General features: G+C 69.2%; 55 protein-coding genes and 1 tRNA gene (2 of these 56 only partly in view). 30 read left to right on the forward strand and 26 right to left on the reverse strand.

Going from position 1 to position 56,994, the window contains the following annotated elements:
* Positions 1-1,011 carry the 3' portion of a DUF5937 family protein gene (locus tag O7634_RS12550; RefSeq protein WP_278150317.1) on the forward strand. It extends 27 nt beyond the left edge of the window, so only the last 1,011 of its 1,038 coding nucleotides appear in the window; its start codon lies beyond the left edge, outside the window; its stop codon occupies positions 1,009-1,011.
* Between the two features lie 93 nt (positions 1,012-1,104).
* Here O7634_RS12550 and O7634_RS12555 read toward each other — a convergent pair whose 3' ends face one another.
* On the reverse strand, positions 1,105-1,662 hold the full coding sequence (locus O7634_RS12555; RefSeq protein ID WP_278150318.1) for a hypothetical protein: 558 nt from the start codon (positions 1,660-1,662) through the stop codon (positions 1,105-1,107).
* A gap of 557 nt (positions 1,663-2,219) precedes the next feature.
* Here O7634_RS12555 and O7634_RS12560 point away from each other — a divergent pair.
* The gene (locus O7634_RS12560; RefSeq protein ID WP_278150319.1) at positions 2,220-3,389 is read left to right on the forward strand and encodes an IS110 family transposase; all 1,170 of its coding nucleotides are present in this window, start codon (positions 2,220-2,222) and stop codon (positions 3,387-3,389) included.
* A gap of 254 nt (positions 3,390-3,643) precedes the next feature.
* Here O7634_RS12560 and O7634_RS12565 read toward each other — a convergent pair whose 3' ends face one another.
* Both O7634_RS12565 and O7634_RS12570 read right to left on the reverse strand, forming a co-directional pair.
* On the reverse strand, positions 3,644-4,291 hold the full coding sequence (locus tag O7634_RS12565; protein WP_278150320.1) for a nucleotidyl transferase AbiEii/AbiGii toxin family protein: 648 nt from the start codon (positions 4,289-4,291) through the stop codon (positions 3,644-3,646).
* A gap of 2 nt (positions 4,292-4,293) precedes the next feature.
* Positions 4,294-4,866 (reverse strand): hypothetical protein, encoded by a 573-nt coding sequence (locus tag O7634_RS12570; protein ID WP_278150321.1) that lies wholly within the window; start codon positions 4,864-4,866, stop codon positions 4,294-4,296.
* Positions 4,867-5,020: 154 nt separating this feature from the next.
* On the opposite strand from O7634_RS12570, the gene O7634_RS12575 reads away from it, so the two are divergent.
* Positions 5,021-5,647 (forward strand): TetR/AcrR family transcriptional regulator, encoded by a 627-nt coding sequence (locus O7634_RS12575; protein WP_278150322.1) that lies wholly within the window; start codon positions 5,021-5,023, stop codon positions 5,645-5,647.
* Positions 5,644-6,069, forward strand: coding sequence for a DUF6069 family protein (locus O7634_RS12580; RefSeq protein ID WP_278150323.1), 426 nt, complete (start codon positions 5,644-5,646; stop codon positions 6,067-6,069). The genes O7634_RS12575 and O7634_RS12580 overlap by 4 nt, the downstream gene beginning before the upstream one ends.
* Positions 6,070-6,117: 48 nt before the next feature.
* Here O7634_RS12580 and O7634_RS12585 read toward each other — a convergent pair whose 3' ends face one another.
* Both O7634_RS12585 and O7634_RS12590 read right to left on the reverse strand, forming a co-directional pair.
* Positions 6,118-6,504 carry a MerR family transcriptional regulator gene (locus tag O7634_RS12585; protein ID WP_278153951.1) on the reverse strand — a complete coding sequence of 129 codons (387 nt, stop codon included), beginning with the start codon at positions 6,502-6,504 and terminating at the stop codon, positions 6,118-6,120.
* 65 nt (positions 6,505-6,569) lie between these two features.
* The gene (locus O7634_RS12590; protein ID WP_278150324.1) at positions 6,570-8,069 is read right to left on the reverse strand and encodes a SulP family inorganic anion transporter; all 1,500 of its coding nucleotides are present in this window, start codon (positions 8,067-8,069) and stop codon (positions 6,570-6,572) included.
* A gap of 667 nt (positions 8,070-8,736) precedes the next feature.
* On the opposite strand from O7634_RS12590, the gene O7634_RS12595 reads away from it, so the two are divergent.
* The 3 genes from O7634_RS12595 (at position 8,737) to O7634_RS12605 (ending at position 11,191) form a co-directional block, all read left to right on the forward strand.
* Complete coding sequence (locus O7634_RS12595) at positions 8,737-9,927, forward strand: IS110 family transposase (protein WP_278150325.1); 1,191 nt, start codon at positions 8,737-8,739, stop codon at positions 9,925-9,927.
* Positions 9,928-10,120: 193 nt separating this feature from the next.
* Positions 10,121-10,196 (forward strand) — tRNA-Arg (locus O7634_RS12600).
* 356 nt (positions 10,197-10,552) lie between these two features.
* Complete coding sequence (locus O7634_RS12605) at positions 10,553-11,191, forward strand: hypothetical protein (RefSeq protein ID WP_278150326.1); 639 nt, start codon at positions 10,553-10,555, stop codon at positions 11,189-11,191.
* Positions 11,192-11,302: 111 nt separating this feature from the next.
* Here the strand turns inward: O7634_RS12605 and O7634_RS12610 are convergent, their stop codons facing one another.
* From O7634_RS12610 to O7634_RS12660, 11 genes are all read right to left on the reverse strand, one after another.
* A complete protein-coding gene (locus O7634_RS12610; protein WP_278150327.1) occupies positions 11,303-11,677 on the reverse strand; it encodes a hypothetical protein in 375 nt (124 codons plus the stop codon).
* Between the two features lie 125 nt (positions 11,678-11,802).
* Positions 11,803-12,243 carry a hypothetical protein gene (locus O7634_RS12615; protein WP_278150328.1) on the reverse strand — a complete coding sequence of 147 codons (441 nt, stop codon included), beginning with the start codon at positions 12,241-12,243 and terminating at the stop codon, positions 11,803-11,805.
* Between the two features lie 473 nt (positions 12,244-12,716).
* Positions 12,717-12,908: a hypothetical protein gene (locus O7634_RS12620; RefSeq protein WP_278150329.1), complete on the reverse strand. Its 192-nt coding sequence runs from the start codon at positions 12,906-12,908 to the stop codon at positions 12,717-12,719.
* Positions 12,909-12,991: 83 nt separating this feature from the next.
* Complete coding sequence (locus tag O7634_RS12625; protein ID WP_278150330.1) at positions 12,992-13,342, reverse strand: hypothetical protein; 351 nt, start codon at positions 13,340-13,342, stop codon at positions 12,992-12,994.
* Between the two features lie 969 nt (positions 13,343-14,311).
* Entirely contained in the window at positions 14,312-15,529 is a 1,218-nt protein-coding gene (locus tag O7634_RS12630; protein WP_278150331.1) for a site-specific integrase, read from the reverse strand.
* 3 nt (positions 15,530-15,532) lie between these two features.
* Positions 15,533-15,742, reverse strand: a complete 210-nt coding sequence (locus O7634_RS12635) for a helix-turn-helix domain-containing protein (protein ID WP_278150332.1) — start codon at positions 15,740-15,742, stop codon at positions 15,533-15,535.
* A complete protein-coding gene (locus O7634_RS12640) occupies positions 15,739-16,908 on the reverse strand; it encodes a DNA methyltransferase (protein WP_278153952.1) in 1,170 nt (389 codons plus the stop codon). The genes O7634_RS12635 and O7634_RS12640 overlap by 4 nt, the downstream gene beginning before the upstream one ends.
* A gap of 67 nt (positions 16,909-16,975) precedes the next feature.
* On the reverse strand, positions 16,976-17,698 hold the full coding sequence (locus O7634_RS12645) for a hypothetical protein (RefSeq protein ID WP_278153953.1): 723 nt from the start codon (positions 17,696-17,698) through the stop codon (positions 16,976-16,978).
* A gap of 187 nt (positions 17,699-17,885) precedes the next feature.
* The gene (locus O7634_RS12650) at positions 17,886-18,521 is read right to left on the reverse strand and encodes an isoprenylcysteine carboxylmethyltransferase family protein (protein ID WP_278150333.1); all 636 of its coding nucleotides are present in this window, start codon (positions 18,519-18,521) and stop codon (positions 17,886-17,888) included.
* Positions 18,518-19,243: a cation transporter gene (locus tag O7634_RS12655; RefSeq protein ID WP_278150334.1), complete on the reverse strand. Its 726-nt coding sequence runs from the start codon at positions 19,241-19,243 to the stop codon at positions 18,518-18,520. Before O7634_RS12655 ends, O7634_RS12650 begins: the two co-directional genes overlap by 4 nt.
* Positions 19,240-19,617, reverse strand: a complete 378-nt coding sequence (locus O7634_RS12660) for a metalloregulator ArsR/SmtB family transcription factor (RefSeq protein ID WP_278150335.1) — start codon at positions 19,615-19,617, stop codon at positions 19,240-19,242. The genes O7634_RS12655 and O7634_RS12660 overlap by 4 nt, the downstream gene beginning before the upstream one ends.
* 564 nt (positions 19,618-20,181) lie before the next feature.
* On the opposite strand from O7634_RS12660, the gene O7634_RS12665 reads away from it, so the two are divergent.
* The 20 genes from O7634_RS12665 to O7634_RS12760 all read left to right on the forward strand — a co-directional run bounded on the left by O7634_RS12665 (position 20,182) and on the right by O7634_RS12760 (position 39,312).
* Positions 20,182-21,003, forward strand: a complete 822-nt coding sequence (locus tag O7634_RS12665; RefSeq protein ID WP_278150336.1) for a hypothetical protein — start codon at positions 20,182-20,184, stop codon at positions 21,001-21,003.
* A 284-nt stretch (positions 21,004-21,287) separates the two neighbouring features.
* Positions 21,288-21,731 (forward strand): pilin, encoded by a 444-nt coding sequence (locus O7634_RS12670; RefSeq protein WP_278150337.1) that lies wholly within the window; start codon positions 21,288-21,290, stop codon positions 21,729-21,731.
* On the forward strand, positions 21,731-23,791 hold the full coding sequence (locus tag O7634_RS12675; protein WP_278150338.1) for a hypothetical protein: 2,061 nt from the start codon (positions 21,731-21,733) through the stop codon (positions 23,789-23,791). Before O7634_RS12670 ends, O7634_RS12675 begins: the two co-directional genes overlap by 1 nt.
* Positions 23,788-24,714, forward strand: a complete 927-nt coding sequence (locus O7634_RS12680) for a PrgI family protein (RefSeq protein WP_278150339.1) — start codon at positions 23,788-23,790, stop codon at positions 24,712-24,714. Before O7634_RS12675 ends, O7634_RS12680 begins: the two co-directional genes overlap by 4 nt.
* On the forward strand, positions 24,711-26,489 hold the full coding sequence (locus O7634_RS12685) for a DUF87 domain-containing protein (protein ID WP_278150340.1): 1,779 nt from the start codon (positions 24,711-24,713) through the stop codon (positions 26,487-26,489). Before O7634_RS12680 ends, O7634_RS12685 begins: the two co-directional genes overlap by 4 nt.
* Positions 26,490-26,586: 97 nt before the next feature.
* Complete coding sequence (locus O7634_RS12690; protein WP_278150341.1) at positions 26,587-27,882, forward strand: hypothetical protein; 1,296 nt, start codon at positions 26,587-26,589, stop codon at positions 27,880-27,882.
* A complete protein-coding gene (locus tag O7634_RS12695) occupies positions 27,879-29,474 on the forward strand; it encodes a type IV secretory system conjugative DNA transfer family protein (RefSeq protein WP_278150342.1) in 1,596 nt (531 codons plus the stop codon). Before O7634_RS12690 ends, O7634_RS12695 begins: the two co-directional genes overlap by 4 nt.
* A 62-nt stretch (positions 29,475-29,536) precedes the next feature.
* Positions 29,537-30,349 carry a replication-relaxation family protein gene (locus O7634_RS12700; protein WP_278150343.1) on the forward strand — a complete coding sequence of 271 codons (813 nt, stop codon included), beginning with the start codon at positions 29,537-29,539 and terminating at the stop codon, positions 30,347-30,349.
* Positions 30,337-31,383 carry a M23 family metallopeptidase gene (locus O7634_RS12705; protein WP_278150344.1) on the forward strand — a complete coding sequence of 349 codons (1,047 nt, stop codon included), beginning with the start codon at positions 30,337-30,339 and terminating at the stop codon, positions 31,381-31,383. Before O7634_RS12700 ends, O7634_RS12705 begins: the two co-directional genes overlap by 13 nt.
* 428 nt (positions 31,384-31,811) lie before the next feature.
* A complete protein-coding gene (locus O7634_RS12710; RefSeq protein ID WP_278150345.1) occupies positions 31,812-33,008 on the forward strand; it encodes a hypothetical protein in 1,197 nt (398 codons plus the stop codon).
* 460 nt (positions 33,009-33,468) lie between these two features.
* Positions 33,469-33,729, forward strand: a complete 261-nt coding sequence (locus O7634_RS12715) for a hypothetical protein (protein WP_278150346.1) — start codon at positions 33,469-33,471, stop codon at positions 33,727-33,729.
* A gap of 217 nt (positions 33,730-33,946) precedes the next feature.
* A complete protein-coding gene (locus O7634_RS12720; protein ID WP_278150347.1) occupies positions 33,947-34,297 on the forward strand; it encodes a hypothetical protein in 351 nt (116 codons plus the stop codon).
* A 168-nt stretch (positions 34,298-34,465) separates the two neighbouring features.
* Positions 34,466-35,452, forward strand: coding sequence for a DUF932 domain-containing protein (locus O7634_RS12725; RefSeq protein WP_278150348.1), 987 nt, complete (start codon positions 34,466-34,468; stop codon positions 35,450-35,452).
* A gap of 100 nt (positions 35,453-35,552) precedes the next feature.
* Entirely contained in the window at positions 35,553-36,062 is a 510-nt protein-coding gene (locus tag O7634_RS12730; protein ID WP_278150349.1) for a hypothetical protein, read from the forward strand.
* A 90-nt stretch (positions 36,063-36,152) separates the two neighbouring features.
* Positions 36,153-36,623, forward strand: a complete 471-nt coding sequence (locus tag O7634_RS12735; RefSeq protein WP_278150350.1) for a hypothetical protein — start codon at positions 36,153-36,155, stop codon at positions 36,621-36,623.
* The gene (locus O7634_RS12740) at positions 36,620-36,970 is read left to right on the forward strand and encodes a hypothetical protein (protein ID WP_278150351.1); all 351 of its coding nucleotides are present in this window, start codon (positions 36,620-36,622) and stop codon (positions 36,968-36,970) included. Before O7634_RS12735 ends, O7634_RS12740 begins: the two co-directional genes overlap by 4 nt.
* Before the next feature lie 11 nt (positions 36,971-36,981).
* Positions 36,982-37,416: a hypothetical protein gene (locus O7634_RS12745; protein WP_278150352.1), complete on the forward strand. Its 435-nt coding sequence runs from the start codon at positions 36,982-36,984 to the stop codon at positions 37,414-37,416.
* Positions 37,416-38,069: a hypothetical protein gene (locus O7634_RS12750; RefSeq protein WP_278150353.1), complete on the forward strand. Its 654-nt coding sequence runs from the start codon at positions 37,416-37,418 to the stop codon at positions 38,067-38,069. Before O7634_RS12745 ends, O7634_RS12750 begins: the two co-directional genes overlap by 1 nt.
* Positions 38,066-38,458: a hypothetical protein gene (locus O7634_RS12755; RefSeq protein WP_278150354.1), complete on the forward strand. Its 393-nt coding sequence runs from the start codon at positions 38,066-38,068 to the stop codon at positions 38,456-38,458. Before O7634_RS12750 ends, O7634_RS12755 begins: the two co-directional genes overlap by 4 nt.
* Positions 38,459-38,646: 188 nt before the next feature.
* Positions 38,647-39,312, forward strand: coding sequence for a hypothetical protein (locus O7634_RS12760; RefSeq protein ID WP_278150355.1), 666 nt, complete (start codon positions 38,647-38,649; stop codon positions 39,310-39,312).
* 60 nt (positions 39,313-39,372) lie between these two features.
* Here O7634_RS12760 and O7634_RS12765 read toward each other — a convergent pair whose 3' ends face one another.
* Complete coding sequence (locus O7634_RS12765) at positions 39,373-39,537, reverse strand: hypothetical protein (RefSeq protein ID WP_278150356.1); 165 nt, start codon at positions 39,535-39,537, stop codon at positions 39,373-39,375.
* A 283-nt stretch (positions 39,538-39,820) separates the two neighbouring features.
* On the opposite strand from O7634_RS12765, the gene O7634_RS12770 reads away from it, so the two are divergent.
* A complete protein-coding gene (locus O7634_RS12770; RefSeq protein ID WP_278150357.1) occupies positions 39,821-40,750 on the forward strand; it encodes an alpha/beta hydrolase in 930 nt (309 codons plus the stop codon).
* 298 nt (positions 40,751-41,048) lie between these two features.
* On the opposite strand, the gene O7634_RS12775 is transcribed toward O7634_RS12770, so the two are convergent.
* Both O7634_RS12775 and O7634_RS12780 read right to left on the reverse strand, forming a co-directional pair.
* Complete coding sequence (locus tag O7634_RS12775) at positions 41,049-41,972, reverse strand: DUF2637 domain-containing protein (protein WP_278150358.1); 924 nt, start codon at positions 41,970-41,972, stop codon at positions 41,049-41,051.
* On the reverse strand, positions 41,969-44,755 hold the full coding sequence (locus O7634_RS12780; protein WP_278150359.1) for a BTAD domain-containing putative transcriptional regulator: 2,787 nt from the start codon (positions 44,753-44,755) through the stop codon (positions 41,969-41,971). Before O7634_RS12780 ends, O7634_RS12775 begins: the two co-directional genes overlap by 4 nt.
* A 279-nt stretch (positions 44,756-45,034) precedes the next feature.
* Between O7634_RS12780 and O7634_RS12785 the strand changes: the two genes are divergently transcribed.
* Positions 45,035-45,706 (forward strand): HNH endonuclease family protein, encoded by a 672-nt coding sequence (locus O7634_RS12785; protein ID WP_278150360.1) that lies wholly within the window; start codon positions 45,035-45,037, stop codon positions 45,704-45,706.
* 36 nt (positions 45,707-45,742) lie between these two features.
* Here the strand turns inward: O7634_RS12785 and O7634_RS12790 are convergent, their stop codons facing one another.
* Together O7634_RS12790 and O7634_RS12795 are read right to left on the reverse strand one after the other, a co-directional pair.
* Positions 45,743-48,754 carry a tetratricopeptide repeat protein gene (locus O7634_RS12790; RefSeq protein ID WP_278150361.1) on the reverse strand — a complete coding sequence of 1,004 codons (3,012 nt, stop codon included), beginning with the start codon at positions 48,752-48,754 and terminating at the stop codon, positions 45,743-45,745.
* Positions 48,755-49,119: 365 nt separating this feature from the next.
* Positions 49,120-49,731, reverse strand: a complete 612-nt coding sequence (locus O7634_RS12795) for a YrhB domain-containing protein (RefSeq protein ID WP_278150362.1) — start codon at positions 49,729-49,731, stop codon at positions 49,120-49,122.
* A 115-nt stretch (positions 49,732-49,846) separates the two neighbouring features.
* Between O7634_RS12795 and O7634_RS12800 the strand changes: the two genes are divergently transcribed.
* Positions 49,847-50,581 carry a hypothetical protein gene (locus O7634_RS12800; protein WP_278150363.1) on the forward strand — a complete coding sequence of 245 codons (735 nt, stop codon included), beginning with the start codon at positions 49,847-49,849 and terminating at the stop codon, positions 50,579-50,581.
* A gap of 6 nt (positions 50,582-50,587) precedes the next feature.
* Here the strand turns inward: O7634_RS12800 and O7634_RS12805 are convergent, their stop codons facing one another.
* The 5 genes from O7634_RS12805 to O7634_RS12825 form a co-directional block, all read right to left on the reverse strand.
* A complete protein-coding gene (locus tag O7634_RS12805) occupies positions 50,588-51,460 on the reverse strand; it encodes a hypothetical protein (protein ID WP_278150364.1) in 873 nt (290 codons plus the stop codon).
* A gap of 512 nt (positions 51,461-51,972) precedes the next feature.
* The gene (locus tag O7634_RS12810; protein WP_278150365.1) at positions 51,973-54,009 is read right to left on the reverse strand and encodes a hypothetical protein; all 2,037 of its coding nucleotides are present in this window, start codon (positions 54,007-54,009) and stop codon (positions 51,973-51,975) included.
* 1 nt (position 54,010) lies between these two features.
* On the reverse strand, positions 54,011-55,909 hold the full coding sequence (locus O7634_RS12815) for an Hsp70 family protein (protein WP_278150366.1): 1,899 nt from the start codon (positions 55,907-55,909) through the stop codon (positions 54,011-54,013).
* 88 nt (positions 55,910-55,997) lie between these two features.
* Positions 55,998-56,705, reverse strand: coding sequence for an SDR family oxidoreductase (locus O7634_RS12820; RefSeq protein WP_278150367.1), 708 nt, complete (start codon positions 56,703-56,705; stop codon positions 55,998-56,000).
* Positions 56,702-56,994, reverse strand: partial view of a transcriptional regulator gene (locus tag O7634_RS12825; RefSeq protein ID WP_278150368.1) — the 3' portion only. It continues 739 nt past the right edge of the window; the window shows 293 of its 1,032 coding nt (coding positions 740-1,032); its start codon lies beyond the right edge, outside the window; it ends in the stop codon at positions 56,702-56,704. The genes O7634_RS12820 and O7634_RS12825 overlap by 4 nt, the downstream gene beginning before the upstream one ends.

The raw sequence follows: 56,994 nt of genomic DNA on the forward strand, positions 1-56,994 counted from the left end.
GACCTCGCGGTGATGCGGTTCGCGTTCTCACCGATGCAGGAGATCGTCGCCAGCGTCCGCGTGCTCAAGGATCCAGCGGCATACGCCCTGCACGTGCCGTGGGTCAAACAGGTGGCACCCCGGGTGGCCGCGGCAGCGGGCGCCTTCGACCTGCTGTTCGCCCTGGTGCCAGTGCCGAGCTGGTACATCCCCGACTTCGTCACACCACCCCCGACGACGCCGGTACCCGATCTACAGACCGAGCTCGCAGATCTCCGCCGCACCGCACCGCAGCAGGTGCGCACGGACCTGGACCGGTTGACGACACTGCGGGACCCGGCGCGGCGGAACGCGCCCCCCGGGCGCGACGACGCGCGGGCGCGCAGGGACGATGCCGAACTGCACGCCTTGTGGACCGACCCCGCCGCGGGGCTGGATCGCCTCGCCGGACAGATGAACGACTACTGGCAACTGGCCGTCAGCGAGTACTGGCCCCGGCTGCGCAGCCTGCTGGAAGCCGACGTCGTCCACCGCGCCCGCCGCCTGGCCGACGGCGGTCCCACGAGCCTCTTCACCGACTTGGCGCCATCCGTGAGCTGGCACGACGACCGGCTCACCATCGTCCATCCACGCTTCGCCGGTCACCGCCAACTGGACGGCGAGGGCCTGCTGCTCGTCCCGTCGGCATTCGTCTGGCCGACGGTCTTCTCCAGCACCATGCCGCCCTGGCAGCCGACGCTGACCTACCCCGCGCGCGGCGTGGCGACACTGTGGGGAAAGCAGACCACCGCGACCGCCCCAGCGCTGCAACGGGTGATCGGGCGCTCCCGCAGCCGGCTGTTGCTGGAGCTGGACGCACCAGCCTCCACCACGGAGCTGGCCTACCGCACCGGGCTGACGCCCGGAGCCGTTTCGCAACACCTGGGCCTGCTGCGATCGGCCGGCTTGGTGGGCGCGTCGCGCAGCGGCCGACTGGTGCTGTACTTCAGAACCGACGCGAGCGACATGCTGCTGACCCAGGTTCGTCACTGACGCCGCTCGACCAACAGATCACAATCGGCGATCGGTCGCCGAGCCGTGAGGGCGTCAGCCATGATCGGAGGGGTGAGCGCCGCCCCGGGGGCGTCACTCGCGGGTCAGCCCCGGTGGCAGCGCGTCCTCGTCGGGCTGGACCTGGCGGGCGTTGGCCACCGGGTTGCGTTGAAGGTTGCGGATCAGTGGTGCGGGGCCGCCGACGCAGGTCCAGGTGTCGTCCCAGAGCGCGGAGACCAGCCATGACCGGTCGGCGGGAAAGAACAGATCGGGTAGCGCTCCGTGAGGGTGGCGGATATGACCGGTGCGCCAGGTGAGCGCTTGCTCGGGGCCGGCCTGGACCAGCACGTACTGCCAATTCCAGTAGAGCAACACCCTCGAGGCGTGGGGAAAGACGACGTCGTGGGCGCCGGTGTCGAGGTAGGCCAGCCACCACGGCTGGTCGGACGTGTGCGCGGTGAGGTCCTCGACGAGGGCCTGCTCGTAGGCGGCAGCGGTGACGTCGTCGGTCTGGTACGTGGTGGCGTAGGCGTCGAAGACCGGCGGGATCGCGGTGGTGATCGAGACGCCGGCACCGGTGTGCCCGGCGATCCAGCTCACGTCGGCGGCGGCGCCGACGCGCCAGTCCCGCCCGTCCTTGTTGACTTGCACACCGCTATTCAAGTCGCTGTCTCGGTGGTTGTAGTGGAATCAGGCCGGTCTCGGAACAGCGGCCGGTGGCCAGTCGCCATGGGCCACCATGCCGTACGCCTGCCCCGCGCTCGGTAAAGCATGCTGCGTCGGTCCCGCACATCGTGTCCGAGGTGCCGGTCGGTGACGGCGGCAGGCTCGAGGTCGCCGCGCCCGCAGGGTCGGGAGTGGGGATGGCTGTGTGTGTTCCGCCGTGATCGTGGCTAAGCGTCGAGGCGCCACCCACTCCCGCCTTGCGGGCGGGCTGGTTGAACGGGCGCGGCCCTGCGGGCCGTAGACCCTGATGCCTGGGAGCGGTGGGTATGGCTGCGTGTGTTTCGTCGAGATCGCTTGGCTGACGGTAGGAGATGCCACCCGCCGCTTCGTCGTCCGCGAGATTCGGTAGACCGCTGATGGAGACCCGCGATCCGCGTTCGCCTCGTGAGAAGGTGCCGGCAAACCCGAACCCACAGACGACGGGCCGACCGAGAAACCCGACCAAGTGAAGGAGCGCAAGGGTGGCGAAGCTGTGAATCGGCGTGGACATCGGCAAGACCCACCACCACGTCGCCGCCGTCGACGGCGACGGCCGGCTCGTCTACTCCCGCCGCGTCGCCAACGACGAGACCGCCCTGCTCACCGTCATGGCCGAGGTGTCGACCTATGGCCGGCCGGTCTGCTGGGCGGTCGACGTCACCACCGGCCTGTCCGCCCTCCTGTTGACCCTGCTGTGGCGGCGGCAGGTTCAGGTCCGCTACGTCTCCGGGACTGTCGCATTCCACATGGGGGCCGCGTTCGCCGGTGAGAACAAGACCGATGCCCGCGACGCGGTGGTCATCGCACAGACCATCCGCATGCGCCCCGACGTCCCGATCCTGGAACCCTCCGACCGGCTCCTCGCCGAGTTGACCGTCCTGACCGGCTATCGCGCGGACCTCGTCGGCCAGCGCGTCGCGACCCTGTTCCGGTTGCAGGAGCTGCTCACCGGGATCAGTCCCGCCCTGGAACGCGCGGTCGACCTGAACCGCAAGGCGCCGATGATGGTCCTCGCCTGCTGGCAGACACCGGCCGCGATCCGGCACGCCGGCGTCGACCGCATCACCGCGCTGCTCCGCCGTGGGCACGTTAAGAACGCCGTCCAGGTCGCCGAGGCGATGGTCGCCGCCGCCCGGCAGCAGACCGTCACCCTGCCTGGCCAGCGTGCCGCCGCCGTGGTGGTCGGGCAGATGGCCACCGAGATCCTCGCCCTCGAACAACGCATCGCCGCCGTCGACGACCTCATCGCCGACCAACTCGACCAGCATCCCCTCGCGCCGATCATCGGGAGCATGCCCGGCATGGGCCCCCTGCTCACTGCGGAACTGCTGGTGCACACCGCGGGCATGACCGAGTACGACAGCCCCGCGAAACTCGCCGCCCACGCTGGCCTGGCACCTGTCTCCCGCGACTCCGGAGCAATTTCCGGCAACCATCGGCAGCCCCGCCGCTACCACCGCAGGCTGCGGCACATTTTCTGGATGGCCGCATTCACCGCCGCCCGAGAATGCCCCACCTCACGCGCCTACTACGAGAAGAAACGCGCCGAAGGAAAGAACCACCGCCAAGCCATCCTCGCCCTCGCCCGACGACGCGTCGACGTCCTCTGGGCACTCCTTCGCGACCGTAAGACATTCGCTCGACCGGCACCGGTAATCCGCGTGGCAGCTTGAACAGACGGCTCCCCGCCGGCGCGACCCCATCGCGCCGGCCGCTCCGCCCTGCCCGTCAAGATCATCCGGAGTCACATGGAGACTCCTAACCCGACGGTCCAGCGGTGTACGCAGGCTGGTGACCTGCGGCTTTACTGTCGTCCCCGTTGCGTGCCGGTCGCTTCGTGGGCTCGCTGCGATCGCTTGCCGAAAATCAGCTGGAACGTTGTGGGTCCTGCGGGTGCAGCTGCACGTTGCCGCGAGTCGGGACCGAGTCATCCTTCCTCGTCGTCGAGCAGTTCGCGGCGCCACTCCGCGAATCGGCTTCGGAGATCGTCCAGTGCTGGGCCGGTGACGCCGTACTGGGTGAAGTCGTCGGGATCGAGCTGGGTGGCTTGTCCGAGGGCGTCGGCGAAGATGCGCGGGTCGAAGCCGCGGTCGGCGCGCTGGGCGAGGGCGAGGAGGGCGTTACGGGTGTAGCGGCCGGATCGGAGGGTGGCGTCGATGTCGATGAAGTCCCGGGCGAACGCGCGTCCGTAGAGGGCGCTCATCTTGTTCGCGACCGCGTCGTCGGGGTGCAGTACCGGTCCGATCGCCATGAGGATCGGTTCGTTGGCGCGCCAGTCCACGCCGAGTTCGACCTTGGAGACCCGCACGCCGTCGGTGACGGTCAGCCGGGCGAAGGTGTCGTACTGCCGTTCGGTCTCGACGGTTAGGCCGTCGTTGCGGTAGGCGTGCACGACGGCGGTGACTGCGGCGGTGAACTCGTCGCGGCGGTCCCAGGCGGTGAACAGGTCGACGTCCTCGCTGGGCCGCTCCAGGAGCCCGGCGGCCTGGACCGCGTAACCGCCTGCCAGTGCGAAGCCGTATCGGTCGGCTGCCGCGAGTCCGGTGCGGGCGAGGCGTTCGTGGAAGGGGTCCACCGCTACGCCGCGTTGCTGTTGCTGCGGGTCCCGGCGAGTTCGGGGAAGGCTTCCTCCCAGCGCTGGCGGAGTTGGGGTGGCAGCCAGAGGGTGGGCCAGAGCTGCCGGAGGAGGTCGGCGTCGAGCCAGGTGTTGAGATGGTCGACGGTACTGGCTTCGGTGAGCACCACCTTGTACATGCTGGCCAGGCGTGTGGTGCGGTTCAGGTCGTACTCGGCGTGTCCGGACCAGTCGAGGTGACGCGGCAGCGTCACCGTGCCGCCGGTCGGGCCGTGCAGTGCGGCGAGGGTCTCGGCCACCACGTAGGGCTTCCGGTCGCCGTAGGGTCGGTAGTCCGCCGGCGGCTGGGGTGATGTCCGGCGCCGGCTGAGGTTGGTTGCCCGCCGGACTTCCGGTCGTAGTGCCTGGCGGATCGTCTCTCGGCTGTAGCCGGTGACGCGTTGCAGATCCACCGGCCGCCAGCCGGCCGCGTGAAACGCCCGCAGTTGCTCGTCCCGCTCGGTCAACGCGGCCGCGCGCGTCGCCTCATACCTCGAAACAACCGCATGCAGCTCATCCTCGGAGAACCGACCCATGCCAGTAAGCCTACTACGCTAGGCCAAGCACGCTGGGCTTATCAGTCAGATGCTTGGGGCCCGAACTAGTTGGTTTCCGCGAACTGGAGACTGTCGACCGCGACCAAGACGGCAGTAATCCTATTGACGGAGTGAGTCCTCACTCCGTGCGTTGATGGGCATGACTGAGACGCCCAGCCGGCGCAGAGCGCCGGGGATGAGTGCGGAAGATCGACGCGAGATGATCGTGGCGGCGGCGCTGCCTCTGCTGGTCGAGCACGGCTCGGCAGTGACCACCCTGCAGATCGCGAAAGCGGCCGGGATCGGTGAGGCCACGGTCTTTCGGGCCTTCGCTGACAAGGACGAGCTGTTGGACGCCTGCGTGTCGGCCGCCCTGCGCAATGACCATGTTCTGGCCGAACTCGACGCGGTGCCGCTGGATCAGCCCTTGGCCGCCCGGTTGACCGAGGCGGCAGCGACCCTGCATGCCTACCTCGATCGGATGGGCGCGGTGATCGGGGCGCTGCACGCCAGCGGGCGCCGAGATGAGCGTCGCCGGCCGGCGGACAGCAGCGTGACCGGCGGTCGGGCGGCGGCGGCCGAGCGCACCCACCAGGCGGTGATGCGACTGCTCGAACCCGACCGGGCCACGCTGCGACTGCCGGTTGAACAGCTCGCCGCCATCTTCCTCGGCATACTCATGGGCCGGCGGGGAGGACACGGGGGCACGGAGACTTCGGTCGAGACACTGGTCGACGTGTTCCTGCACGGCGTGGTCGATCCGGCGTCGGCTGCCACATGAACCGTAGCCACCGGATCTGGGGTGTGGTCGGGGCCGTTGGCGTGGCCACCGCTCTCTGGACGGTCGCCGTCCCGCTGCTGGGGCACCGGCTCACCGTCACCGGCGGGCCACCCGGGCGAGAACGGCCGGAGATCGGTCTTGCTCCGGTCGTGGTTGTCGCGCTGGCCGCCGCCCTGGCTGGCTGGGTGCTGCTCGCTCTCCTGGAGCGGGTGCTGCCCCGGTCCGCGCGGTTGGTCTGGACGATCACCGCGCTCGTAGTCCTGCTGGTGTCCTTCGCGCCGCTGGCGGCCTCCGGTATGGACGTCGCGACCCGGGTCATCCTCGGTGCCCTGCACGTGGCGGTAGCGACCGTCCTAATCGCGGTCATGACCCGCACCGCCGCCCGCCCCGCCCTCGGCGCGGTCACCGACGCCGACCGATGACCCCGCACCGCAGGATCCCGGCTCAGGGCTGGTCGGCAAGGGTGGTGATCAGGCCGCCGGGCTGCCGTGGTGGTCGAGCTTGTCGCGGAGGGTGTCGGCGAAGCCTTCGGCCGTGGCGAGTTGGTCGCGTAGCGCGGTGACACGGGTGGTGGCGGCGGTGTGGAACAGGTCGAGCCGGTCGAGCAACTCGGTCCGGTCGGCGCCCGTGGCGGTGTCGAGCGCGTCGAGAACGGTGAGCAGATCCCGCATCTCGTCGAGGGTGAACCCGAGGGGTTTCATGCGTTTGACGACGGCGAGGCGGTCGAGGTCGGGTTCGGTGTAGAGGCGGAAGCCGCCCTCGCTGCGGGCGGAGGGGACGATGAGGCCGGCTTCCTCGTAGTGGCGGATGGTACGGATGCTCAGCCCGACCCGTTCGGCTGCCTCGCCGATCTGCATGAGCCGGCCGGTGGCCGGGCCGCTGGCGTGCTGCTCCGGCCCGGCGCCGCGGCTGGTGGCGGCCATCAGTGCCCGACGCCGAGCTGGCCGGCGAGGGTGTCGTGGATGCGGGCGCTGGGCTTGTTCAGCTCGACGATCTCGACGGTCTTGCCGCAGGCGGCGTACTTGGTGGTGATGGCGTCGAGGGCGGCGACGGAGGAGGCGTCCCAGACGTGGGCGTGGGTCATGTCGATGACCACGTTCTCCGGGTCGTTGGCGTAGTCGAACTGGCCGACGAGGTCGTTGCTGGAGGCGAAGAACAGCTCCCCGTGCACAGAGTAGATCCGGGTGCTGCCGTCGGGGTCCAGGACGCTGGTGACCTCGACCAGGTGGGCGACCCGGCGGGCGAAGATCACCATGGCGGTGAGGACGCCGGCGACGACGCCGATGGCGAGGTTGTGGGTGGCCAGGGTGGTGGCCACGGTGGCGAGCATGACGATCGTCTCGCCGTACGGCATCCGCTTGAGCGTGGCCGGGGCGACGGAGTGCCAGTCGAACGTCGACACCGCCACGATTATCATCACGGCGACCAGGGCGGCCATCGGAATGACGGCGACCACGTCGCCGAGGGCGACGACCAGGACCAACAGGAACACGCCGGCCAGGAACGTCGACAGGCGGGTACGGGCACCGGACGCCTTCACGTTGATCATCGTCTGGCCGATCATCGCGCAGCCGCCCATGCCGCCGAAGAACCCGGTGACGATGTTGGCGACGCCCTGGCCCCAGGACTCGCGGGTCTTGCTGGAGGGGGTGTCGGTAATGTCGTCGACCAGCTTCGCGGTCATCAGCGACTCCATCAGCCCGACCAGCGCGATCCCCAGGGCGTAGGGGGCGATCAGGGTGAGGGTGTCCATGGTCCAGGGGATCTGCGGCAGGCCGAGGGTGGGCAGGCTCTCCGGCAGGGCGCCCTCGTCGCCGACGGTCGGCACCGCCACGCTCGCGAAGACGGTGACCACGGTCAACACCACGATCGCGACCAGCGGCGCCGGTACGGCACGGGTGAGCCGGGGCAGCCCGACCATGATCGCCAGAGCGACGGCGACGAGCGGGTAGACCAGCCACGGCACGCCGAGCAGGTGCGGGACCTGGGCGGCGAAGATCAGGATCGCCAGGGCGTTGACGAATCCCACCATGACGCTGCGCGGGATGAACCGCATCAGCTTCGCCACGCCGAGCACCGCCAGCAGCACCTGGATCGCTCCGCCGAGGATCACCGCCGCGATCAGGTAGTCCAGCCCGTGCTCCTTCGCCAGCGGCGCCACCACCAGGGCGATGGCCCCGGTCGCGGCGGAAATCATCGCCGGCCGGCCGCCGCAGATCGCGATCGTGACCGCCATCGTGAACGAGGCGAACAGGCCCACCCGAGGGTCGACCCCGGCCAGGATCGAAAACGAGATCGCCTCCGGGATCAGCGCCAGGGCGACGACCAGACCGGCGAGGGCCTCGGTGCGGAACACCTTCGGCGACAGCCAGGACGGACGGGACAGACGCGGCCGGGAGACCGCGGACAGCACAGAAGACATACAGCCATTTCCACTCGGGGCGTCACGCGGACGCGCACAGGTCCAGCCCCACGCCGACAGGGCGCGGCGACCACGACCAGCAACAGTCGGTCCTGCCGGCCGAAGACCTCATCACCTGGACTCGGTCTGGGCTGCCGCAGCAGCCACCCGGCCAACACCGGGACGACCGGCACCGACCCTACCCTTCCGTCAGGGGAGAGTTGACCGAACGTGCTGATCATCACCATGCCGCGTGAACCAGACGCCGCCCGCCGCCCAGGCCTCGCACATCGTGTCCGAGGTGCCGGCCGGTGACGGCGGCACGCTCGGGGCTGCCGCGCCCGCAGGGTCGGGAGTAGGGATGGCTGTGTGTGTTCCGCCGTGATCGTGGCTGAGCCTCGAGGTGCCCACCCACCTTCCCGCCTCGCGGGCCGGTCGGTTGAACCGGCGCGGTCCTGGTGGCCGTAGACCCTGATGCCCGGGAGCGGTGGGTATGGCTGCGTGTGTTTCGTCGAGATCGCTTGGCTCACGGTAGGAGATGCCACCCACCGCTTCGTCGTCTGCGAGATTCGGTAGACCGCTGATGGAGATCCGCGACCTGCGTTCGCCTCGTGAGAAGGTGCCGGCAAGTCCGAACCCGCAGACCAGGGCCATTCGCCAAAACTGACCGATGAAGGGGAGCACGAGGGTGGCGAAGTTGTGGATCGGCGTGGACATCGGCAAGACCCACCACCATGTCGCCGCCGTCGCCAGTGACGGTCGGTTGGTCTACTCCCGCCGGGTCGCCAACGACGAGACCGCCCTGTTGACGGTCATGGCTGAGGTGTCGACACACGGGCGGCCGGTCTGCTGGGCGGTCGACATCACCACCGGCCTGTCCGCGCTGCTGCTGACCCTGCTGTGGCGGCGCCAGGTGCAGGTCCGCTACGTCTCCGGGACCGTCGCATTCCACATGGCCGCCGCGTTCGCCGGTGAGAACAAGACCGATGCCCGCGACGCGGTGGTCATCGCCCAGACCATCCGCATGCGCCCCGACATCCCGATCCTGGAACCCTCCGACCGGCTACTCGCCGAACTCACCGTGCTCACCGGCTACCGCGCCGACCTCGTCGGCCAGCGCGTCGCGACCCTGTTCCGCTTGCGGGAACTCCTCACCGGCATCAGTCCCGCCCTGGAGCGGGCTGTGGACCTGAACCGGAAGGCCCCGATGATGGTCCTCGCGTGCTGGCAGACGCCGGCGGCGATCCGGCATGCCGGCGTCGACCGGATCACTGCGCTGCTCCGGCGCGGGCACGTCAAGAACGCCGTCCAGGTCGCTGAGGCGATGGTCGCCGCCGCCCGGCAGCAGACTGTCACCCTGCCTGGCCAGCGTGCTGCTGCCGTGGTGGTCGGGCAGATGGCCACCGAAATCCTCGCCCTTGAGCAACGCATCGCCGCCGTGGACGACCTCATCGCCGAACAGCTCGACCAACACCCCCTCGCACCGATCATCGGGAGCCTGCCCGGCATGGGACCCTTGCTCACCGCCGAACTGCTCGTCCACACCGCCGGCATGACCGAGTACGACAGCCCGGCGAAGTTGGCCGCGCACGCAGGTTTGGCGCCTGTCTCCCGCGACTCCGGAACGGTTTCGGGGAATCACCGCCAGCCTCGTCGCTTTCATCGGCGGCTGCGGCACATTCTGTGGATGGCCGCATTCACCGCCGCCCGAGAATGCCCTGCCTCCCGCGCCTACTACGAGAAGAAACGCGCCGAAGGAAAGAACCACCGCCAAGCCATACTCGCCCTCGCCCGACGACGCGTCGACGTCCTCTGGGCACTCATCCGCGACCGCAAAACCTTCAGTCGACCAGCATTAACCGTCCGCGCCGCAGCCTGAACCAGACCGCCTCCGCCGACGCGGCCCCATCGCGTCGGCCGCTCCACCCTGCCCGCCAAGATCAACGGGAGTCACATGGAGACTCGAGCTGTGGTCCTGGGCTGGGAGAACACGGGTCCGGGTGACGCGGGTGAACGTGGGCCACTCCCTGCCACCCCAGGTGAACCCCAAGGTCGCTAGACTGTGCCCTCGCGCCCCCGTAGCTCAGGGGATAGAGCATCGGTTTCCTAAACCGTGTGTCGCAGGTTCGAATCCTGCCGGGGGCACCAAGACAAGGCCCTGAACAGCAAGAAGCTGGCCAGGTTGCTGATATCTATCTATGCAGTTTTGAATCGCCCCCCGAAAACCCCCCGGTAACGCTGGTGGGCGATCGGGTTCTAGCGGGTCCGTGGTGGGCATGCGTCGACGTACGGGTCCAGGTGCACAAGCAGGTACGGCCGGAGCCTGCAGTGGTCGACGTTCCAGGAGGGGCGACGACCTTTGTCGAGCACCTTCCCATGCCGCATGACGGACCGCCCTGTCGACTACAGTCCGTCACCGCTGGGCTGGTCGGGCTCGCGCCCGGCCAGCGGCAGATCCGGATCCTCCGGGCAGCTACGAACAGGCTCCTGGGATCATGAGAGGCGTGGCCGGATTCAGTTACAAGACGTCGTGGCTGGCTGTCCGAAATCGGAGCCCAGACGAGGTAGCCGATGCCCTTGGTCTACGCGACCGGGAAGTCCTCGACTGGGCCACTGGCACCGACCGGGCCTACCAGGACGGCGTGTACGTGGTTGCGCCGGTGCCAGGCTGGACCTTCGCCCACGGCCGGCGGCATATGCCGCCGGGTTTCGATGCGACCGAGTCGCCCTTTCCCGATTGGCTCAGGGCGCTGAGTCAGCAGCTGGGTGAAGTGCAGTTCTTCGCCAACGAACGGGTCCCGGATTATCATGCCTGGGCTCGAGCCTTTGATGGTGAGCTGCTGCGCGCCTACTGCTTCAACGGCGAGCGAGGCGAGGTGCCTCTGTTCGTCGGTGCCCCCACAGCCGACGAAATCACGCTGGGCGTCGGTCTCCGCGGTATGGAGGCCGGGTGCGAACACTGGTCCGACGATGAGTGGACAGCCTGGTACAACACGACGCCGTCGGAATCCGATGTGATGGCGATGGCCGGTCGCTGGAGCGTCGACCCGAGCGCGATTGACGACGCCACCGTGACTGCAACCGGCATCTACGGGCTAGCGCTATCAGTCTTCGACACGTCCCGCAATGACAATCCGGCTTGAAGACCTCCGGTCCCTTTGCGCCCGCTCGTCGGCACGTACGCGCGTCGCCACTCGCCACGCGGCTGCGATCATGATGCACGGCCTGCGGCTACTTGACTGCGCGTCCTCGCGTTACTGAACCAAGCGCCGAACCTCGATCCGGGCGCCGGGTACTTCGTCGCTCCGAACGGTGCGCTTGGTCGCGTCGAGATGATCGACGCGGTGGTCTGCCGCTTGGGCTGGCCCGGCCCATTCTCGGCGCCCGAAGACGCCCTCCATCGCATCTAGCGTCGGCTTGACCAGGTTGTCGAGGTCCCACACCTCGTTTGCGTTGCGCGCTTTAGGCGTACGAAACTCGACGAGAACCGAGAAGCGTTCCGCCCACGGACCCAGGCCAGTCCTGGTGAATGCCTCGCGGACCGCGGCCTTCCACGCAGGCTCGGCTGCCGACGAGTAGCTCGCCGGTCGGCCCACCACGTCCACGATGACGAGCGTCTCGAACCTCATGAGAGACCATGATGGCCACCGCTGCCCCTGCAACGAAAGGCTCCCGCCCTCGTCACGGCAGATCCGGATACCTGCAAGTGCGATGCTTCAAGACGGACGGCGGTGGATTGCTACGTGTGGGTGACTCATGCTGGCGGAGCGTCAGGCAGCGCGAACCAGCGGCCTTCAACCACCTCGCGTAGGTAACCCTCTCGAACAAGTTGGGTGCAGGCCATGACGATGTCCTCATTGCTGTAGCCGTCGTCGGCGGCTTCGTTGAGGAACCAGCGAATTCGCCAGGCATCGAATGCTTCAACCTCGCGCCCGAGCAGCGGATCGGTGACCAGATCGACGTCGACCTCCCTGCCGTCAGGACTGATCATCCTGCACCCCGCGCCGTGGACGGTGTACTCGATGCCGCTACGGGTGAGGCCCTCCCGGGGCAACTCCCGGCGCGACCGGACCGCTGCCAGAAAATCCGCGATGTCTGCGACGGGGGACAAGTCGGCGAGTAGCAGACCACGTATCTCGTGCAGGGCAGCGGCGAAGCGCATAACAGCGTCGACCGACGAAGCATCCCGGGCCATACGCCCCAGTATGAGTGTCCTGCCACAGGTGTGATCACTGCCGCGGCAGGGTCACCGGACATCCGCTCATCGGCAGATTCGGACACTGCCGCCCCCGCTTGCGGTGCCTTTGCGTACTCGACGAATGCTCGCGGCCTGCCCTCACGGACGTACCGACGTCATCGGCTGCTGTGTACTTCAAGGCGTACGCGGCTCTGCAGTTCAAGACGTACGCCGACATCTGGAGGGCGCCGACTACGACGAGGCGCGGCAGGCGTGCCAGTCCTACCGGGTCGTCCCGACCGAGCCGTACAACGCCGCCTGGCACGCACTGAGGCAGATCCTCACGCGACGCCAGGTACGACTCCGCCGACGTCGGGTTCGACATGTCCGACACACCCAGCGACGTCAAGGGGGTCGACGTCTCACCGGACAAGAAGCCCGCAACACGAAAAGGCCCGCCCTGCCAGGCGGGCCTTAGTGGTACCGGTCACCTAGCTGAGCACCTGCGCGTTATGCCACTTCCCCGGCGCATACACGGCGACCACAAAACCGTTGGTCCGCGCGCCCCGATACACGTACAGGTGGCCGTCGCCGACATGCACGTCGGATGCGCCCTCGTGGAAGTCCCGGCCCGCCCCATGCGGCACCGCGACCTGCACGCCCTTCTTAGCTTCATCACTCATGACCGGCACCGTAGCCGCGCCGTACGACAGTTGTGAGGCGACAGAGGCCCGGTCCGGTCGCGGACCGGGCCTCTGTCGGGGTGTCAGCCCTCGTCGGTGGCTTCGTCGCTCCGCCGCCGCGCCCATTCGTCAAGCTCCGCGCGAGAGGACATGCGCGGCAGAGTCTTCTCCGGCCAAGAGCCGTCCTCTGCCTTCTCCCACGGGAGAGTCGAGCCTCCGACCGGGCTGACTCCGGGCGTGTCCCGAAGGGCGACCATCGCCGCCAGCACCGCCACGTTGCCGACCTGCTCCTCAAGGTCGAGCCCCACGGCGCCGACCGGCTCCATCTCACCCGTAGTCGAGTCCCGGGCCATGTCGAGCTGCCCAGCCCGGAACTCGATCGGGTCGTCGACGGCTACCTCCATGCTGAGGATGAATCGAATGTGTTCCGCCATGGGGTCATCGTTTCATCGCTTCGGGCGCAGCCGCAGCTACCCCGTACGGCAGCGAGGTGAATCGGTCGGCGCGCTCAACGACGGGGCGCATCGACCCACCTGCCACCGTCACTCCCAGTTGATCCACCGACTGACGGTATCCACAATCCGCACGACGATCCCGATCAGCGTCAACGCCTGATCACCAGTCAGACGCCGACGCTCCCTTGGTCGCCCAGATCCTTGCTTCGATCTTCTTGCCCTTCCCATGCCGAACTCCTTCAATTGTGGACGCCCCCTCGGGCGCCGCTGAATGAGAGATCGGCACTTCGTGCGGGTGAACCCTGGAAGTAGAGGATGCGAAGTACGTGAAGTCGATCACATCCGCAAGGGGTGGAAGTCGGCACTGAGCCAAGCACGGCGCAACGCGGCGATCCGCGACAGGCACCGAGCATCCATCGCCAGAGGTCGACCACCATGGGCGCTCTGCGGTGACGACATCGACTACCAGTTCCCGTACATGGATCCGGGCTCGTTCATGGGTTAACCCGTCGTCCCGCTCAAACGCGGCGGCACCGGCACCCTCGACAACAAGCAGCCCGCCCACCGACCGCATCCCGGCGCTCTCGCCTCGCCGCCGGGTGGGCGGGTGCCCGAGGTGACATTCTGCTTTCGCCTCCGACCGGGCTAGGCGGCCAATCCCCGCCGCCGGCGGGTGAGGAGCTTGGCGCGGTGGCCAGGCGCTGGGGCAGCCCTTCCCAGAACGCCCACAGAAAAGATCGAGTACCCGCTCATCGGCAGATCCGGACGCCGAGCGGCGCGGCGCTCGGCGTCCGAAGTTACGTAACGTCACCGACTTCGATGATCGCCAGATCAGAGGGCCAGTCGCCGAACGCAGACCGAACTCGGCGAGGGTATGCACGTGCGGCCGTCCCTAGCTCTGCGCCCGGACCTGCACGCCGACAGCATGTCGGGAGAAGGTCCCCGTGTCTATCCAGTCGGGCTTGGGCCATGGGGGCGACGCTCGTGCCTGGTCGTGGCCCGGCCAGCGCCAAGTTGTTCGAGGATGTCGGAGCTGTCCGGGGCGAGAGCGGGCTTGACGATGTAGTGCCTGTTGGTGACCTGCTCGGTGGCGTGCCCGAGCTGGGCGGCGGCGTGTTTGGCGTCAGCCTCCTTGTCGATCAGCGTGGCGACGGTCTTGCGGAAGGTGTGTGGCGTGACCCATTCGAGGCCGGCGCCGATGCGGGCCTGACGCCACTGGCGACGCACGTTCTGCGGAGACAGCCAGGTGCCGCGCCGGGAGGCGAAGATCGCATCGTGGGGGTTGTCGGCGGCGTTGAGCTTGCGGGCCATCAGCATTCCTACTGCGAAGTGGGGAAGGACAACGGTTCGGAAGCCGGCGTCGGATTTCGTCCAGTCCTGCCGGAAGAAGCCCTTGCCCTTGAGGTAGACGATCGTGCCGCAGATGGTCAGTGTCGGGCGTTCGGCGGCAAGGTCGAGGTCTTCCCAGCGCGTTGCCAGGATCTCGCCGATGCGGGCGCCGGTGGCGAGCATGAGGTCGACGATGTCGCCCAGATCGCCGGTGTGCCGAGGCCCGGGTTTACCGGGAGTGGCCTGCTGCCACCGCCGGATTGCCGCACGGACGCCCTCCAACTGTTCTGTCTCTAAGGCGACGACCTTGCGGCGCGGGTTGCGTAGTCGGCCGGTTTCGCGGACGGGGTTGGTCGTTAGTGCGCCGCGGCGTACGGCCAGGGCGAGCATCTGCGTCAGGACGACCTTTGCGAGCCTGGCGGCTGTCGGGCGGTCCTCGGCGACCTTGCGCAGGAACTTGTCGATGCGGCCGACGCTGGCCTCCCGGATACGAAGGTTGCCCAGGGCGGGCACGACCGAGACGCGCACGCTCACTTCGTACTGGCTGATGGTCTGCGGCGCGAGACGCTCTTCTGCGGTGATCTCTTCGAGCCAAAGGCTGGCGAGTCTGCTGATGTGGGTCTCGCGGGTGATCTCGTCCTCGTTGGGAGCGGCACGGTCACGAAGTTTGACCTTGAGCGCCCGGATTGCGGCGGGGCCGGTGGTGTCGGTGGCCTCGACGTCGCGGGTGCTGCCGTCGTAGTCGCGGAATCGGGCTCGGGCGCAGTACCGGTTGGGGCCGAGCTTCTCGGTGCGGATGTTGCCCCAGGTTCCGATGGGTAGTGGAGGCCGGGCCATGGCTCAGCGCTCCGGGTCGGTGTGGGCGTCGAGCCAGTGTTCGACCTCGCTGCGCCGGTAGCGCAGGCTGTTGCCGACCCGGATGGCGCGCGGTCCCTTGCCTCGGCTGTGCCAGGCGTAGAGGGTGTTCTTCGGCTTGCCCAACCAGGTCGCGACGTCATCGATGGTCAGGAGGGGGTCGGGTCGCCACTCGGCTGCCGTCGGGGTGCTCATTGCCGGCCCGGAGCAGTAGGTGAATCGAGTTGTGGGCGTGGCCCGTCGGGGTCGCCGGACCGCCGGTGGGCGGTGGGGTCGGGCTGTACGTCCCCCGGGGTGGGGTGCGGATAGGGCGGGCACGGATCGGACGTCCTTTCACCGTTCCGGTCCGGGTGGGACCGGGGATCGATGGCGCTGCCGCCGGGATTGGCGTTTCCGGGGGGCACCGCCTGGGCACGTCGATCCACGCGGTGCGGGGCGAAGGCATCAAGCCGGTCAGCGTGCGCCGATGTGCGCGCTGACCTGCACTCGGCGTCGTGTGGGACGGAGATCGTCGGGGCTCTCAGGACCAGCACGTCCTCGTGCTGGACGAGCCATTGCGGGTTACCGCTGGCGATGGCGTCGCGGACGTTCTTCTGCTGGAAGAACGAGGCCCGAGGGATGATCACGCCGTCGCGGACGCCGCAGATGAGGGCGATGCACTCCTCGACCAGTTCGAGGCCGGCGTTGATGCCGGCGGCGGCGACCATGCCGGGGATGTCGATGAGTTCGCCGTGGCGGCGGTAGGGCCGGGCGGTGACGACGACATGCCCGCCGGGCCGCAGCAGAGCCCGGCAGCCGGCAAGGATTGCGGTGAACCCGTTGGCGAGCTGGCCGTGGCTTCGGTACGCGAGGTTGTCCCCGCCGCCATACTTGTGGTTGATCTTGCGGACTTTGCCGCGTCTCGGGCCAGGGGTACGGACGTGGCCGTGGGTGGACGACCCGTAGGGCGGTGAGGTGATTACGAGGGAGACCTGGCCGTGCAGGCTGGCCGGCAGCAGTGCCGGCAGCGCGGTCGAGTCCCCGTGGTAGATCTCGCCCTGGCCCGGCGCCCCGGTCTGGACTGTGTGGCGGATGTTGTCGGCTGCCTTGGCGACCCATTCGGCTTCGTACTCGACGCCGACGCCGTGGCGGCCGAGGTGCATGGCCTCGATGACGGTGGTGCCGATGCCGGCCATGGGGTCGAGGACCACCTCACCGGGGTTGGTGTAGGTGCGGATGGCGTACCGGGGGATGGTCGGCAGCATCTTGCCGGGGTGCGTCAACGACTCCCGGGTGTATCGGCCGCGCCGCAGGTCCCGCGACGCGGTTTGACCGGTGAGCCAGACCGAGCCGAGGTAGCCCTCGGTGAGCAGGGCGGCCAGGTCGGACGCGCCGGGGTACGGCGGTTCGGAGTGGTGGGGGCCGGCGGTGTGGAACGGCGAACGAGGCTCAGGCACGGGCGTTCTCCTCACCGGTGGCGGTGGTGCCGAACACGAGCAGATCTCGGAAGGCCGGCAGGTGGCGGCCGGCGAGCAGACGGCGGCCGTCGTCGCCCTCGTCGGGGCGGTGCGGGGCGGTGCGCGGCTCGTGCTCGGGCAGCGGGACGAGGACGGCGGGGATGTGCTGGTGGTAGAAGAGTCCGGCGGCTCGGGCGGCGGCGATGACGGTGGCACGGTGGCTGAACTCTCCCAGCCGGGGCGGCGGGGCGGTGAGTCCGACCAGCAGGAACCCGCCAGGGCGTAGCAGAGGGCGCCAGGTGCGCATCGCCGTGGCCGCCTCGTCATGGGTGAGGCCCGGCGCGCCCTTCGGCAGGGTCGCCAGGATCAGGTCGACACGTGGGCCGGGACGGCGCAGGGCGTGGCACGTCCGGCGTTCGGGCGCGGGCGGCAGGAGCCGCACGTGCATGCCGTGGCGACCGGTGAACAGCCAGGCCGGTACCCGGTTCAGGTAAACGGTCGCGGCGATGGCGGTGGGGTGCGCGTCGAGGTCGAGCACCACGTCCCCGACGTGGGTGTAGCGGCGGATGAGGTAGGCGAGGTGGTTCGGGGATAGCCCGTGCCAGTCCGGCACTCCCGGACGGGGCGTGCGTGGGACGCGGGGGCGGGGAAGGAGCAGCCCGACCGGTGCCGGCTGAGGCCGGTCACCGGGGGCGGTGGAGCTGGGCTTCGGCATGGGCGTGTGGGCCACGTCCGCTGACAAGCGCTGACACTAGGGGATTACAAATCTGGGCCTCGAATTGGAAACCGACGTACTAGCCACGCGGGCGGCGCCGCCCCGGCGCGCCCTTTGAGCAAGATCCTCGACAGGGTTGAACACGCAGGTCAAAGCCCCCGGAATTCAAGCCCGGTGCAAAAACTGGCTACCGTGGCAGCGTGTGATCGCCTCGGCTAGGCGGCTTGCCGATCCCGGGTAGGAAGCGGCCGACGTGGGCGGCGTAGCGGTCGTAGTCCTCGCCGTGGACGCGGCGAAGGTAGGGCTCTTCGATCCGGCGTACCTGGAGCTGCACTCCGATGATCGCGGCGGCGAGTCCGGCCAGCGCGATGGCGTTGGGTACGGCCAGGGCTGTCCCGGCGATGACCACTACGGCGGCGGTGAAGATCGGGTTCCGCACGAGGCGGAACGGGCCGGTGGTGACCAGGGTGGTGCGTTCGGCCTCATCGACGCCGATGCGCCAGGACCTACCCATCATGATCTGCGCCACGACGGTCGCTGCGGCAGCGACGATGGCCAGGGCAAGCCCGGCGAGGCGTAGCCAGGTCTGATCGAGGATGCCGATGGCCGGCAGGCCGATGAGGTCGGCGACCGGGGCGGCCAACCCGGCAGCGACCGCCCCGAAGCCGACGATGATGCGACTCCACCACTGGAGGCTGCCTCGTTTGCCGCCCGGCGAGCGCCAGCCAGCATCCCCGGTACGACGGGCCTGGATGAGGCTTCGCAGCCCGAACGCCAGTACCAGCCAGGCCACGTAGACGGTCAGGGCGGCGACGGCGATCACTGCGGGTTCCTACCCTCGGTCGTGCAGCAGGCATCCGTGCAGCCCGGCCCGCACCCGCACCCGTCGGCGGCCTCCTGCTTCGGGCTCGTGGGGATGGTGCAGTCGTCGCACTGCTCGCCGCGCCAGGCTTCGACGCCTTCGCGGACGGCGACGGCGGCGATGACCAGTCCCGCGATCGGGTCGGCCGACGACCACCCCAACCACGCGTTGAGGCCCAGCCCGACGAGCACGATTCCGGACAGGTAGGTGCACAGCAGGGTCTGGGTGGAGTCCGCGACCACGGTGGTCGATCCCAGCTCTCGCCCGGTGCGGCGCTTCGCCCAGACCAGCAGTGGCATCACCACCACCGACACGGCGGCGATCCCAATTCCCACTGGTGACGGCTCGGCCTCGCCCTGGCCGAGCAGGGACCGGACGGCGTCGACGCCAATCCACGCGGCGAGGGCGAAGAACGACAGCGCGATCAGCCGCAATGCCAGCCGCTCGCGGGCTTCGGGGACGCGGGAGCGGAACTGCCAGATCACCACCAGCGCGGAGGACACCTCGATGAAGGAGTCCAGGCCGAAGCCGAGTAGCGCGGTCGATGAGGCAGCCGCGCCGGCCGCGACGGCGACGATGCCTTCGAGCGTGTTGTACCCGGCGGTGGCGTAGGCCAGGTGCAGGCTGCGCCGGTTGAGCTGTGCGCGACGCTGCGGGGTCAGGATCGACGTGGTCGCGCTCACTGGGTCACCGCCCGAGCATGGGTGGTGCCGTAGGTCGGGCAGAGCGCGACCGCCGAACCGGTCGCCGCCAGAACGCCTTCGGCTGCCTGGAGCAGGTCCATCAGCTCCGGACGGGTCAGCGCGTAGAACGACTGCCGTCCTTCGACGCGGTAGTCGATCAGGCCGCAGTCACGCAGGCAGGCGAGGTGCTTGGACACCGTCGACTGGGCCAAGCCCAGTTCGCCGGTCAGGTCCACCACCCGGGCCTCCCCGGCGGCGAGCCGCTGCACGATCCGCAGCCGGGTCTCGTCTGCCAGGGACCGGAACAGGGCCACGGCCGGGGTCATGCCGGCCGCGAGGTTTGCGGTGACACACCCGTCATCATTCATCGCCATAACGCGATGATAGCCGGTTCTGGCGATGCTTTGTCTAGTGTTGCTAGCCCAGCCGACTCGTATTGCCTCCAAGAGCGCAATCCCGTCGTCGGTTGAACAAGATCCTCGCCTGCTTGAACACAAGCCGACTGACCACCAGGAAGCCTTGAACAAGATCGTCATCTGCTTGAACACGAGGCGGGCCGACCGCCTCGGGACCTTGAACAAGATCGCGATGGGGCGTGAGCGCGCCTCGCGAAAGCCGCTTGTGGCCGTCCTACTGCACCCCGTGGCTGCGTCGTAGGCGACGCGTGTTCAAGGGTGCTGCCTCGACGTGGCTGCGCCCGGCGTGAAGGGCCTTGAACAGCCTGGCCACTGGTTGCACACCCCGACACGGGGTGTCCGCCCGCTGACATCGAGACGCATCGACCGGCGATTGACGACGGCTGGGTTGAACACGGGTCGAGGCACCTCGAACAAGATCACGAGTGTTCATGATCTGTTCAAAGGCCCTGGTGGCGTGGTGGCACAGCGCCGATCGGCATTCCCGCCGGACGGCAACGGTCATCACGAGGGAGTACCACCATGGACCGTCGTGTCCCCGCTACCGTGCCAGCCGTCTCTCGGCGCGGCGAGACGCTGCTCAACGACATCGAGTACCGATTCCGGCTGATGGGGCAGGGGCCGAGCCCGCTGTCGGTGGACGGCCGCAGCCTCGGCCACGGCCTGCCCCGCCGTCGGATCGCCCTGCCCGAGCTGTCGGCGATCCTCATGCACCCGTCCTGCGGCTACGCCGGCCGGGACGCGTCGTGGCGGCTGCTGGTGCAACGTGCCCGTACCGGTGACCCGGCGTGGCGTGCCGGTGTCGTCGGGGTTGCGCTGCCGGGCTTGCGGTTCAAGGCGTACCTGCTGGCCAAGCTGTTCACCGGCGACGTGCAGGCCGCCATCGTCGAGCACTTCCTTCGGGCTCTCGGCACGGTCGATGTAGCCAAGCCGGGCGTGGTCGGGAACCTGCTTTCGGCGGCGTTCTCCAAGGCCCGCGCGGAGCTGCGCGACCTGGAGCCCGTCTCGTCCGGGGCTCCGAACTACGCCCCGGGGGCGGTGTTGCCGCCGGCTGCGTACGGCCACCCGGATCTCGTTCTCGCTCGCGCGGTCGCCGCCGAGGTCATCACCGTTCAGGAGGCGGAGCTGATCGGCGCGACCTACCTGGAAGAGGTCAGCCTCACCGCCTATGCCGAGCGCACCGGCCAGCCCCGCTGGAACCTCTACAAGCGCCGCACTGCTGCCGTCGCCCGGCTCAAGGCCGCGATCGAGTCCGGGGAGCTGTCCGATCCGTACGCCGACGTGATCAACGAGGCCACCGCGACCCTGGTCCTGGACGTACCTACCGTGCGGAAGCGCCCTTAAGCAACCCTTCTGAACTGCGACTTTCCAATCCGAGGCTCGGATTTGTAATCCCCTAGTGCGGGACTCTTCCGCGCAAGTGACCTGCTCCGACCGGACCCGCTGACGGCGCTGACACCCCCGCACGGTCCCTGGCCCACCCACCCCGTCTGTGAGGAGGACGGCCGCGCCGGTCGGCACCACAGGTCACCCACGAGCGCACCGCCCGGTCCCGCCTTCGCCACCCACTCATGCACCCACGCCCCGCTGCGGGCTGCGTCGGCGTGCGCACCGGAGGTGCCCAACCCATGAATCACCACCCGTTCCCACGCCCCGGGGCGGCGGACCGCCGCCCCGGGGCGGGCAGGCGCGGACGGCCTTGCGTCCGCCGCCCGCGTCGATACCGGTCTCGGACTGTCCGTGCCGCGCTGATGCTCCTCAACGCCGCCGCGGTGACGGCAGCGCTCGTTGCCGTGCCGACCGTGGCGTGGGCGGCCGAGCCCGCTGCGGTGGTGCTGGCCGTCGAGTCGATCCAGCAGGTCGCCAACAACATCCGCACCTGGCTGATCGGCATCCTCGTCGCCGTCGCCACGCTCTTCTTGACCGTCGGCGGGCTGCGCTACCTAGCCGCCAATGGCGACCCCGGCGAGGTGGAGAAGGCCAAGCTCGCGTTGCGGTCCGCCGCGATCGGCTATGCCCTCGCGCTGCTCGCGCCGTTGTTCGTGACCATTGTCGGCGCGTGGGTGGCTTGATGAACGCCCTCGCGATCCGATCCCGCCGCACGGTCCGAGCGGTGTCGTTGCTGCTGCTCGGCGTGGTGATCCTTGCCGGCCTTGCCCTGAGCTGGGCCGGGCCGGCGCACGCCGAGCCGAGCCCGGCCCCCGGCCCGCCCGCTACCGCACCCGGCACGCCGCCAACGCCCGGCGTGCCTGACCCTGGCGTCCGCCCGCCGGGAGTGGATCCGTCACCCTCCGCGCCGGCCGCACCGGCACCCGCGCCCGGCCCGTCCCCGACTCCCGGCCAGCCTTTCGTTGACGATGATCCGGCCTGGTATGACATCGGGAGCCAGATCCGCAAGGCCGTGGTCGAAATGGTCGTCTGGACCGCCGAGCAGGCTCTCCAGCCGGTGATGGAAGCCCTCGGCGCATCGTGGCTGTCCACCCCTGACCTCACCGACAACGAGCACGTCAAGGCGATCTGGACGACCAGCCTGATCACGGCCAATGGCGTCTTGGTGCTGTTCATCGTCGCCAACGGTTTCCTCATTACGACCAGGGAGACCCTGCAGAGCCAGCATGGGCTCAAGCAGGTGCTGCCCCGGATCGCGCTGGGCGCGGTGCTGGCCAATTGCAGTCTGCTCATCGGTCAGCAGGCCATCGTGCTTACCAACGCGCTCACGGTGGCCATTGCCGGGAACACGGTTGACGGCCCGGCCGCAGCCGCCGCAATCGGGCAGATCGCGGACAACGCCCTGCAGGGCAAGGGCTTCCTGATGGTGCTCCTGGCCGTCGCCGTGGTCGTGATGTGCCTGCTTGTGGAGTTCACCTTCATCCTGCGGCTGGCCGCGCTGGTCATCCTCGTCGGCGTGGCCCCAGCGGCATTGATCTGCCATGCCAGCCCGCTCACCGAAGGCATCGCCCACACCTGGTGGCGTGCCTTCGCCGCCTGCCTCGGGTTGCAGATCGGTCAGGCGATCATCGTCATGGCCACGGTGAAGGTCTTCCTGACCCCCGCCGGGCCGACCGTGCTGGGCGTGCCCTCGACCGCAGACGGGCTCCTCGGCGTCCTGGTCTGCCTGACGATGCTCTGGCTGCTGATCAAACTACCGGGCTGGATGGGGCAGTTCGTCCTCGGCCCGCTCGGACAGCGCAACGGCAGGGGACTGCTCGGCCAGCTCATGCACGCCTACCTGACCATCAAGACGCTCGGCGCGGCGGCCGGCATCCTGGGCGGCGCGAGCGCGGCCCGGACCGCCCGACGGACGGCACCTCGTCCACCCGGCCCCCGTCCAGCGTCGGGCGGCCCCCGTCCGCCCCGTCCACCTCGTCCGCCCCGTCCCGGGCCGACTCCCGTCCCGCCGTCCCCGCCGGGACCGGCGGCCTTCAGCCACGCCCCAGTCACCCATACGCCGCTGCCTGCGCCGTCCGGGACGAACGCCGCCCCTACCTTCAGCCACCCGGCGGCCCCGTCCACGCCACCGCCAGCGCCGTCCGGCGGTGTCCCGGCCGCGCAGTTCTCGCACCCGTCCGCGCCTCAGCCGAGTCCACCGCCCCTGGCCGCGCCGCCCGCCCGAGTCGCCTTCAGCGATGCCACGGCCACGACACCGAGCGCGACACCCCGCGGCGCGGCACCGGCGGTGGCGTTCTCCGCCGCACCAGCGCCACAGAGCGCGCCGCGCCGGCCACCTGCCCCGGTCACGCCGGTGTTCTCCACCGCTTCGGCCCCACCGGGAGCTGGCGGGTCACGACGAGCCTCGACCCCCGGGACACGGCCTACGGCGGCGCGGCGCGCCAGCCCGAGTGGGCAACCCGCCGCCAACCCGAGCACCCCGTCCCCGGCCCGGCGAGCACCGGCCGCCAGCGCATCCCGGCCTCGTCCACCGGCATCGTCCGTCCCGCCGTCCACGGACGGTCGGCGGTCAGCGGCCCCGACCCCGCCGCCGCGCCCGTCCCCGGCCCCGGCGGCTGGTGCGACCCCGGCGGGTCTGCCGGCCGTCCGTACCGGGCCGTCCCCGTCCCCGCCGTTCCCACCGCCGGCTCGATCGTCCGCCTCGGCGCGGCGCCCGTCGCGGAAGCGAGGTGATGAGCAGTGAGCCGCCGCAACGATGAGGCTCCGATGCGGGCTCGGGTTCCCGCGGACATCGAACGGCCGGACAGGATCGCGTTCGGCATGTCGGGACGGCAGTTGGTGATCCTGGCCGTCACGGGCCTCCTGCTCTACGCGGTGTGGACGGCGGTGGCCACGCTCGTGCATCCACTGGTGTTGCTCGCCGGTGCGATACCCGTCGCCGCCGGAGCGTTCCTGCTCGCGGTCGGCCGCCGCGACGGCATCAATCTCGACGCCTGGGTTCTCGCGGCGCTGCGGCACCGCCGCAGCCCGCGCCGGCTCGTACCGGCCGATGGACCGGTCATCCCGGCTCCGGCGTGGGTTTCCACCACCGCCGGGCCGGGTGACCGGCTACCGCTACCCGCGCCGCTGCGGCTACCCGCGAGGGGCATTACCGGCGACGGGCTGGTCGATCTCGGTTCGGACGGCATGACAGGCCTGGTCGCCGCCTCGACGGTGGCGTTCGGGCTACGGACACCGGGGGAGCAGAACGGCCTGGTGGTCGCGTTCGCGCGGTGGCTGCACAGCCTCGACGGCCCGGCGCAGATCGTGGTGCGGGCGCAACGGGTCGACCTGACCTACCTCGCCGACCGGTTCCTCGCCGCCGCCCCGGGGATGCCGCATCCGGCGTTGGAGGACGCCGCCCGCGCGCACGTGGCGTTCCTCGATGACCTGGCCGGGCAGCGCGAGCTGCTGCACCGGCAGGTCACCGTCGCCGTACGCAGCCAACGCGGCGCGCACCACGCCGCGCACCACGCGGCCGAGGCGGTGCGCGCCCTCGCCGGGTGCGAGGTCCCCGCCCGGGTCCTCGATGGGACGGACGCCACAGTGCGGCTCGCGGCCAGCCTCGACCCCACCGCCCCGGCCCTCACGCCCTACGCCACATCTGACGGAGGTGAACAGCGGTGAGCCTGCTGTCCGCACTGCTGCCGACGCGGCGGCGTCCCGCGCCCGAGTCGGCCACGATCCTGCCCGGTTCCCCCGACGCCGTCGAGGTCGACGGCCGACACGTGCGGGTCGGGGACGGCTACAGCGCCACACTCGCCGTCGTCGGCTACCCGGCCGAGGTCGGCCCGGGGTGGGCCGAGCCGATCCTGTCCTACCCGGGCCTGGTCGACGCCGCCTTCCACATTGAGCCGGTCCCGCCGGCGGTGGCCTCCGAACGGCTGCGCAAGCAGCGCGGCCGGTTCGAGTCCTCCCGCCGCCATGACGCGGCCAAGGGCCGCCTCGACGATCCCGACCTCGACGCCGCCGCGACCGACGCCGCCGAGCTGGCCACGCGGGTCGCCCGAGGCGAGGCCCGACTGTTCCGCCTCGGCCTGTACCTGACCGTCCACGGCACCAGCCCAGACGACCTCGCCGACCGGGTAACCGAGGTGCGGTCCCTCGCCGCCTCGCTGCTGCTCAACACCGCGCCGGTGACCTGGCGGCAGTTGCAGGGCTGGATCAGCGGCCTACCCCTCGGGTTCGACGCGCTCGGGATGAAGCGGGTCTTCGACACCGACGCCCTCGCCGCAGCCTTTCCGTTCACCAGCCCCGACCTGCCCGACACCGCCGGAGACAACGGCATGGGCGTGCTATTCGGGCTCAACCTGCACTCGGCCGGAGTCGTCGTCTGGGACCGGTGGGCGCAGTCCAACTACAACGCCGTCATCCTCGCCCGCTCCGGGGAAGGCAAGTCCTACCTGGCCAAACTCGACCTCCTGCGCAACCTGTGCCTCGGCGTGGAAGCGTTCGTCATCGACCCCGAAGACGAATACCTACGGCTGGCCGACGCGGTCGGCGGCACGGTCATCCGCCTCGGTGCGCCAGGGGTGAAGATCAACCCTCTCGACCTGTCGCCCGGTGACGATGCGCTCAACGACCGGGCACGGTTCCTGCACACGCTCGTGACCGTGATGGGCAGCGGTGACACCGCCGTCAGCGCGCCCATGCCCGGCGACGAGGCCCGCTCCCTCGATGTGGCGGTGCTCGCGGCGTACCGGGCCAAGGGCATCACCACCGACCCGCGCACCTGGAGGCGACCGGCGCCGTTGCTGGCCGACGTGATGGCCTTCTTGGAGGACACCGACGACGCCGGCCGCCGAGTCGCCGACCGCCTGCACCCTTACGTGGACGGCAGCATGAAGGGCCTGTTCGACGGGCCGACCACCACCGCCGCGCAGGGGCACCTCGTGGTCTTCGCCATCAAGGACCTGCCCGAGCAACTTCACCCGGTCGGGACGCTGCTCACCCTGGACACGATCTGGCGCACCGTACGAGGCGCGACCGCCTCCGGCCAGCAGCCTGATGCGCTGCGGATGGTGCTGGTGGACGAGGCGTGGAAACTGCTCTCCGGCGGACGCGGCGGCGTGTTCCTGGAGACCCTGGCCAAGTCCGCCCGCAAGTACGGCGTGGGCCTGACCGTCGTGACCCAGGACGCCGCTGACGTGCTCGCCACCAAGACTGGCCGCGCGGTCGTCTCCAACGCGGCTACGCAGGTGTTGCTGCGGCAGGCGCCGCAGGCGATCGACGCCGTGGCCGAGGCGTTCGGGCTTACTGACGGCGAGCGGGCGTTCCTGCTGTCCTGCCAGCGCGGAGACGCGCTCCTCGCGGCCGGGTCGGCGCGGGTGGCTTTCCACAGTCACGCATCCGCGACCGAGCACGAGTTGATCGTCACCGGCCCGGTCGCCGGCCGCCGCTGACCCGCCCTGGCGTCCCTCTCACCACCGATCGGAGTTCCCGATGGTTGTCACGCTGTCCCCATCCCCGCCGCCAGCTCCTGCGATCCCCGGCGGGTGCATGGCCGGCCACGGCGGTGTGCCCCACTCGGTGGTGGGCGAGCTGCTGTGTGGTTCCTGGGGCGACGACGCCACCAACGCGGTGTGGCCGCTCGTCCGCGACCGGTGGCCGTTGCTCCTCGCCGCCCTGGCGGCGCTCGTCGCCGTGCGGGTCGGGTGCATGCGGTGGCGGCGGCGCATCTGGCGACGGCACGCCGCCGCAGCGCGATGGCTGCAGATCACCCCGCCGGTGACCGCCACTCCGGCCGCGACGATCGGCCTGTGGCGACTGCTCGCCACGGCGTTGCCCGCGCCGCGCCGGTGGGCGCTACGCCCGACCCGGCTGGTCTGGGAGGTCGCCGCCGACCCGGACGGTATGCGCTGCGGGCTGTGGCTGCCGCCAGGGGTCAACCCGACCGCCGTGGTGCGGCTGCTGCAACGCGGCTGGCCCGGCGTCCGCGCCGAACAGACCCGCCCGCCGACCGTGCCCACCACCGGGGCCGTCGCCGCCCTCGCGGTCTGGCCGACGCAGCCAGAATGGCTACCCCTGGTCGACGACACCACGCCTACCCACCGCCGAGGAGGCATGGACGCGAGCACTCCCGAAGAGGACCGGCTCCGGGCGGTCTACGGCGGACTCGCCTCAGCCGGGCGCACCGGCGGCGCAATCCTGCAAGTCCACCTTGGCCGCGCACCCGCCCACCGACTGCGGACGCTGCGCCGCGCGATGACCAACCCACACCGCGCCCGCCGTCCCCGAGGGACCGCCGGCGCCGCCGGGCTGCTCGCCGACGGGCTACGAGCACTGATCCTTGGCGTCCTGAATCTCGTCAACCCCGGCCCGTCGAGCCCGAAGCGGCACACCCGTGCGACTGACCCGTACACCGCCGAGCTGGTCCGGCAAGCGCGGGCGAAGTACGCCGACGCACCGCACTTGCTCGTCGCCGTGCACACGGTCGCCGCCGGCCCCACGAAGGCCGCTGCCGTCGCCGCTGTGGCTGATGTCAGCTCCGGGTTCGGGCTGCTGTCGGCCCACTTCACCCGCCGCCGGCTACGGCATGGTGCGGTCGCGTCGGCCGACCGTTGGGTGCCCGAGGCCCGGATGAGCCTCGTCTCCATCGCGGAAGCCGCCGCCTTCGCCGGACTGCCCGCCGAACCGGCCGCCTACGGCCTACCCGGCGCGGCGTCACGGCGTCGGCCCGCCACCCGCGACATCTTTCGGACCTCCGGGCGGGAGACGCGCCAGCGCACGACGGTGCAGGCACAGCCCGGTGCAACCGAGGCCGACGACTCACCGACCGTCTGGAGCGCACCTTGAACAAGATCCACACCCAGGCTGCTGCATCCAACTCCCGCCCGGAGGGCCGCAGGCTGAACCTGGTGCCGCTCGACCAGCGGCACGGCCTGGGCGGCAAGGTCATCGGTGTTGCCAACGCTGGCCCCGAGGTGCGGGTCGGGATCTCCCTGACCGATTGTCGGTACCACGTCCACGCGCTCGGACCGACCGGCACGGGCAAGACGACGCTGCTGATGCGGATGATCCTGGACGACGTGGAGGCCGGGCGCGGCGTGGCCGCGTTCGACCCGGCCAAGGGCGACCTGATCCGTGACCTCCTCGCGCGGCTGCCCAAGTCGTGTGGGGACCGGCTGGTGCTCATCGACCCGGACGAGCGGGCCGCGCCCCCGGCGATCAACCTGCTCGACCCGAGTGTGCACGGCGGCAGCGCGCACGACGTGGCCGCGAACCTGACAGCGGTGATGGCGAAGGTGTGGTCACGCTGGTGGGGCCACCGCACGGCCGACATCTGCTACCACGGCCTGCTCACCCTCGCCCACCTCGAAGGCGCCACCCTCGCCCAGCTGCCGCGGCTGCTGTCGGACTCCGCGTGGAGGACCGCCCGGGTCAACGCGGTCACCAGCAGGTTGAACGCCTGGGAGGGCAACACCCTCGGCGAGTTCTGGGAAGGGTTCAACGAGCTGCCCGCCGCGCAGCGCTCCGGCCTGGTGGCCCCGCTGCTGTCCCGGTTACGCCTCGTGCTGGCGCATCCGATGGCGAACAGCCTGTTCGGGGTGCCGGCCACCACGTTCTCGTTCGCTGACATCCTCGACGGTGGCATCATGCTCGCGCGGCTACCCAAGGGTGTCATCGGCGAGGACGGCACCCGCCTGGTCGGCTCGCTGCTCCTGGCCGGGTTGTGGCAGGCCACCACCGCCCGCGCCCGCATCCCTGAGGACGATCGCCCGGACGCGATGATCGTGCTGGACGAGTGCCACAACTTCCTGCACCTGCCCATCGGCATCGATGACGCCCTCGCCGAAGCCCGCGGTCTGCACACCTCGTTCGTCCTCGCCCATCAGTACCTCGGCCAGTTGTCCGGGGACATGGTGGAGGCGATTGACGCCAACGCCCGTAACAAGGTGTACTTCGCCCTCGCCCCCCGCGACGCCATCGACCAGGCCCGGCACCTGCGGCCCTACCTCGATGACGGGGACCTGATCCGCCTCGGTGGCTTCGAAGTCGTCCTGCGGCCGGTCGCGGGCGGGCGGGTCGTACCACCGGTCACCGCCGACACCGAGCCTCCACCGCCGGCCGTCAAAGGGCGTGCCGGCGAGCTACGCCGGGCGGCCCGCGAGCACACCGGCCTCGCCGCCGAGGACCGTCGTCGGTTGCTCGGCGAGACCGCGACCGCTGCCGCACCGGCCGAGCGGTCGACACCCGTCGAGGCAGTGGTGGAACTGGTGGGCCGCAACACCTTCGCTTCTCACCCCGAGTGGTCTAACGAGACCTCTAACGAGCGATCCAACGAGCAACCCAACGACCACGAACAGCCGGGTGAACACGCCCCCTCGAACACGTCATACGCGCACGTGGACGGCGGTGAGGAGGACCCGTGGACCGGAACCGACTGATAAGAGATATCCCTCCTACCCGCACATCTGCCACCGGCAGTCTTCGCCTGACGGCGTCCGTCGTGGCCGCCGAACTCGGTCGGCTCACCCCCCGAGACCGGCTCCTGCTGGACCTGCTCGACCAGCACCGGACGTTCACAACCGGCCAGCTCGTCGACCTGGCCTTCGGCTCGGTCGGCCGTGCCCGCAACCGCCTCAACACCCTCCACGATCGAGACATCCTCGACCGGTTCCGCCACTACCAACGGCCCGGCTCGCAAGCCTGGCGGTGGACCCTAGGCCCGGTTGGCGCGGCCATCATCGCGGCCGGACGAGGCGACGCGTTGCCCCGTCCGGCCGTTGTGCGCGACGCCACCGCTCGACTCGCCATGTCGCCGACGCTGGCGCACCTGCTCACGGTGAACGGGTTCTTCGTCGCCCTCACGGCCCATGCCCGCACGCACCCCGGCGCACGGCTGGCACGGTGGTGGAACGAGACACGCTGCCGTGAGGTGTGTGGCAACCTGGTCCGCCCGGACGGACACGGCGTGTGGGCCGACAACGGCCCGGCGGTGCCGTTCTGGGTCGAGGCCGACCTCGGCACCGAAACCCTTGCCCGGGTCGTAGGCAAGCTGACCGGCTACGCCGCACTACCGCCCCGCCGCGCGTACCCGGTGCTGTTCTGGCTACCCACCACCGCCCGTGAGACCAACGTGCACACCCACCTACGCCGGGCTCGGGTGCCGCACGGGGTGACCATCGCCACCGCCGCCGCCAACCACGCCACGGCGTCCGGCGGCCCGGCGGGGCCGGTCTGGCGTATCGTCGGGCACCTCGACCGGGTGAGTCTGGCCGAGCTGCCCGCACCGGGCGGTGGCGCGCCGTGGGACGAGTAGCCATATGGCTCGCGGCCGGGGTCGCCGGCTTGCTGCTGCTGCTCACGGCCGCTACCGCCGGAGTCGTCTCCTCGGTGTTCGGCGGTGGCGGGGGTAGCTGCGTCGGCGCGGTCACCGTGCCGGGTGCCACCCTGGCGGGGTTGTCGGATGAGCAGGCCCGTAACGCCTCGGTGATCGTGACCGTGGGTGAGCGGTTGCGGGTACCGGTGCGCGGGTGGGTGGTCGCGGTTGCCACCGCGCTTCAGGAATCCTCGTTGATCAACCACGGTGACCTCGGCCCGAACAACGATCATGACTCGTTGGGGCTGTTCCAACAGCGACCGTCGCAAGGATGGGGCACCCCGGAACAGATCATGAGCCCCGACTACGCCGCCGGGAAGTTCTACGAGGCGTTGCTGCGGGTGCCGGGGTGGGAACGGCTACCGCTCACCGAGGCCGCACAGAAGGTGCAACGGTCGGCGTACCCGGACGCCTACGCCCGCCAGGAGACACGAGCAACCGAGATCGTCACGGCGTATACCGGCGGAACGCTGCCGGTCTGCGACGGCGCGCCGATCAGTGCCTCCGGGTGGACCCGCCCGGTGGCGGGCACGGCCGGTTCCGGCTTCCGCACCACCGACCGGCCCGGCCATGACGGGGTCGACATCATTGCCACGACAGGCACCGTCATCCGTGCCGTATCCGGCGGCGTGGTGGTGCGCGTGCGGTGCAACATCGGGGGCGACTCGTGGGAACCCACCGGCGGCCCGATGCCGTGCGACAGCGACGGCTACCCCGGCCTCGGCGGGTGCGGCTGGTACGCAGAGATCCGCCACGCGGAAGACACCGTGTCGCGTTACTGCCATATGGTGCGACAGCCGATTATCCGAATAGGACAGACGGTGATCGCCGGGCAGCCAATCGGCCACGTCGGCAGTTCCGGAAACTCCTCCGGCCCCCATTTGCACTACGAGATCCATGAAGGCTATCCCGCCACCGAGGACAACGCCGTTGACCCGGTTCCTTTCATGCGCCATAAAGGCGTGACCCTATAAATTCATAAAGTGATTCTCCGCACAAGTCAAGAAGGCCCGCACGGGTTGCGGTGAGCGCCGCGCGTCCGGTCCGCCGGGCGCGCGGCGTAGTCATTTCAACTCAGAAACCACGACCCCGTAAGACAGTCTGAGCGGCCCCCGCGCCGTGCACCCTTGCAGCCCAGGGAGTCGCGCCGAACATGCCGCAGCGTCGGACATGGGGCCGTCAAATGGCGTTTCGGGCGGTGGTAGCGGTTCCTGAATCGAGAACGGAAGCGGCGCACGGTGGTGCCCCGTAAAGAGTCTTGCCCAACGGGGTTGACAATCATCCGGTGCAGAGGGTCCATGGACGTGGGCAACAAAAACCGCCCCGGCGGAACCGCAAACAATGCGCGTTACGCGTACGCGGAATCGCTATTTGTCGACCCCTTATGTGGAGGTGTATTGCCATGACCGCAAACATCGTTCTCACCCCCGGCACCGACGAGGCCCGATCCGCCGTCGCCGAGGCGCTGCGCACCTACCCCGGCGTCACCGCCCGCAAGTTGGCCGGACAGGGAAACCTGCCGCTACCGGTCGTCACCGAGGCGCTCACCGCCATGGAGGCCACCAGGACCGCCACCCGTACCCCCGACCCGACCAAGGGCAACCGCAAGAGCGCCGACACGTGGGAACTCGCCACCCCCACCGGCGCGACTGACGAGGCGACGCCGGCCGACGACGCCCCGCCAACGACCGATGCGCCCCTGGATGCGACCGACGAGCCGACCTCAGCCGACGACGCCAGCGACGCGACCGCAGACGCCACGGACGAGCCGACGCCCGCCGACGACGCCAGCGACGCAACCCCGGACGCGACCGACGAGGCGACCCCCGCCGACGACGCGAACGGGGGCGGCGGGGCGGACGAGTCCCCGCTACCGGAGGCTCCCGTGTCCGGTGCGCCGGTGTCGGGGGTGCCGGTCGCCCCGCGTCAGCCTGACCTCAAGGTGTTGATCATGGCCGGTGTGTTGGGCGGGCACCCGGACGGCATCACCGCCGACAACGCGATCAACGAGAGCGGTCTGTCGGTCGTCATGGGCGACACGATCCTCGCCGCGATGGAGGTGGCCGGGGCCGCGCGTCGCCTGCCGGTTGACGACGACGGTAACGAGCTGTGGGTCATCGGGGACGGCGACCTCGCCACCGTGGACCCGGCCAACGCCCCGACGCACACCACGTGCCCGACGTGCGGTCACACGCGCAAGATCCGCCGCCCTTCCGCCCGGCGCACCACCGGCACCGGCCGCACGACCGCCGAGATCAACAGCGACGGGTCGGTCAAGCTGGCTAAGAACGAGTTGCGGCACCGGGTCGAGGCGTTCATGCGCGACCTCGGCCCCGGCCACGACGTGACCCCCGGCACCGTCGCCCGTGAGATCGGCGGACGCAGCCCCGGCGCGGTCCGGAACGCCATGGAAAAGCTCACCGGGTTCGGGGTGCTGATCCTGACCCGTGAGGCCCCGGAAACCTACGCCCTCGCGGACAACCCGCCCACCCCGACCGCCGAGGTTCGCGCGTTCCTGACCACGCCGCAGACCGACGACACCACCACCGCCGACGAGGCCGACACCGACGAGGCCGCCGCCGCGCCGATAGCGGCCTGACCGACCGCCCCCGCCGGGGCCGGGCACCACGCCCGGCCCCGGCACCCGCACGCCCACCCACAGATGCCACGGAAGGAAGGGACATGATCACCCCCCACAGCCACCCCAACCACCCCCACGCCGCCCACGGCCCGACGCACGCGCCGGGTTCGCTGCGCTGCCCCGAATGCGGGGAACCCGCCCGGCCCGCACCGCCGCGTGACTGGCCCCTCGACGGGTTCGCCTCACGTCCGGCCGCGTCCCATGACGACGACGCCCCGCTATGCCCGGTGCCCGGCCCGAACGGCTCGCAACCGGCCGTACCGGTCGGCGCTCCGGTACGCCTGACCATGTGGCAGGCCGTCCGGCAATCGTGGCTCATTCATCCTGATTGGAGCGTCGCCGATCACCTTGCGTGGCTCGATGACCAGGCGTACGACACCGGCACCCTGACCGGTGACCCGGCCGAGGTGGTCGGTCGGTGGCTCACCGAACACCGCCGCCCCGGCCCGCCGACGAGGCCCGGGTGTACGTGGTGGCCGGGGGCGACATGGTGGCCGTGTTCGACTCGGCGGACGAGGCCGGCATCATGTCCGTGACGATGACCGGCGCGAATCTCGAACCGGACACCCTGTGCCTGACCGAGGCGCAATGGGAACAAGCGCACGCCATGTTGCGGTCACAGCTACCCCACATCACCGTGACCGATGCCCGGCCCACCCATGAGGCCGGTACGGCATGACCGGCCCATCGGACACCGGCCCAGCCACCGACCGGCCCGACATCCCGCAGCGTTGGCCGCGCGTCCTCACGACGCACGGCGCGGCCTACCCATCCCGCCGGTCAACATTCACCCCAACCCGACCGGCGACGGCTCCCACGTTGACTTCACCACGATCAACACCACCGTCTCGACCCGCCTCGCTGTCGAACGGAGGTGCTCGTTGTGCGGTGAGTCAATGGGCTATTGGGTGGCGTTCCTCGGCGGACCTCGGGCGGCCGAGTTGATGCGCTACGCCGACCCGCCGGGGCACCCCGAGTGCATGGCCGCCGCATTGTCGCTGTGCCCGCACATCGCGCTCGGTCGGCACCGCCGCGCCCACGCCGACCGTCCCGGGGCGGGCATCATCCCGCAGGGATCGCACGGCGACAAACCCGACCGCTACCTGTTGGGCATCACCCGCGACTACCGGACTGGGTTCATTCCCGAACACGGGTTCACCGTGTACCTACCGGCCCCTTTCGAAACCGTCCGCGCGTACGCGTACGGCCCGGATGGGCTGCTACGCCCGGCCACCGACACCAGGTAGGCCGCGCCCGACGGCGGTCGTCAGATTCGCCGCAGAAACCTTCATCGACTCCACCCGATCGCCTTGATCGTCCCGTCGAGGTAGGAAACATTGTTGTTGACGGCGCGGTCGGGGGTTGCAACCCCCGGCCCGCCGCCCGCCAAAACACAAGCTGGAAGGGGTGCCACCGTGGCACACGAACTCGAAACTCTCGCGAACGGCCAGACGGCCTTCGCCTCCGCGCGGCTGACCGCCTGGCATCAGCTCGGCACCGTGGCCGACGAGTGCATGACCGCTGAGGAGGTCATGAGCAAGGCGTGGCTCGGCGGGTGGGAGGTCCGCAAGATCGCCCTTCAGGGCATCGAGGTCACCGAGCGCGGGGTGACGAAGGTCGACTGCCCCGACAAGTACATGACCGTGCGGACCAACCCTGTTACGGGAGAGACGGAGTACCTCGGGGTGGTCGGCGAGGACTACGGTGTGGTGCAGAACGAGCAGGTCGCTGAGACGCTCAACCTCCTGGTTGACGCCTCCGGCGCGCACTTCGAGACCGCCGGCTCGATGCGTAAGGGACGCTCGGTGTTCGTCACCATGAAGTTGCCCACCGCGATGCAGATCGCCGGCGTGGACGATATGGACCTGTACCTCGCGGCCACCACCTCCCACGACGGCACCGCCGCACTACGCCTCGATGCGACACCGGTGCGGATCGTGTGCAAGAACACGCAGAACCTGGCCTTCGCCCGGTCGGTCAGCTCGTACACGTTCCGGCACACCTCGAACGTCACCAGTAAGATCGGCGAGGCCCGGCAGGCCCTCGGCCTGATGTGGAAGGCGTTCGGCGACTTCGAGACCGAAGCCGAAAAGATGATCAACGAGTCGTTGACCATGGGTGAGTTCGAGAAGATCGTCGCGCAGGTTTGGCCTGTTGCGCCCGACGCCTCCGACGTGGCGAAGAACAACGCGAAGCAGCGCACGGCCACGCTGCGCTACCTCATCCGAGACGCGGACACGCAAAAGGCGATCAAGGGCACCCGGTGGGCCGGCTTCCAGGCCATCACCGAGTACGTGGACCACTTCGCCCCCGCCAAGACGGACCTCGCCCGCGCGACGCGGGCGCTGACCGGTGCCGGTGCGGACCTCAAGGCCCGCGCGTTCGAGCTGCTGGCGGTCTGACGTGGCCCGGCACGGGGGCCGGGCCACCACGCCCGGCCCCGGTACCGGCGAGCACCCCGCCACCGGTACCGCGTCCGTTCCCACGCGCGTCGCCGAGCCCATGCTCGCGCCGGAGCCCACCGCCACCTCCATGATCGGGCTGGCCAACCAGGTGTCCGCCCACCACGCGGCGGCCGAGGTCGCCCGCGCGATGGCCGAACACTCGACGAGCGAAGCCGAACACGCCCACCTGTTGGCCCGCGCCGAGCAGTGGGAAGCCCTCGTCAACGAGCAGTGGAACGCCCTCTGCTCAGCGATCTGGGCGACTGCACCCGGCGGGGCGACGGTCGAGCGGTTCCTGCCGGTCCGGCCGCTGACCAACGGCCACGTCGAGTTGCACACCTACAGCACGGAGGGCCGCCGTCTCGTCGTGCTGCTCACCGGTGCGCAGGCCCTCGCCGTGGGCGCGCACCTGACCGCGTACGGGGCGCTCAGCCTCGACCGCAGCGGCCAAAAGCTCGACTCCGGCCTACCCCACGTCAAGGCCGCGCCGCCTTTCGACGCGGACGTGACCGCCGGTCAACCGACCACCCCGGACGGTGCTGACGGGCCACCGCCCGCTCATCCCTGATCGCCGGTGGATGTGCCGCGCGGCCACGGTCGCACCCCGGGCCGTGCGGCACGCCCGGCGGCATCCCCTCGACATCATCGCGGAGCACCCATGAGACCCGAACACCTGTTCACCGTCGCCGTCGAATTCGCGGAGGCGACCGGCAAAGCCGAACGCGCCCGCGCCCTAGCGGCCAGCGCCACCGGCGACGAGCGCACCGTCCTCACGAACACGGCGACACGCTACGAGGCGGTTCTCACGCGCCGGCGTGAGTTCCTCCGCGCCTCGCTGCGTGAGGCCCTGGGCGGAACCGTCATCGCCGAGCCGGACACCGAGCAGCCCGCCGCACTCTGGCGGCGGCGCCACGTCGAGGTCCGCGCCCGCACCGGCGACGGCTCCCGCGTCCGAGTGCGCTGCACCCCGATGCAAGCCGTCGCCCTCGGCACCGCCCTCATCGGCCTCGCGGCCCTGACCGATCAACTCGGCGGCGGCGTTCTGGGCGACACCATCGCCACCTTCCCACCCACCTCCCACTCCACCGCGGAGCCCGAGGCGAGCGGCGAGAACGGGACGCCGGCATGACGACCTTCATCGACTGCTCCGAGAACACCGACGGCATCGGCGACGGCCAGCGCACCCTCGACGGTCAGCACCTCGCGGACGCACTCGCCAAGCTCGGCACGGTCGACCCGATCTGCGTCGAGGTGCTGACCCGGCTCAACCTGCGGGTCTACCCCGGCGAGCCCGGCGACCGCACCGCCTACGTCGTCCTCGACGTGCACGGCGTCTCCATCGGCGTCAAACGCCGCGCCGCCGACCTCTACCTGCACGCCGACACCACCGAGACCGACGACCGACTCATCGCTCTCGAGATCAACGGCTACGGCGAAACCGACCACCCCACCAACCCCTCCCACCCCGGCCCCTGAACGGAGCACCGATGTACCGCTCCATGGAATACGGCGACACCGCCCGCGTCATCACCCCCACCGACGCCACCGAACACCGCCTCGGCACCATCACCGACGTCACCTACTCCACCCCGCACACCACCTACGCACGCCGCTACACCCTGCGCTTCCCCGGCGGCACCGAGCGCACCCACCCCGCCGATCACGTCATCAGGTGCACCCGCGCCGACGACCACGCCGCCCTGGAGGCCGCCTTCACCACCGCATGCGCGGCCCTACGCGCCGCCTGCCGCATCGCCCACGACTACGACCCCGACCTCAGCGTCGGAACCGCGAGCCTGATCCGGCGACTGGTCGACCTCAGCCGGCTACGCCTCGGGCTGACCCTCAACCCGTCCGGCACCACTGGCGTGGCCAACACCGACTCGCCGAACACCCGCAACCAGGACGGGAGTAACCAGTGATGCCGCACCTTCCGCAGACCAACCAGTCCGGGGAACCTTTCGGGCCGGGTGCGCTCGACTCCACCTCGGCGCCACTACTGGAGTCGCCGTACTGCCGACGCTGCCGACGAGGCGTCAGCATCCGCATCAACGACCTCGGCATGGTGACGTACCAGCACGCCAACGAACGAAGCGACAACGGCGACCACGACCCTGAGCCAGCACCCGTCACCGGGATCCCGAACCCGATCATCGAGTGCGACTTCTGCTCCGCGCCCGACGCCGCCTGGATCTACCGGTGCGGCAATCAATTCAGCGAGCACCGCCGCGTCACCACACAAGTCGTCAGTGTCAGCGACTACCGGTCTCGGCACGCAGCGGCCCGGGTGCGCCGCACCGACACCGAGCACGCTGTCACTCAGGCGTGGGGTGAACGGTGGCCTGCTTGCCACGGCTGCGCCGACCTTATCGAGGCCCGCGACCTCTACGGGCTGATCCGCCGCGTGGTCGACGCGCTGCCCGCCAAGCTCACCCGAGGCAAACACCTCGTACGCGTTCGCGGGGAGCTGCATGCCACCTACTCCGAGGTATTTGACACCCTCGCGTCCGGACGAGGCCGCATCATTCCCGGCCATCCTCTCGGCGTCTGGCCCGATCCGGAGACGACCTCATGACCGACACCGCACGGCACCAGCGGCTGGGGTCCACCCACGCGAAGGCCCGCCGCCGCCTCGGCGCGGTGTGCGCGGCCGACGACGGACCGCTGACCCGCATCACCGACGACCCGCACCTCGTCACCTGCTCAGACTGCGAAGGACTGGCCGAGTTCGACGCACTACCCGACGACGCGACCGCAGGCGATCCGCGTGTCATCGAGGTGCTGCGCGAGGTCACGCGCGGCAGCTGCCGCAAGATCGACGGGGTGTTGGTGGACATGACCACCGCCGCCGCGATCCTGACCGTCTACGACGCGCTGAAACCCGCCACACGGGTGAAACTGGCCGCGCTGCGCATCGACCGGATGGCGCAGGTGGCGTGGCGGCTGCTGCGCCCGCACGTCTAGGCAGTGCGAGTCGGTGGCCGGCGGGCACACCCGAGGGTGCGTGCAATTCCCGACCGGCCACCTCGCCCACTCCGGGCCGCCTGCGGACACAAGGCCGCTTCTACCCGAGCCAGGGCGTGCCGCCGATCCTACGGCGACTCCCGCCTGCCTTGACGGCACGGCACGGCAGAGAGCTACGCGGAGGGAGGATGGGCGACATGGCACGACGCGTGATCGGCGGACGGACCGCCCTCGACCGGGCCGGTGTCGCCGCGCACACCGGCGCGGCCTACTCCACAATCAACCACTGGCACTCCCGCCGCGCCCGGTTCGGCTTCCCGGAAGGATTTCAGCACGACGGTCAGGAGTGGTTCTGGCGCGACGACATCGAGGCGTTTCACGTCGCCCACCTGGCGGCGAAACGCGCCGAGCTGACGAAGGTCGATCGCCGCGGCCACTCCGAAGACCTGATTGGCTCGGGCGCGGCGGCGAGGGTCCTCGGCTACACCTCCTACCGCAACCTGCCCGACACCCTGTACGCCCACCCTGACCGGGTTGAGGTGCTGCCGGACGGGCGGATGCGCCGACTGTGGTTCCGGCGCACCGTGTGGGCCGTGGCCGACGCCCGTACAGGCCGACAGTCCACCGGCCGCACTCCCGGCACCACCGGTGCCCGCAAACCGCACCCGTACGCCGATGACCCTCGGCTTCGGTCAGCCATCGCGCTCTTGGCCGAGGCCGACCGGACCGGGCGGGACCGGCGCGGCCTCGGTGTCGCGCTGGCTCAGCAGCTCGGCATCGCCCAACGCACCGCGCAACGGCTGATCGCCGCCGCGTACGAGACGAGCGGCACCTCTTCCCGGCAAATGGCCTGAGAGCGACAGGTGCCGCCGAGACTGTCGCCCGGCCTCGGCGGCCCCTGTCCTACGAGCTGCCTAGTCTTCGTCGTCCTCGGCAGCGGCCCGAGGCGTCGGAACCTCCATCAGGTAGCGCAGCGCGCCGTTGATATCGGTGTCTCGGCTGTCGGCAGTGCGCTTGAGCACGTCGTACACGTCGTCAGCGACCTCGATCGTGCGGAGGTCCGGTGTTCGGTCGGTCATGTGTGGTCCCTTCTGGCAGCGGTCGGCGTGGTGCCCGTTCGGGCAGCGTGCCTATCCACGCTGACCTCGACGGTGCGATCAAGACGGCCGGTGGTCCCAGGCCAGGGCTACGACTGACAGCTCTATTCGAGAGTGGCCTCCTCGCGCGTCTGATCGTGTGCGGCGAGCTGACGGACCGGTGGGAGCGCGTATTCGGTACGGGCGAGTTCGGCCGTTGCCGCCTGGGCCGCTACTGACAGTTCTCGGGCGCACCCCGCCGGCGGCACCGTGCTTGACTGCCCGGATGGAGCTGGGTATCGATGTTGAAGGCACGCGGCTGGCTGCGACGCTCGACCTGCCGACCGGGCAGGTCCGCGGCGCCGTGGTCATCCTTCACGGCGCGCAGGCGGGGCACCGCTCGTACTTCTGCTACACGCACCTCGCCCAGATCCTGCCCGGCGCGGGGATCGCAGTCCTGAGGTATGAGCGTCGACCCCGCATCGACGGTCACGACGTGCCGCTGGCCGACCAAGCCGACGACGCGGCTGCAGCCATCGCCGTGCTTCGTCGATACGTTGGTGAGGTGCCGGTCGGGTTGTGGGGCTGGAGCCAGGGCGCCTGGGCAGCGACGTTGACCGCAGCGCGCAACCCCGGCCTGGTCGCCTTCCTCATCCTCGTGTCCTGCAGCGGAGTCAGCCCCGCCGCGCAGATGCGCTACGGCACCGCCGAACAGTTACGCCAGCACGGCTTCACCGATGCGGACCTTCTAGACTTGGACCATCTGCGCGACACGGTCGAGGAGTACCTGCGTGGGCACACCGGCCGGGCATCGGCGCAGCACGCCGTAGACCGTGCCGCAGCGCGCCCATGGTTTCCGCTGGCGTGGCTACCCCGCGAGCTTCCCACCGAGCCCGGCATCTGGACCGACATGGACTTCGATCCAGAGCCGGTGTTCGCGCAGGCGAACTGTCCAGTGCTGTTGTTCTACGGAGCGACCGATGTCTGGGTGCCGGTCGATGCGAGCCTCGCCGCCTGGCGGCGCGCCGCCACCACCGAAGCGCTGGACCTGATGATCTGCCGGCTCGATGGATGCGACCACCTGCCGAGCTTCGACGAGCGCGAAGATATCGAGAGCATCAGCAGTCAGTACAGCACGACGCTGGTCACCTGGCTCGACGGCCATCTGGGCACCGGCACGGCCGGCAGGCGCGGTTGTCGCGGTGACAAATCATGACCTTGGACTGGGGTAGCGGCTCCAGGTGCCGCCGGCATTGGTGACTTGGCGGGTCGCGGTGGTGGGGTGGAAGCCGAGGGCGTCGGCGACGACCGGGGCGGGTGCTTGCAGGACGAGTTGGCGTAACGCGGCGACGCGGGCTTCCTTGATCGGGAACCCGAGCGCGCGGAGCCGGTTGTGCAGGGTGGTGTAGGCGACGGGCTGTCCGGCGAGCCGGCCGGGAAACAGCAGGGCCGGCGGCGGGCCGGCCGCACGACGGCGAATGCTTCATCAGATGACTCGCAGTGGTTATGGCACGTTATATCGATGAGGTGGGGCGAGAACCGCTGACCGAACGCGTGTCTTGGCGCAGCGTGGCGAGGAGTTCCGACACGGCGCTGTTGCGGATCGAGTGGCCGTTCTGGCGTATGCGGCGTGCAAGGGCATCTCGGCTGACAGTCTGGCCTTCGCGGATCAGCTCGTCGCGGGCGGCGCGGGCGGCGGGCAGCAGCGGTACGAGATCCCGGGCAAGGTCCACATCGGCATCGTCTGTGTCGTCGGACGAGTCGTTATCGTGAGATTCCGTGTCGAGGTCATGACCGGGCTCATTGGTATCTGATTCGTGGCCGTCTTCCGAGCGTTCGGCGGTGTCAGGAGCCTCATCGAGACGCTTCCTGTCGATATCAATATCGACATCGACGTCATCGGGAGCGGGCTCGGGTAGTGGTCTCCGATCCGGTGGCGTGGATTCGTTGTTGCCGGGGGAGGGTTCGACAGATGCCGCTGCGGCGCGCTCGGCCGGTGACGGTGCCGTTGGTGCCTCGGTCGGCACGGCGTGCGGTTGGCGTTCGGCTTCGCGGCGGCGGGCGGCGAGTTCCACGAGCGATACTGACGCGACGATGATCAGCCCGTCCACCGAGAGCGGTAGGAGGTAGGGCACGGTTCCGGTCTCGCCGTATCGGGCGACGACTCCGACCATGTGGTGATAGCTGATCCACGCGGCGATGGCGGCGATAGCTGAGGCGGCGACGACTCGGATGGCGCCGAGTGAGCGCCGGTGAACGGGTACCCGGGTGACCAGCTCGACGGTGATCAGCAGGGCCAGCGGTGGCCACGCCGCGATGGCCTGGGAGATCGGGTTCGCTTGCGCGTGCAGGATGTTCGCGGTGACCGAGGCGGCCACGCCGAGTGCCAGCGTCGCCCGCACGGCCCATTGCATCCGCTGGAGCTGGCTGCCGTTCATGGCCGTCCTCCGCTGGCCGGGGCGACGGGTTGGAGCTGCCGTTCGGCGACGCGGCGGGTGGCCTGGGACGGTTCGGCGTCGCCCAGGTCCGCGAGGCGTTCCTCCAATCGGCGCAGGGTGCGCCGCACGGCGTCGGGCCGTAGCTGTCGGCCGTGGATGCGCATGATCCGCTGGTACAGCTCCTCGTTGACGGGGTCGAGGTCGGTGGCGCGTTCGAGGGCGGCGATGGCCTGGTTAGGGTGGTCGGGTTCGAGGATCTCGGCGATGCGGGCGTAGGCGGTGAGGATCTGATGGCGGTAGCTGGCGGCGTAGTCGGTGGCCCAGAGGTGGTTGTGGCTTTCGGCGAAGTCGCCCCTGTACAGCTCGGCCGCCCGGCGCAGCGCGGCCAGGATCGTCGCCTCGTCGTCGGTGGTGGTGGCCTGGTCGATGGCGGTGAGCATCTGCCAGAGGTCCACGGTGACGGTCTCGGGGTCGAGCTGGTATCGGGTGGTGGCGGGGGCGTAGACGATGAACATGGGCTCCTCGTGGCCGGTGGCGGCGCGTAGCACCCGCCGGGCGGAGGTGATGTCGGTTCGGACGCGTTTGACGGCGGCGGTCGGGTCGATGTCGGGGTGCAGGTCGGCGGCGAGCTGATCGAGGGTGCGGCCGGCGGGGTGGGCGGCGAGGACGGTGAGCGCGGTGTAGGAGCCGCTGCGCATTCCGGTGGCGATCGGACCGGCGTCGGTGGCGACGGTGACCGGGCCGAGCACCCGGAGCCGGACTAGGGCCGCCGCGTCGCCGGGCTGGACCGGTACGCCCTCGGTCGTCTCGACGATCGCCGCGGCCGGCGAGATCTCGGCGGGCGGGTCGTCGACGTCAGCGCCCGCCTCGGGACGGGCTATCGCGTCGGTGAGCATGGAGAGGATGGCGGCGAGGTCGTCCGCGCCGAGGGTGGACAGCCGGGTCACCGAATGCGGTTCGTCGCCGGTGGTGGTGCCCTCGGCGGTGATCTCGACGGTGGGGATGCCGTTGTGCGGGCCGAGGATGACGGGGTGTAGGTCCAGGGCGGCGCGGTGGGTGGCGACGGCTTGGAGGCGGGCGGCGTGCCGGGGGCTGGACTCGATGAGCAGCACGTACGGCGGTTGGGTCTCGGCGTGGTCGGTGCGGGCGTTGAGGTCGCTGATTGTCTCGGCGTGGAAGGTGTCGAGCAGCCGGCGTCGGCCGATCATCTCCTCCTCGGCGTGGGTGACCGCCGCAGCGATGTCGGCGAGCAGGACGAGGCGTTCTCCGTCGTAGGCGGTGCCGTCGGGGTCCAGCCCCACCAGCGGGGCACCCGGCGGCAGAAGTCGAGCGAGTAGGTCTGCCGTGGTGACGACTACCGGGCGGGCGGTCGCGCTGTCGGTGACGCCGGTGGTCAGGGCAGCGGCGAGGACGGCGCGGGCTGCCGGGATGGCTGCGTCTCCCTTCAGGGCAAGGCCAGGACCGGGCAGGTGGAACAGGCTCACTTCGTTGCCGTCCCGGTCGACGCCGACCGGAGCCGGTACGGCAGGGCTGGCACGGCGGTGGTCACCAACGGCGGCGCTGAGGTCGCGGCTGCCGATGGTCTCGACGTCAATGAGCCACGGCGGAGCCAGGGTGGATTGCGCCCCAGTGCTAACGGATGCCGGGAAGATCAGCCGGGCGTGGCGGTGTCGGTGGAGACGGAGCAGCGCGGCCACGGCGGCGATGGCGGCGGCCAAGCCGAGGCTGATCCAGCCCTGCGTCGGCAGTGCCACCCCAGCCTCGTCGCTTGGCTGATCGGGGAGCGATTCGGAGGCGGGTGCCGCACCGTCGGCAGGGACGCTCGGCGTGGCCGGCGCGGGGGTGGGCGGCCTCGGCGTACTCGCTGTCTTGTTGTGGGGGGCCGGTATGGCGCTGGCTGGTGGTGCCGGCGGCGGCGCGGTGGGCGCGGTGTCGGTTGTCCCGGGTGCCGCGACGTCAGGGCTGCCAGGGTTGGGAGCGGTGGGATCAGGTATGCCAGGTGCTGGCGTGGTTGCACGCGCGGGGAGAGCGAGTGTCCATCCGACGTGGATCTCGTCGGGGTCGGTGAGGGCGTAGCCGTTGGCCTGTTTGTGGCCCCGGTTGAGTGTGTAGATTTCCCGCCAGCGTTCTGGGTCACCGAGATGCTTCGCGGCGAGGTCCCAGAGGGTGTCTGCGGCGACGACTCGGCACGTGTCACGCGGGGTGGAAGGAGCCACGTTGGCGGCGGCTTCCTGGCGAAGGGTCGGTGGCGGGGCGGATCGGACGGGGACGGTTAGGGCAGGCGGCGTTCCCAGGGTTTCCCCGCGTGGCACTCGTGATGTGGGTGCCGGCGGGGCATTCAGGGCGTCGAGAGTGAGTCGCTCCTCGGCTGCCGACGATGGGGCGTTTGGTGACGGCTCGGCGTCCATCGCGACAGTGTTGTCGGCGGCAGCGGGCAACGCGGCCACCGTGGTGGCGGCAGTGCTGCCGAGCAACACGGCCGTGAGCGTTTGCAGTGGCCGGGGTAAGTGCAGCACGACGTGCCAGCGCAGGCGGTCGGCGAGGGATTGGCGGGTGTGTTCTGCGATGGCGACGGCAAGGAGTAGCCACAGCAGCCAGGCCCCGACTTGCCCCAGCAAGGCGAGGAAACCGGCGCTCAGTGGCTGGCTCAGCCACCCACGTAACTGGTCCGCCGACACTACCCCGGGGCTGATCCAGCCGACCCGGTAGAGCAGTATCGGTGGTGCCAGTGCGAGCACGAAGGTGCCGGCGCGTATGAGCACTGCTGAGGTTCGTATCGCCATGGGGTGTCTCCCTCCCGAGGTGCGCAAAGGGCGGTGAGACAGACCGTAGGAGCTGGATGCGCTGCTGAACCGATGCCGGTGCTAACAGCACCTCACACGGCCTTACACGGCCTTACACCGGCAGGTCACAGCCTTGCCGTTCCTCCGCGTCCCGCGACGTGGGGGGTGAGGTGACGATGCGGATTCGTTGCTGCTTTCTTCCCTCTTCACAAACACGCTCTTCGATGGACATGATCGCTGTAGACGAATTGCCGTCTACCCGATGTCGAGGAGGCCGCTATGCGGATACGACTTTCTGCCCACTTCCCCCGCGCTGCGCATGCCGTCGCGGTTGCCGCCGCCGTAGTAGTCGCGAGCGCTGGCCTCGTCGGCCTCAGCGCTCAGCCGGCGCCAGCCACGCCCCCGGGCATCCCATCGAAGGCGACAGCGCAATCGCAGCTCAACGCGCTGATCGTGGCCACAGAAGGCTCGACCAGCGGCTACTCCCGCGACCTGTTCCCGCACTGGATTGCCATCAGCGGTAGCTGTAACACCCGCGAGCAGGTCCTCAAGCGCGACGGCACCTCGGTCGTCGTCGACAGCTCCTGCGCGGCCACCTCGGGTCGCTGGTACAGCCCGTACGACGGGGCGACCTGGACGGCGGCCTCCGACGTCGACATCGACCACGTGGTGCCTCTCGCGGAGGCGTGGCGCTCCGGCGCCAACTCGTGGACCACCAGCCGCCGGCAGAGCTTCGCCAACGACCTGAGCCACCCGCAGTTGATCGCGGTGACGGACAACGTCAACCAGGCCAAGGGCGACCAGGACCCCTCCACCTGGCAGCCGCCCCTGTCGTCGTATCGATGCACGTACAGCAAGATGTGGATCGCAGTGAAGTACACCTGGGGCCTGAGGCTGCAATCCTCGGAAAAGTCGGCGCTACAGGCCGTGCTCAACACCTGCAGCTCTTGACCACAGCATCGGCCAGCGGCAGCTGAGGGTTTCCAGTTAAGCGGTGTCGGGAGTTGCCTCGTCGGCGTGGGGTGACTTGGGTGGTGGCGATTTGGGTTGCTGATTGATGGCGCTGTTTCGTAGGTCGGTCAAGGTGGATACCGCCGCGTCTCGGCGTGGGCTGAACGCCTGCGGTTCGGTGGCTGCGAGTTCGTGGAAGTACCGCACCCCTTCGGCAACTGAATCGAGGATCTGCTCCGACGTCTCTCCGAGAATGCGCGCTATGTTTCCGACGGTCCACAGGGACGTGGCGAGGTTGGGTAGGTAGGCGTCGCGGTTGCCGTCGGCCAATTCCCGGTTAAGCTGGACGGCTTCCTGGCTGGCGGCGAGCGCCTCGGCGCGGCGTCCTGCCGCTGCCAACTGAACGGCGTGGTTGTTCAGCGACATGGCGAGGTCGGGTAGGTAGGCGTCGCGGTTGCCGTCGGCCAACTCCCGGCGCAGGTCGAGGGCTTCCTGGCTGGCGGCGAGCGCCTCGGCGTGGCGTCCTGCCGCCAGCAACTGAAGAGCGTGGTTGTTCAGCGACGTGGCGAGGTTGGGTAGGTAGGCGTCGGGGTTGCCGTCGGCCAACTCTTGGTAGAGGTCGAGGGCTTCTTGGCTGGCGGCGAGTGCCTCGGCGTGGCGTCCTGCCTCCGCCAACTTGGGAGCGTGGTTGTTCAGCGACATGGCGAGGTCGGGTAGGTAGGCCTCACGGTTGCCGTCGGCCAACTCCCGGCAGAGGTCGACGGATTCCTGGCTGGCGGCGAGTGCCTCGGCGCGGCGTCCTGCCTCCGCCAACTTGTGAGCGTGGTTGTTCAGCGACGTGGCGAGGTTGGGTAGGTAGGCGTCGGGGTTGCCGTCGGCCAACTCCCGGTAGAGGTCGAGGGCTTCCTGGCTGGCGGCGAGTGCCTCGGCGCGGCGTCCCACTTCCGCCAACTTGGGAGCGTGGTTGTTCAGCGACGTGGCGAGGTTGGGTAGGTAGGCGTCGGGGTTGCCGTCGGCTAACCTCCGGCGCAGGTCGAGGGCTTCCTGGCTGGCGGCGAGTGCCTCGGCGCGGCGTCCCACTTCCGCCAACTGAAGAGCGTGGTTGTTCAGCGACATGGCGAGGTCGGGTAGGTAGGCGTCGGGGTTGCCGTCGGCCAACTCCCGGTAGAGGTCGAGGGCTTCCTGGCTGGCGGCGAGTGCCTCGGCGCGGCGTCCCACTTCCGCCAACTGAAGAGCGTGGTTGTTCAGCGACATGGCGAGGTCGGGTAGGTAGGCGTCGGGGTTGCCGTCGGCCAACTCCCGGTAGAGGTCGAGGGCTTCCTGGCTGGCGGCGAGTGCCTCGGCGCGGCGTCCCACCTCCGCCAACTTGTGAGCGTGGTTGTTCACCGACGTGGCGAGGTTGGGTAGGTAGGCCTCACGGTTGCCGTCGGCCAACTCCCGGTAGAGGTCGAGGGATTCCTGGCTGGCGGCGAGTGCCTCGGCGCGGCGCCCCACCTCCGCCAACCGAATGGTGTGCAGGGTCAGTAGGTACGCTCGGTCGTTTGACTCGGTCTCCGCAGCCGCGGCGGTCAGCGCGTGAGTGGTCAATGCGACCGCGATCCGGCCGAACTCGATCGAGGGGTGCGGCACCCGCCGCGCTGTCCGCTGGACCCAGTCGGGATCGAGTTCAGCCGTGACGAGCAGGGCCGCGGCCCGCGAGGCGAGCATTCCGGGAAACTGGTGGCCGACCTGGAGCACGGCCTCAGTCATCACCGGCAGATCCGCGGCCAGCGCCACCTCGATCATCTCCGCAGCGTCGGACTGGTGGCTGCGCGCTCGGCTCAGAACCGTCAACGCCTGGACCGCCTGACCGGGAGCCAACCCTTGCAGGATCCTGCTGCGCTCGGCCGGGGTGCTTTCGGACAGGACCGCGACCGCCAGGTTCTCGGCGAGTAGGTCCGGCTGCAATGTACCCAGCCCACCGCCCGTCCCGGCTGCCGGGTACAGACCGTACAACCAGTCCACGTACCCGTTGACCACCTCTGGCTGCGCCCCGCCTAGGCCCGGCACCCGGCGGACCAGCTCCATGGCCTGCTCACGGCTGTCCGCACCCAGCAGCGCCGCCACAGCGACTAACCGCCGCAGTACGCCGTCGGCATTTGACGCACCCGCACCTGGTAGACCATCGCGGCGGGCCCGGTGCCGCCAGTACCGGGCCTCATGGCCCAGCACCTCGGCCAGCACGTCGTACCGGTCATCACCACGGGGCCCGCCCAACACCGCCAGCAGCGCCTGCGCATGCAACCGCAACACCGGAACATCAGAACCCAACCCGCCCAGTGGAACATCACCCGGAGGCCGGCGACCCAGCCGGGCGGAGAACGCCACCATCGCCTCCCCCACGATCTGCTGCGGGGTGTAGTCCTCAATACGAGCCGGTACCTCTATGACGTTCGCCGGCAGGGTCAACGCGTCCACCAGATGGGCCTGTGGCGGGTACGCCGCCGACAGCGATGACCACCACAACCCGGCCGACCGGGCCAGCAACAACACCCGCACACCACCGGCCCCCTGCGCGATACACAACAGGTGCGCCAACGCGTGCGGGTCACGGGTCTCGGCGTAATCCACCGTCAGCAACAACCGGCCCGGCCGGTCACCCGTCTCAAGCTGCCCGGCGACCGTCGCCTCCCCGTCGAGTGCCACAGCCCAGCACTCCCAGCCCGTCAACCGGCCCGCGAAATGTCGCCCCAACCGGGTCTTGCCTACACCGCCCGCACCCACCAGCAGCCGCACCACGCTCGCGTCCGGATCCGCACACCACCTGTCCAACGCCGCCAGTAGCCACCCACGACCCACGAATCCGACCACCGCCGCCTGCGGGCGCAAAAGCCACACCACCGATTCCGGCAGCTCCGCCACTAACGCCCCCGCGACCGCCCGATCCCGCCGATCCCGCCGTTGCCGCGCGACCCGAACCCACTCCAGGACCGACGGCGCGAACGCTCCCACCACCGCCGCCGCTACGCCCGCGACCACTGTCCAGACCGGCTTGTCGTCCGTGACCAAGGCCCACACCGCCGCCGCAGCGACCGCTGCCGGAACCAGCACCGCCCACCAGCAGCGCCCGACCCACCTCAACCCAGCCCGAAGCACACCCGCACGATACTGAAGGTGATCAGACCAACACACAGTCGATCGTCCCAGAATGGCATCCGCTCATCGGCATGATCGGTCGCCGCGCTGGCGTCCGTTCGCCACTACGCTCCGTGACCCGCGCGCAGCCTGCCGCCCGCCTGTCTGCGGCAGATCCGCGCGTCCGGCTTTGGTGAGCAGTCGGCTATGCAAGCTTGGCTAGAGGCGATGGTGCCCAGCGATGCTCGCCGTCGCGTCGTCTTCATCAGTGTGGCCGGCGCCCCGACCGCAGTTCTTGCCTACGATCCAGCGGCCTCGTCATACGGGCCAGCAAGCGTCTCGATCGCTAAAGGCAGCGGCTCTGGTTCCTCCCACATGAGGCTCACCAAGCACTCCCAGGGCTCATCTCCCTCGCTGACCGCGTCGACGTAGGCCTTCGCATTCCGCAGGCTCATCCGCGGCGCCTGCTGGCGGATATACCGCAGCGCCGCCATCCTGTCCCCACGCTGTACGAGGGCACGGACCTCAGCGAGCAGCGGATCGCGAGGTCTGACGCCCTTGTGCTGCCATACATGCACGTCAGCCCATCGATTTGTGCCGCAAATCGCGACTGGTATGTGGTGGATGCTGCCGTCTTCCCCATCAACAAAGTACGGGCCCTGCCCCACCAGCATGTCGGCGAGGTCACCGGAACGCAGGTACTCAACAGACTGCCAGCCGACCAACCACCCGAGGACGTGCTCCTCGACACCGCAGACTGCAACCTCGGGCACGCCGACGAGCCGTCCCTCCCGTCGCTGCCTGACCAGCAAGGCCTCGACGAGTGCGACAGCGCGCTCTCTGGTGATCACGTTGGCATCATCCGTCACGACGACCAACACACCAACCGCATTCGCAACCCAGCTCGTCACTCGTCGAGGGGTCGGTGGCACCTTCGATGTCCTACCTTTGGCACGTGCGCGCGTCGCCACCCGCCACTCAGCTGCTCAGAGTGCGCGGACGGCGGCAGATGAGCGCGCAGGGAAGGTGGAAGCCACCGACCGGGAGCGGCTGTTTATGCTTCTGCACTACGCCGATGCTCGGCCGATCAATGGGAGTCCGGAAATGCCCTCTATCCACCCAGATTGCGTGCAGTTTGCCCTGGATGAGTTGGCTGACCGGCTGGTGGTTCCAGCTGACTTGATCTCTGTTCACCGAGATGACCCCGGGCGAAGTCGTAGCCGCCGCTACCAGAGCATCCGTTACGGAGCTTTTCTCCTTACCTACGGGCCATTCGAGCGCTTCTTCAACCGGCTGATCGAACTACATGGCGGGCCAAGTCAAGGTTTATCGCTGACCACGGACAAACTGAGATCGGCCTTCGAGCAGCGACTCGCGGTGCCCAACCTAACGAGAACGTGGAAAGCACGGGTGCGAGTGGCTCCTGGCCAACGTGGTGGTGACAAGCGTTGGCGCTGGACTTACCTCGCTGGGACAGATCTTCGGGACTACCTGCTCGATGCCCGCAGGCTTCGGCACCTTCTGGCCCATGGCGCCGATCCGAGCGACGCAGAGAACGTGTCTATGACGCTATACGTGCGCCGCAGTGACGGCGGCCGCTCAGTAACTCTGATGTGGGCGGAGGGCTTTTTGCAAGCGGCGCAGGACATTGCATCATCGACCGCACGCCGGCTTGCAGGCGGAGACGTTGCCCTACCGGACTGGCCGCAGCCGGTACGGTCCGGTGTCAGTGCGCGACTACCGGATGCCCCATACCAGTAGGTCGATCTAGCCAGGTAGCCGCCTCTCCTCGTCGGTGAATGGCTGCGGCTTGCCCAACAGGCGAGCAGCAGTCTTACCGCGCAACGCTTGCAGCTGGTCAGGGGTCAGGTCATCGATCATGACGACGTTCTCGGCATGCCACTTCTCGTAGCGACGACGCTTCCGTTGGCTCTCCGATTCCTCATCTGACCCAGGTCCTTCATAAACCTCACGGGTAAGTTGCTTCTCGACCTCGACGTACTCCTCGTCGTCCATGTACGCCTGAATGCCAATCGGTGGGCCAGCGTAGACGGTCTGGCCGTTACCCAGCTCTAGGTACACCCCGTAGACAGTCTGGAAGACACCGTGATCACGTAGCGCAGCGTTGAGAAGACCCGACATGTTCTCCTTCTCGTGAAGCACGACGATCTCCTCGCCCGACTCGACCCTCTTGGGCAGCAGATCGCCCCAAGGGCTCGCGTATGGCTGCGGCTCGAACTGAAACGACGTACCGAGATCCAACTCCACGACGTAGAAGCACCTGCTGACCGTGACGGCCATCCGCCCGCTGTTCCTGGCGAAGATCGCGTTTACTGGCATCCAATCGTGCTCTTGATCTGGGGCACCCGCAACCTTGCGTCGCTTCTTTTTAGCAGGTGCCTTCTTAAGCCCCTTGCGCTTGTCCCAGGGGTCGCCCTCGACCCGCATGATCTTCGAGCGCCCGTCCCGGAAGTGCACTTGAAGGGTCCCGTGCTCGTCCACGTATCCCTGGCCAAGTTCAGCGGATATCTCAGCACCGCCTTTTCGGAATGACTTGATCGCCCATGTGATCGTCCAGGCGAGACTGCCCAGCGCCAGCACTGCGCCGATGATCGCAAAGGTGACCTGAATCCCGGACATGGGTCTCAATGTACAGGGCGGTAGCACGTGCCCCTGACGGCCAACCCTAGCGATCCTCAGCCCCACGGCTAGGGGTGCTGGGCGCACGGAGGACTCGACAAATGATCTTTACAGACCCTCGTCATTGCTCCGGGTCAGCCATGCTTGAATAATCATCGCGCAAGGGTTGGCGAAGAAGCTGACTCGGGTTAAGCCATCATCAGATCGCGAGGCTCTCGAAGCCCATTGCTGAATAGCAGAAGCGTGCTCTTCTCGGCAGAGTCGTTCGCTTGGTCCGTCGCTCGCTGCTACGTACCGCAGCCGATGACAAGCATTGATCGTGTAGCGGTGTCTAGGCAGCTCAGCGTCAAGATCCGCCAACCGATGAGAAGCTACGAAGGGAGTGTGGATCTAACGGAAGCCTCTCTGTTGCCAACGCCTTGACACAGAGAGGTGCCGTTAGCCAGACAGCCCCGCTACGAACCGTAACTCTCGGTAGCAGGAGGATCGAGGTCTAGGTTACGTGAGTCAGGCTATTGCCGGCTGACGCTGGTTGCGTTGCTGGCCCTGCTTCGGAGGCGATCGGGAGCAACGTCGTCGAGCCCTGCCTCCGATAGGAGGCGCAGGTAACGGCCCTGCAGTTCGGTGGCCGCGTCGTGGTCACCCTGAGCGGTGAGCGCGCTGCGGGCACGGGCGTGTAGATCTGCGTTGTATGGGTCGACGCGGAGGCCCGCCTGCAGCAGGGCAAGGCGGCGCGGCGGATCAGGTTCGGTGTCGGCGAGGCCGGCGCAGGCGTCGATGACATGCTGGCGGGTCGTTTCGCGAATGCGGTCGAGCCATGGCCAGACGCGTCCGGCGGCGAGCTCAGCGGGGTAGGCGTCAACGACGGCCTGCCAGGCAGCGGTGGTGTTGGTGACGGCGCTGGCGGCGTGGTGAATGGCGGTTTGCAGCTGCCACAGGTCGACGTTCAGGTGTACCGGGTTGAGGCGATAGCGGTCGTCGGTGTGTTCGATGATGTGCAGCCCGCTGGCATCCCGGATGACAGTGCGGAGTTCGCTGAGGGTGGTGTAGAGCCGTCCGGTCAGGGAGCTGCGGGGGACACCCGGCCAAATGGCATCGGCTAGCTGTGCGGTGTGAGCGCCGGTGGGGTGGTTGGTGGCGAGGAAGACGAGGATCTGGAGGGCGGCGCTGCGGCGGATGGTGAGGGGTTCGCCATCGATGAAAAGGGTGGGCTCGCCCAAGACGCGTAGCCGAAGCCTACGAGTGGAAGCATCTGGCCGGCCGCGGGGCTTGCCTCTGGTCGCTTGCTGAGGCAGCCGGGCCCTCGGTGGCACCACGTGCGGCAGGGAAGGAGGGTCCGGGGTTGCTGGGGTGGGCGGTGCCGGGTCGGGGTGAACGATGACGGCGAGCAGGTCAGTCGCTGCCACCTGATCGAGGACACACAGTCGCGGTCCAGGCTCTTCGGGCCGCGAGGGGTCGTGCAGATGGCCTGTCCGGGCGGCTTGCCAGGTTGGACCGGCCGGCCATCCTCCCAGCACAACGACTCGGCCGCCGGCCGTGGCCGCCATATCGGCGAGGTGTCTTACGTCGTAGTCGTCGCACTCGTCCTTCAGCAGGAGGACGATCCTCGGCGCGGGGAAGGACTCGATGAGCCGCGTTGCGTCGTGAATGGTCTCCACCGTAGTGAGCTGTGGTAGCCCCCGCCCGAGCGCATGTGCGTCGCCGCCCAGGACATCGGTCAGCGTTGCCCTGGTGGTGACCAGCGTTGAGGTGCCAAGGTGGTGCCCGGCCAGCAGGGCAGTAATCAGCAGTCCTCGGCCGATCGAATGCGTGCCTGGTCCGCTGACCCCCACACCGCTGACCGGGAGGGCACCGATAAGGGCAGCGAAGCTACCCGACGGCTCCGGTGCAACCGACGAGGCGGGAGCATCGGCGAAAGCTGCCTGCACGGCCGCGACGGTCGGGGGCAGTCCTGCGGTATCGAGTCCCTCGCGGCGGTGTGAGTTGGGTGGGCGAGGTCGGTAGTCGCGGCGGCGGCGCAGCCAGACGAGGGCTGCGGCAGCAGCGACCTGCCCGGCGACCTCATCAGGCAGCCACCCGCCGGCCAGGTGAACCCCGCCATCGCTCGCCGCCATGTCCTCATGAATGGGGCTGACTCTGTCGGAATCCTCGGGTGTCCCCGCTGCGAGCGGAGGCGACGGTTGCGGCAGGGCGATCGTGACCGTGTTGGTGGCGACGCCGAACACTGCGGCTCCGGCCATCCCGCTTGCCGTTGCCTGCAGCGGCGTCGGCAGCGGAAGTCGGCGCAGCCATCCCACGGTCGTCCGCAGACGGGTCAAGACCCGTACGGTGACGGTGTAGGCGAGCAGCAGCCACAACAGCCACGCTGAGATCGTTAACGCGGCGGTGAGGGTCTGCTCGGTCAAGGGCTGCTGCACCCACGCCTGCACCTGCTCCGTGCTCGGCCATCCACGTACCGGTGGGCCAACCAGAAGTACCAGCACCACGGGCGGGCCCGCCAGAAGCGCAACGACGACCAGCAGCGACATCAGATGGCGCGGCCACCGCATCTCACCCACCCCCACCCGACGGACCAGCACCCACAGATCGCTGCCTACCGACAGGGCTCGTGGTGGCAGGGCGGAGGATGCGGGTCCACAATCGGGCGGCCCACCACATCGCAATGGCCACGGCGTAGCTGACGCCGAGAATGCCGGCGGCTTGCTTGCTGACGATCGCGGCGCTGATCACCGCGACGGGAGCGCTGAGGATGAGACGGAACATCAGCGGGGCCACCAGCGCCATTACCAAGCCGACGCCGAGGAGGAGTCCACCAATGCGCCCGGCGATGTCGATCCATAACAGCCGGTCGGGCCACCTGTCGGCCGTCAGCGAGTACTGGATCAACCCCATGCCGATCCCTGCGGTGACGATCGAGCCGGTCGGTGCGGCCAGCAACGCCGACCAGCCGCCGTGCGGGGCACGCCACTGCCGGGCGGCGACCACCGCCATCGCCACGGCCATCACCACAATCGGGACGATCGGCCACAGGGCCCATTTCAGGAAGGGGCCCACGGGTTCGCCGAAGTACTGGCTGGTGACGACAGCGTAGAGGCCGGCGAGCGCCGCGCCGAGGCTGACGGCGGCCAGGATGCCGATACTGGCCTTCCCGCCCTCGGTGCGGGTACTCGGCGTGGGATTGCGCGCGGCGATCAGGGAACCGAGGACAGTGCCAGCGGCGAGGCATGCCAGCAGCGCGAACACCGCCGCCATCGCGAGTTCACCCCAGTTCAATTGCACCGATCGATACACGTTCATCACATTGTGCTCTTCGGCAGTCAGGAGGCACTGCCAGATCAGAGCCAGCGATGCAAAGCCCGGTACGGCGATCATCACCGCCCGCCGGATCGGCGGTATCGGCACCTCCTCCGCGACCGCCAACCCGACGTTTGAGGCGCCTGCGTCCGCGGCACCCCATGCGGCGACGAGCTGAGGATCGGGAACAACTGTGGGGGTGATGCCGGTATGTTCGGCGACGACCGTGTCCAGGTGTGGCAGGTGGGCGCTGCCGCCGACGCAATAGATCCCCGCTAGGTCGCTGGCGGACAGCTCGGCGGCGGCGATTGTCTCCCCAATCAGCTCCGCCACGCGTCGAATTACTGGCAAAGCGGCTTCGGCGAGCATGGCGCTGTTCGCGATGACCGGTGCCTGTCCGGCGAGCGGTACCGTGACCGCAGGGTGGGCTCCCAAGGTTTCCTTCGCAGCACGGACGCTCTCCGCTGCCGCCCAACCGCCTACGCCCTCGCCGGGCGCGTTCCGACCGGTTGTCAGGGCGGCAGTCAAGGCCAGGTCGACGGTGGCGCCGCCGGCGGCAGGGTCAGCGAGGGTCGAGAGAACCTCGAACCCGGCAGGGCCCCTTCGAAGCACCGTCACCTCCGCGCCCGCGCCGACGTCACAGACGACGATGAACGCCCCAACCGGTAGTTGCAGACTGGTCGCGAGGAGGTGCTCGGCGACGGCTACAGGTGCCTCAACGAGACGTGGCTGCGCCAAGCCTGCCCGATGCGCGGCCTGCCTCATCCAGGTGCGCCGACGCGGCCCCCAGCCTGCCGGCACCACCAGCCGCACATCCCGCACCGGCCCGCCGGCAACCCGCTCGGCTTCGGCCGCGACCGTCCGCAGCGGGGCCGCCGCTAGCGCAAGTGCCTCCACCGAGGCGTCTTCGACCTTGACATCGCCATCGACGGCCCGGCGAGGGCTCGGAATGAACCTGCCCGGCTGCTCCACGGCGGCCTGCCACGCCCGCCGCCCTGTCCGTACCTCCCCGTCGGGGCCCACGTACACGGCGCTGGGCAGATACGGCAACCCGTCGAAAGAGAGCGCGGACGCGCCGCCGTCAGCCCAGGCCAGAACAGCCACGGTGCTGGCGACGCCACAATCGATCGACAGCCGCGCTTCCCCCGCCTGCATACACACAGTCAAACATGAAGATCTCGTTCACGTCATCTGTTGATCACGCAGAGGTAGCTCGGTGCGTCCAGGCTGTCCGATGATGCCACTACCAGGCGAGTGGTCGTCGTCGGAAGTAGAGTCCCCCGGTCGGACCGTCTGGTGGCAGTGTGGCAAGCCATACGAAGGTGTCCGCAGCCTCGTCCGGCGTGGAATTCGCCTTCCCGTAGGCCAGCCGGGTGTCGACCTTTCCCGGAGACGCTGCGTTCACCAGAATGCCGTCGTCCTTGAGCTCAGCTGCAAGGATGCAGGTCAGGGTATTTATCCCAGCCTTAGACACTCGGTAGGAGACGCTTCCGGTACCCATTTCACCAAAGGTGCCCATGTGGCTGGTGACGTTGACGATTCTGCCGTAACCGTTCTTCTTCATCTCAGGGATGGCTGCGGTGCAGCAGCGCCAGGTCCCCATGATGTTGGTTTCTAGGGTCGCGCGCACCTTCTCCATGTCTGCGCTGGCCGCTGCCTGCCCTCGGTCAATGGCGATGCCTGCGTTGTTGACGAGGATGTCTAGCTGGCCGTACTGGTAGCCCACGTCTGCCATGGCGCGAGCGACGCTGGCCGGATCGGCGATATCTAGTTGGTGCCCGGAGGCCGAAAGTCCATCCGCGAGAAGCTCGTCGGCGGCCCGATGTGCGGCTTCCTCGGTGCGGGCTGTGACTATCACGTGGGCGCCGGTCTCGGCTAAGCCGCGGGCGATGGCCTTGCCGAGTCCGCGGTTGGAGCCGGTGACAACTGCGACCCTTTTGGCCTCGCTCATGTCAGCAGACTACGCACGCACTCATCCAGCTCTCCTGCTGCGGGGTGTCGATGCGCCACGAGGCGACCATGGATGTCCAGCAAGCGGCGATGGTTGCGCACGGATCGGGTGGCGACGACATCTGGGGCTGCTTGGGCGACAAGGGTGCACGCCTGCTCGACGTCTCCGAGGTTCAGTACCGAGTCAGCGCGCCAGATCAGATAGGTTGCGCGGTCCCGGCTGCGCTCGGCCGGTTGCAGTGCGAGGGTCTGCTGAAGCCAATAATCGCTGGCTCTATGGCGTTGTAGCA

Origin of the sequence: Micromonospora sp. WMMD1120, assembly GCF_029626235.1 — a bacterium.
Classification (GTDB): Bacteria; Actinomycetota; Actinomycetes; order Mycobacteriales; family Micromonosporaceae; genus Micromonospora.

Bases quoted from the DNA above. Each gene is read 5' to 3' on its own strand.
- O7634_RS12750 (WP_278150353.1), top strand. From the start codon at position 37,416: ATGCCGCACCTTCCGCAGACCAACCAGTCCGGGGAACCTTTCGGGCCG.
- O7634_RS12665 (WP_278150336.1), top strand. From the start codon at position 20,182: ATGGACCGTCGTGTCCCCGCTACCGTGCCAGCCGTCTCTCGGCGCGGC.
- O7634_RS12770 (WP_278150357.1), top strand. From the start codon at position 39,821: ATGGAGCTGGGTATCGATGTTGAAGGCACGCGGCTGGCTGCGACGCTC.
- O7634_RS12765 (WP_278150356.1), bottom strand. From the start codon at position 39,537: ATGACCGACCGAACACCGGACCTCCGCACGATCGAGGTCGCTGACGAC.
- O7634_RS12585 (WP_278153951.1), bottom strand. From the start codon at position 6,504: ATGCAGATCGGCGAGGCAGCCGAACGGGTCGGGCTGAGCATCCGTACC.
- O7634_RS12625 (WP_278150330.1), bottom strand. From the start codon at position 13,342: ATGGCGGAACACATTCGATTCATCCTCAGCATGGAGGTAGCCGTCGAC.
- O7634_RS12670 (WP_278150337.1), top strand. From the start codon at position 21,288: ATGAATCACCACCCGTTCCCACGCCCCGGGGCGGCGGACCGCCGCCCC.
- O7634_RS12575 (WP_278150322.1), top strand. From the start codon at position 5,021: ATGGGCATGACTGAGACGCCCAGCCGGCGCAGAGCGCCGGGGATGAGT.
- O7634_RS12730 (WP_278150349.1), top strand. From the start codon at position 35,553: ATGCTCGCGCCGGAGCCCACCGCCACCTCCATGATCGGGCTGGCCAAC.
- O7634_RS12620 (WP_278150329.1), bottom strand. From the start codon at position 12,908: ATGAGTGATGAAGCTAAGAAGGGCGTGCAGGTCGCGGTGCCGCATGGG.
- O7634_RS12570 (WP_278150321.1), bottom strand. From the start codon at position 4,866: ATGGGTCGGTTCTCCGAGGATGAGCTGCATGCGGTTGTTTCGAGGTAT.
- O7634_RS12660 (WP_278150335.1), bottom strand. From the start codon at position 19,617: ATGGCGATGAATGATGACGGGTGTGTCACCGCAAACCTCGCGGCCGGC.
- O7634_RS12745 (WP_278150352.1), top strand. From the start codon at position 36,982: ATGTACCGCTCCATGGAATACGGCGACACCGCCCGCGTCATCACCCCC.
- O7634_RS12580 (WP_278150323.1), top strand. From the start codon at position 5,644: ATGAACCGTAGCCACCGGATCTGGGGTGTGGTCGGGGCCGTTGGCGTG.
- O7634_RS12760 (WP_278150355.1), top strand. From the start codon at position 38,647: ATGGGCGACATGGCACGACGCGTGATCGGCGGACGGACCGCCCTCGAC.
- O7634_RS12710 (WP_278150345.1), top strand. From the start codon at position 31,812: ATGACCGCAAACATCGTTCTCACCCCCGGCACCGACGAGGCCCGATCC.
- O7634_RS12815 (WP_278150366.1), bottom strand. From the start codon at position 55,909: ATGCAGGCGGGGGAAGCGCGGCTGTCGATCGATTGTGGCGTCGCCAGC.
- O7634_RS12755 (WP_278150354.1), top strand. From the start codon at position 38,066: ATGACCGACACCGCACGGCACCAGCGGCTGGGGTCCACCCACGCGAAG.
- O7634_RS12720 (WP_278150347.1), top strand. From the start codon at position 33,947: ATGGGCTATTGGGTGGCGTTCCTCGGCGGACCTCGGGCGGCCGAGTTG.
- O7634_RS12610 (WP_278150327.1), bottom strand. From the start codon at position 11,677: ATGAGGTTCGAGACGCTCGTCATCGTGGACGTGGTGGGCCGACCGGCG.
- O7634_RS12810 (WP_278150365.1), bottom strand. From the start codon at position 54,009: ATGCGGTGGCCGCGCCATCTGATGTCGCTGCTGGTCGTCGTTGCGCTT.
- O7634_RS12735 (WP_278150350.1), top strand. From the start codon at position 36,153: ATGAGACCCGAACACCTGTTCACCGTCGCCGTCGAATTCGCGGAGGCG.
- O7634_RS12780 (WP_278150359.1), bottom strand. From the start codon at position 44,755: ATGGCGATACGAACCTCAGCAGTGCTCATACGCGCCGGCACCTTCGTG.
- O7634_RS12635 (WP_278150332.1), bottom strand. From the start codon at position 15,742: ATGAGCACCCCGACGGCAGCCGAGTGGCGACCCGACCCCCTCCTGACC.
- O7634_RS12590 (WP_278150324.1), bottom strand. From the start codon at position 8,069: ATGTCTTCTGTGCTGTCCGCGGTCTCCCGGCCGCGTCTGTCCCGTCCG.
- O7634_RS12820 (WP_278150367.1), bottom strand. From the start codon at position 56,705: ATGAGCGAGGCCAAAAGGGTCGCAGTTGTCACCGGCTCCAACCGCGGA.
- O7634_RS12740 (WP_278150351.1), top strand. From the start codon at position 36,620: ATGACGACCTTCATCGACTGCTCCGAGAACACCGACGGCATCGGCGAC.
- O7634_RS12785 (WP_278150360.1), top strand. From the start codon at position 45,035: ATGCGGATACGACTTTCTGCCCACTTCCCCCGCGCTGCGCATGCCGTC.
- O7634_RS12775 (WP_278150358.1), bottom strand. From the start codon at position 41,972: ATGAACGGCAGCCAGCTCCAGCGGATGCAATGGGCCGTGCGGGCGACG.
- O7634_RS12630 (WP_278150331.1), bottom strand. From the start codon at position 15,529: ATGGCCCGGCCTCCACTACCCATCGGAACCTGGGGCAACATCCGCACC.
- O7634_RS12675 (WP_278150338.1), top strand. From the start codon at position 21,731: ATGAACGCCCTCGCGATCCGATCCCGCCGCACGGTCCGAGCGGTGTCG.
- O7634_RS12805 (WP_278150364.1), bottom strand. From the start codon at position 51,460: ATGTCCGGGATTCAGGTCACCTTTGCGATCATCGGCGCAGTGCTGGCG.
- O7634_RS12645 (WP_278153953.1), bottom strand. From the start codon at position 17,698: ATGCCGAAGCCCAGCTCCACCGCCCCCGGTGACCGGCCTCAGCCGGCA.
- O7634_RS12615 (WP_278150328.1), bottom strand. From the start codon at position 12,243: ATGGCCCGGGATGCTTCGTCGGTCGACGCTGTTATGCGCTTCGCCGCT.
- O7634_RS12690 (WP_278150341.1), top strand. From the start codon at position 26,587: ATGGCCGGCCACGGCGGTGTGCCCCACTCGGTGGTGGGCGAGCTGCTG.